Origin of the sequence: Microbacterium sp. ZXX196, assembly GCF_009709595.1 — a bacterium.
Classification (GTDB): domain Bacteria; phylum Actinomycetota; class Actinomycetes; order Actinomycetales; family Microbacteriaceae; genus Microbacterium; species Microbacterium excoecariae.
The window spans coordinates 113,483-167,047 of record NZ_WMEE01000005.1 but is presented as its reverse complement, the minus strand read 5'-3'; the positions used below and the strand labels follow the sequence as shown (position 1 = coordinate 167,047).

At 71.8% G+C, this 53,565-nt stretch carries 41 protein-coding genes and 1 pseudogene (1 of these 42 running past the window's edge); 6 read left to right on the top strand and 36 right to left on the bottom strand.

Going from position 1 to position 53,565, the window contains the following annotated elements:
* From GJQ66_RS07075 to recQ, 10 genes are all read right to left on the bottom strand, one after another.
* Positions 1–721: RDD family protein (locus tag GJQ66_RS07075; RefSeq protein ID WP_230379421.1), on the bottom strand; the 721-nt coding region annotated here is incomplete at its 3' end.
* 7 nt (positions 722–728) lie between these two features.
* Positions 729–3,149 (bottom strand): transglutaminase domain-containing protein, encoded by a 2,421-nt coding sequence (locus GJQ66_RS07070; protein WP_155048643.1) that lies wholly within the window; start codon positions 3,147–3,149, stop codon positions 729–731.
* Positions 3,146–4,462, bottom strand: a complete 1,317-nt coding sequence (locus tag GJQ66_RS07065; protein ID WP_230379420.1) for a DUF58 domain-containing protein — start codon at positions 4,460–4,462, stop codon at positions 3,146–3,148. Before GJQ66_RS07065 ends, GJQ66_RS07070 begins: the two co-directional genes overlap by 4 nt.
* 2 nt (positions 4,463–4,464) lie before the next feature.
* The gene (locus tag GJQ66_RS07060; RefSeq protein WP_155048641.1) at positions 4,465–5,445 is read right to left on the bottom strand and encodes a MoxR family ATPase; all 981 of its coding nucleotides are present in this window, start codon (positions 5,443–5,445) and stop codon (positions 4,465–4,467) included.
* A 45-nt stretch (positions 5,446–5,490) separates the two neighbouring features.
* Positions 5,491–11,712, bottom strand: a complete 6,222-nt coding sequence (locus GJQ66_RS07055; RefSeq protein WP_155048640.1) for an Ig-like domain-containing protein — start codon at positions 11,710–11,712, stop codon at positions 5,491–5,493.
* Positions 11,713–11,846: 134 nt separating this feature from the next.
* On the bottom strand, positions 11,847–13,895 hold the full coding sequence (locus GJQ66_RS07050) for an acyl-CoA dehydrogenase (protein WP_368732761.1): 2,049 nt from the start codon (positions 13,893–13,895) through the stop codon (positions 11,847–11,849).
* Between the two features lie 91 nt (positions 13,896–13,986).
* Positions 13,987–15,084, bottom strand: a complete 1,098-nt coding sequence (locus GJQ66_RS07045) for an HTTM domain-containing protein (RefSeq protein WP_155048639.1) — start codon at positions 15,082–15,084, stop codon at positions 13,987–13,989.
* The gene (locus tag GJQ66_RS07040) at positions 15,081–15,908 is read right to left on the bottom strand and encodes a DUF5819 family protein (RefSeq protein ID WP_368732760.1); all 828 of its coding nucleotides are present in this window, start codon (positions 15,906–15,908) and stop codon (positions 15,081–15,083) included. Before GJQ66_RS07040 ends, GJQ66_RS07045 begins: the two co-directional genes overlap by 4 nt.
* Positions 15,905–16,492 carry a hypothetical protein gene (locus GJQ66_RS07035; RefSeq protein ID WP_155048638.1) on the bottom strand — a complete coding sequence of 196 codons (588 nt, stop codon included), beginning with the start codon at positions 16,490–16,492 and terminating at the stop codon, positions 15,905–15,907. The genes GJQ66_RS07040 and GJQ66_RS07035 overlap by 4 nt, the downstream gene beginning before the upstream one ends.
* Before the next feature lie 254 nt (positions 16,493–16,746).
* Positions 16,747–18,732: a DNA helicase RecQ gene (gene recQ, locus GJQ66_RS07030; RefSeq protein ID WP_155048637.1), complete on the bottom strand. Its 1,986-nt coding sequence runs from the start codon at positions 18,730–18,732 to the stop codon at positions 16,747–16,749.
* Positions 18,733–18,857: 125 nt separating this feature from the next.
* Here recQ and GJQ66_RS07025 point away from each other — a divergent pair, with 125 nt between their 5' ends.
* Together GJQ66_RS07025 and GJQ66_RS07020 are read left to right on the top strand one after the other, a co-directional pair.
* Positions 18,858–19,412 carry an ECF transporter S component gene (locus GJQ66_RS07025; protein ID WP_368732759.1) on the top strand — a complete coding sequence of 185 codons (555 nt, stop codon included), beginning with the start codon at positions 18,858–18,860 and terminating at the stop codon, positions 19,410–19,412.
* A complete protein-coding gene (locus tag GJQ66_RS07020; RefSeq protein WP_155048636.1) occupies positions 19,409–21,529 on the top strand; it encodes an ATP-binding cassette domain-containing protein in 2,121 nt (706 codons plus the stop codon). Before GJQ66_RS07025 ends, GJQ66_RS07020 begins: the two co-directional genes overlap by 4 nt.
* A gap of 4 nt (positions 21,530–21,533) precedes the next feature.
* On the opposite strand, the gene GJQ66_RS07015 is transcribed toward GJQ66_RS07020, so the two are convergent.
* The 7 genes from GJQ66_RS07015 to GJQ66_RS06985 form a co-directional block, all read right to left on the bottom strand.
* A complete protein-coding gene (locus GJQ66_RS07015; RefSeq protein ID WP_155048635.1) occupies positions 21,534–22,487 on the bottom strand; it encodes a M15 family metallopeptidase in 954 nt (317 codons plus the stop codon).
* 28 nt (positions 22,488–22,515) lie between these two features.
* Positions 22,516–23,442 carry an aldose 1-epimerase family protein gene (locus tag GJQ66_RS07010; protein WP_155048634.1) on the bottom strand — a complete coding sequence of 309 codons (927 nt, stop codon included), beginning with the start codon at positions 23,440–23,442 and terminating at the stop codon, positions 22,516–22,518.
* 88 nt (positions 23,443–23,530) lie between these two features.
* Positions 23,531–25,549, bottom strand: coding sequence for a DEAD/DEAH box helicase (locus tag GJQ66_RS07005; RefSeq protein ID WP_155048633.1), 2,019 nt, complete (start codon positions 25,547–25,549; stop codon positions 23,531–23,533).
* A gap of 209 nt (positions 25,550–25,758) precedes the next feature.
* Complete coding sequence (locus GJQ66_RS07000) at positions 25,759–28,947, bottom strand: efflux RND transporter permease subunit (protein WP_368732758.1); 3,189 nt, start codon at positions 28,945–28,947, stop codon at positions 25,759–25,761.
* A gap of 137 nt (positions 28,948–29,084) precedes the next feature.
* Complete coding sequence (locus GJQ66_RS06995) at positions 29,085–29,477, bottom strand: CrcB family protein (RefSeq protein WP_368732757.1); 393 nt, start codon at positions 29,475–29,477, stop codon at positions 29,085–29,087.
* Complete coding sequence (locus GJQ66_RS06990; RefSeq protein ID WP_230379402.1) at positions 29,453–29,803, bottom strand: CrcB family protein; 351 nt, start codon at positions 29,801–29,803, stop codon at positions 29,453–29,455. The genes GJQ66_RS06995 and GJQ66_RS06990 overlap by 25 nt, the downstream gene beginning before the upstream one ends.
* Positions 29,804–29,844: 41 nt before the next feature.
* Positions 29,845–30,378: a universal stress protein gene (locus GJQ66_RS06985; protein WP_155048632.1), complete on the bottom strand. Its 534-nt coding sequence runs from the start codon at positions 30,376–30,378 to the stop codon at positions 29,845–29,847.
* Between the two features lie 155 nt (positions 30,379–30,533).
* Here GJQ66_RS06985 and GJQ66_RS06980 point away from each other — a divergent pair, with 155 nt between their 5' ends.
* Positions 30,534–30,719 carry a DUF3073 domain-containing protein gene (locus GJQ66_RS06980; RefSeq protein ID WP_155048631.1) on the top strand — a complete coding sequence of 62 codons (186 nt, stop codon included), beginning with the start codon at positions 30,534–30,536 and terminating at the stop codon, positions 30,717–30,719.
* 94 nt (positions 30,720–30,813) lie between these two features.
* Here GJQ66_RS06980 and GJQ66_RS06975 read toward each other — a convergent pair whose 3' ends face one another.
* From GJQ66_RS06975 to GJQ66_RS06965, 3 genes are read right to left on the bottom strand one after another with little or no spacing between them, the layout of a single operon-like run.
* Positions 30,814–32,070 (bottom strand): nitrate/nitrite transporter, encoded by a 1,257-nt coding sequence (locus GJQ66_RS06975; RefSeq protein ID WP_155048630.1) that lies wholly within the window; start codon positions 32,068–32,070, stop codon positions 30,814–30,816.
* Positions 32,071–32,103: 33 nt separating this feature from the next.
* The gene (locus GJQ66_RS06970) at positions 32,104–32,703 is read right to left on the bottom strand and encodes a PadR family transcriptional regulator (RefSeq protein WP_155048655.1); all 600 of its coding nucleotides are present in this window, start codon (positions 32,701–32,703) and stop codon (positions 32,104–32,106) included.
* Complete coding sequence (locus tag GJQ66_RS06965; RefSeq protein ID WP_155048629.1) at positions 32,703–33,563, bottom strand: DUF4097 family beta strand repeat-containing protein; 861 nt, start codon at positions 33,561–33,563, stop codon at positions 32,703–32,705. Before GJQ66_RS06965 ends, GJQ66_RS06970 begins: the two co-directional genes overlap by 1 nt.
* 197 nt (positions 33,564–33,760) lie before the next feature.
* Between GJQ66_RS06965 and GJQ66_RS06960 the strand changes: the two genes are divergently transcribed.
* A complete protein-coding gene (locus GJQ66_RS06960) occupies positions 33,761–34,339 on the top strand; it encodes an HdeD family acid-resistance protein (RefSeq protein ID WP_155048628.1) in 579 nt (192 codons plus the stop codon).
* Between the two features lie 273 nt (positions 34,340–34,612).
* Here GJQ66_RS06960 and GJQ66_RS06955 read toward each other — a convergent pair whose 3' ends face one another.
* From GJQ66_RS06955 to GJQ66_RS06945, 3 genes are read right to left on the bottom strand one after another with little or no spacing between them, the layout of a single operon-like run.
* Positions 34,613–35,248 carry a TetR/AcrR family transcriptional regulator gene (locus tag GJQ66_RS06955; protein ID WP_155048627.1) on the bottom strand — a complete coding sequence of 212 codons (636 nt, stop codon included), beginning with the start codon at positions 35,246–35,248 and terminating at the stop codon, positions 34,613–34,615.
* A complete protein-coding gene (locus GJQ66_RS06950; protein WP_155048626.1) occupies positions 35,245–37,440 on the bottom strand; it encodes a YhgE/Pip domain-containing protein in 2,196 nt (731 codons plus the stop codon). Before GJQ66_RS06950 ends, GJQ66_RS06955 begins: the two co-directional genes overlap by 4 nt.
* Positions 37,437–40,043, bottom strand: coding sequence for a YhgE/Pip family protein (locus tag GJQ66_RS06945; RefSeq protein ID WP_368732756.1), 2,607 nt, complete (start codon positions 40,041–40,043; stop codon positions 37,437–37,439). Before GJQ66_RS06945 ends, GJQ66_RS06950 begins: the two co-directional genes overlap by 4 nt.
* Positions 40,044–40,094: 51 nt before the next feature.
* On the opposite strand from GJQ66_RS06945, the gene GJQ66_RS06940 reads away from it, so the two are divergent.
* Positions 40,095–40,319, top strand: coding sequence for a hypothetical protein (locus GJQ66_RS06940; protein ID WP_155048625.1), 225 nt, complete (start codon positions 40,095–40,097; stop codon positions 40,317–40,319).
* Between the two features lie 290 nt (positions 40,320–40,609).
* On the opposite strand, the gene GJQ66_RS06935 is transcribed toward GJQ66_RS06940, so the two are convergent.
* The 12 genes and pseudogenes from GJQ66_RS06935 to GJQ66_RS06885 form a co-directional block, all read right to left on the bottom strand.
* Positions 40,610–41,074 (bottom strand): IS5 family transposase, encoded by a 465-nt coding sequence (locus GJQ66_RS06935; RefSeq protein WP_306461803.1) that lies wholly within the window; start codon positions 41,072–41,074, stop codon positions 40,610–40,612.
* Between the two features lie 40 nt (positions 41,075–41,114).
* Positions 41,115–41,357: pseudogene (locus GJQ66_RS14090) on the bottom strand (hypothetical protein); the annotation flags it as partial.
* Positions 41,358–41,369: 12 nt separating this feature from the next.
* Positions 41,370–42,980, bottom strand: a complete 1,611-nt coding sequence (locus GJQ66_RS06930; protein ID WP_155048624.1) for an ABC transporter ATP-binding protein — start codon at positions 42,978–42,980, stop codon at positions 41,370–41,372.
* A complete protein-coding gene (locus GJQ66_RS06925) occupies positions 42,977–43,789 on the bottom strand; it encodes an ABC transporter permease (RefSeq protein WP_155048623.1) in 813 nt (270 codons plus the stop codon). Before GJQ66_RS06925 ends, GJQ66_RS06930 begins: the two co-directional genes overlap by 4 nt.
* The gene (locus GJQ66_RS06920; RefSeq protein ID WP_155048622.1) at positions 43,786–44,850 is read right to left on the bottom strand and encodes an ABC transporter permease; all 1,065 of its coding nucleotides are present in this window, start codon (positions 44,848–44,850) and stop codon (positions 43,786–43,788) included. The genes GJQ66_RS06925 and GJQ66_RS06920 overlap by 4 nt, the downstream gene beginning before the upstream one ends.
* A gap of 1 nt (position 44,851) precedes the next feature.
* Entirely contained in the window at positions 44,852–46,450 is a 1,599-nt protein-coding gene (locus tag GJQ66_RS06915; protein ID WP_155048621.1) for an ABC transporter substrate-binding protein, read from the bottom strand.
* Positions 46,451–46,503: 53 nt separating this feature from the next.
* Positions 46,504–47,706 carry an amidohydrolase family protein gene (locus GJQ66_RS06910; protein ID WP_155048620.1) on the bottom strand — a complete coding sequence of 401 codons (1,203 nt, stop codon included), beginning with the start codon at positions 47,704–47,706 and terminating at the stop codon, positions 46,504–46,506.
* A 113-nt stretch (positions 47,707–47,819) separates the two neighbouring features.
* Positions 47,820–48,419: a helix-turn-helix domain-containing protein gene (locus GJQ66_RS06905; RefSeq protein WP_155048619.1), complete on the bottom strand. Its 600-nt coding sequence runs from the start codon at positions 48,417–48,419 to the stop codon at positions 47,820–47,822.
* 19 nt (positions 48,420–48,438) lie between these two features.
* Complete coding sequence (gene purF / locus GJQ66_RS06900; protein ID WP_155048618.1) at positions 48,439–49,911, bottom strand: amidophosphoribosyltransferase; 1,473 nt, start codon at positions 49,909–49,911, stop codon at positions 48,439–48,441.
* 7 nt (positions 49,912–49,918) lie between these two features.
* Positions 49,919–51,052, bottom strand: coding sequence for a phosphoribosylformylglycinamidine cyclo-ligase (gene purM / locus GJQ66_RS06895; protein WP_368732755.1), 1,134 nt, complete (start codon positions 51,050–51,052; stop codon positions 49,919–49,921).
* 26 nt (positions 51,053–51,078) lie between these two features.
* Positions 51,079–51,450: a potassium transporter Trk gene (locus GJQ66_RS06890; RefSeq protein WP_196215829.1), complete on the bottom strand. Its 372-nt coding sequence runs from the start codon at positions 51,448–51,450 to the stop codon at positions 51,079–51,081.
* Between the two features lie 46 nt (positions 51,451–51,496).
* Positions 51,497–51,853 (bottom strand): sterol carrier family protein, encoded by a 357-nt coding sequence (locus GJQ66_RS06885; protein ID WP_155048617.1) that lies wholly within the window; start codon positions 51,851–51,853, stop codon positions 51,497–51,499.
* Between the two features lie 102 nt (positions 51,854–51,955).
* Here GJQ66_RS06885 and purD point away from each other — a divergent pair, with 102 nt between their 5' ends.
* The gene (gene purD / locus GJQ66_RS06880) at positions 51,956–53,221 is read left to right on the top strand and encodes a phosphoribosylamine--glycine ligase (RefSeq protein WP_368732754.1); all 1,266 of its coding nucleotides are present in this window, start codon (positions 51,956–51,958) and stop codon (positions 53,219–53,221) included.
* A gap of 88 nt (positions 53,222–53,309) precedes the next feature.
* On the opposite strand, the gene GJQ66_RS06875 is transcribed toward purD, so the two are convergent.
* Positions 53,310–53,565 carry the 3' portion of a hypothetical protein gene (locus tag GJQ66_RS06875; protein WP_155048615.1) on the bottom strand. 233 nt of this gene lie beyond the right edge of the window, so 256 of the gene's 489 nt are visible here — the last part of the coding sequence; its start codon lies off the right edge, out of view — the gene reads right to left on this strand; it ends in the stop codon at positions 53,310–53,312.

Here is a 53,565-nt window from a genome sequence, read left to right as displayed (position 1 = left end):
GTGCCGCGGGAGCGCCCGGCGCCTCCCACGCCGCCTGCTGCGTCGCGGGAGCGGCCGGCGCCTCCCACCCGGCAGCGGGCACCGGCGTCTGCCACTGGGCCGCGGGCGCGGCGGGCTCCCCCGCCGGGGCCGGAGCTGAGTACTCGGCGGGCTGCGGATCCGCGGCGCCGGCAATCCCTGCGAGGGCGTCCGCGTGGTCCGCGTCGACGACGAGGGCTCCCGACACGCGGTCGTGCCAGCCCTGACGGCGCCCGGACGAGTCGAAGAACACCGAGAAGTACCCCACGATGATCGACGCCCCGAGGGCCCAGATCACGTATCGCAGGAGCGACCGGCCGAAGCCGAGCGGGTCTCCCGAATCGGCGCGCACGAGGCGGATCCGGAACCATCGCTGGGCGAACGAACCGCGCCCGCCCTGCATCGCGATGTAGACGATCGCGAACGCAAGCCCCGCGACCGCGGGCAGGCCGAACAGGGCCGTGGCGGCGGCGGTCTCGCCCGCGAGGATCATCGGCACGGCGATCGCCAGGACGATCCCGCCGACGATCGACACCGCGACACCAATGAGGGCCATGTCGACGATGTACACGCCGACGCGGCGCCCGATCGTCGCGATCCCCGGCACCTGCGGGCGCGGCGCCTGCGGCGCCTGGGGGGCCTGAGCACCAGGGTTCGGGCCGTACGCGGGCTGGCTCGCGTACCCCGACTGTCCGGTCGACATGCTCACGTCATCGTCCTCTCGCACTCGCGGAAGCTCTCGCCTCTGCGACCTTCTCACGGATCCATGCGCCCGCGCGACGAAGTGGGGAGTTCTTCCCCAGCGCCCGCAGGCTCAGCCGCGCGCGCAGCCGGGCGAAGCGGGTCGACTTCTGGCGCAGGTCACCGACGACCTGGTCCACCTCGCCCCAGTACGCGCGCACCTCGTCGTCGGTCGGGTCGACGGGCGCGAACACGCCCCCGTCCGCCCGCACGGCCAGGACGGTCACGCGCGGCTCGTCGAACGCCGCGCCCACCGTCGCGGCCTCCTCGTGGCGCGTCAGGCCGACGGGCAGGGCCGCCTTCCGGTACGCGCCGAGGTCGGTCGCCCGGTCGACGAGCTCTTCCCAGCCGCCCGCGATCCGGTCGGCGGGCAGCTCCGCGTTCTCGCGGCGACGGCGCTTCGCCACCTTGAGGGCGCCGATGATGAACAGCGGGGACAGCAGCAGCGCGATGACGAGCAGGCTGATGCCCGTCGCGACGATGATCTGCCACACGAGCGGCGAGAAGAACGGCTCGTCCTCCTCGACGTCGTCGCGCTCGTTGGGCACGAGCGGAGGCTCGTCGGCCGGCTCCTGCGGCGGGGGCGGGGGCTGGAGGACCTGCGGGCGCGGCTCCTGCCGGGGGCGCTCCGTGATCTCCTCCGGCTCGTTGTCCTCGGGCGGGGTCGGGTCGAAGGAGACCCATCCGAAGCCCTCGAAGGCGACCTCGACCCAGGCGTGCACGTTCTCGCCGGTGGCGACGAACGGATCCACGTCGGGGTCGTTCTCGTCGGCGTGGAAGCCCATGACGACGCGGGCGGGCATTCCCAGCTCGCGCGCCATGAGCGCCATGGCGACGGCGTACTGCTCGTCATCGCCGACGCGCTGGTCGGCCGTGAGGAGCTGCGCGATGCGCTGCGCGCCGTGGCCCGCGCGCGACTGCGGGTCGTCCTCCTCGCGGCCCGTGTCCTCCTTCGAGAGGCCATGGCTGAAGTAGCTGTTGCGGAGCCACTCCTCCAGGGCCTCGACGCGCGCGTAGGCGGAGAGCGCGCCCTCGACCTGCGCGTCGGCTTCGTCGAGCACGTCCGCCGCGACGGACGCGGCGTCCTCGGGCGCCCCGATGACCGGCGGGAGCTCGACCTGCGCGAACGGCGCGTCGCCGATCTCCTCGGCCGTCGGCTCCTCGGGAAGAACGGCGCGGACGGTGTACTGGTCGCCGGCGGCGAGGCCGGTCACCGCGATGCCCGTCCCCGTAGCCTCGTTGAAGTATGTTCCGCGCCGCAGCGCGTCCGCGCGCTGACCGGATCCGCCGAACGCGATCTGGTCGACGACCCCGAGGTCCGGGAGCCAGGCGCCCGCGTACTCGTCGATCGCGACCGTCACCTCGACCGGCTCGCCCTCGACCCCCTCGGCCATGTTGCTCCGCAGCGGCGAGAAGTCGCTCGAAGCCCCGGCGCCCTCGTCCGAGACGTTGTAAACGAGCCCGTCATACCCGTCGAGGACCGCGAGGCGCACGCGCGCGCCCTCGGGGAGGCCGGAGACGGTGAACAGCGCGTCCTCCGACGACGGGTGATCGCGCACGATGGACCGCCAGGACTGCAGGGGGCTCGCGTACTCGTAGAGCTCGAACGGCGGGACGATCGTGTCGCGCGCCACCTCGCGCACCTCGTTGGGCGCCGCGAGCGCCTGCGACGCGATGCCGAGGCCCGCCGCCACGGCGACGATGAGCGCGCCCGCGACCGCGCGCGCGCCCGCCCCGCCGGAGGATCCGCGGCCCGCGCGCCCCTCGATGGAGACGACCGAGCGCCGGGGCGACCAGGCCTCGCGCACGGCGAGCCAGCCGATCGTGACGGCGACGAGCGAGGCGCCGAGCACGTACGGCATCCACAGCGGCGGGCGGGGGCTACCGAGGACGATCGCGAACACGGTCGCGGCGAACACCGGCAGGAGCGCCCACACGGGCGGGCTTACACGCAGCGCGAGGCTGCCGGCCACGACGGAGAAGACGAGGATGGTCGCGAACGGCACGAGGAGGTGCCCGTCCTCCACCGCCACGGGGACGACGGTCGTGAGGAACGACTTCCACGAGGTCACGGCGCCGACGGCGAGCTCGCGCAGCGTCGTAAGCGTCGGGATCACCCCGCCGATCGTCGTGTCCGGCAGCGCGAGCGCGCCGCCGAGGACGAAGTACGCGCCGACGGTGGCGGGCGCGAGCACGAGGATGCCCCACCGCCAGATCGCGCCCGCCGAGGCGAGGGCGAGGCCGACAGCGAGCGCCCCGTAGGCACCGACGAAGAACCGAGCGCTGTCGAACACGGCCCAGAAGATGAGGATCGGCACGCTGAACAGCGCGACCATCGCGCCGAGGTCGAGCACCCAGCGGCGCATCGTGAGGGGTTCGGGGGCGCTCATCCGAGGGCCCTGCGCATCGCGGTGGGCAGCTGGTCGAGGGTGCCGAGGGTGAGCACGTCCGCGTCCGCGATGCGGCGCAGCTGCGGATCCGCCCCCTCCTCGGCGATGCACACGAGCGTGCGCGCGCCCACGGGAACACGGGCCGCGGCCGCCTTGAGGTCGGTCGCGGTCGCGCCGCGGCCCGTGACGAGCACGACGAAGCTCGCCGAGGGGACGTCGGTGCCGACAAAGGCGCCGAGCTCCGCGATCCCCTCGGGCATTCGCTCGGCCTCGAAGTCCGACAGGGAGTCGAGCATGCGGCGCTCGCTGCCCGCGCGCAGCGACGTGCCCTGCGTGCGCAGGTCCACCTCGAACGCGTCGCGCATCGCACGGCGGCCGATGGACGCGCCGAGCGAGACGGCGAGCTCGAACTCCTCGTCGGTGCGGTACTCGCGGGCGGAGCGCGAGATCGCGATCACGAAATGCGAACGCCGCGTCTGCTCGTAGGTGCGCATCATCAGCACGCCCGTGCGGGCCGACGAGCGCCAGTGCACGTGGCGGAGGTCGTCGCCGGGCTGATACTCGCTCAGGGCGTGGAAGGAGATGTCGTCGCGCGCGAGGTCGGTCGTCGGCATGCCCTCGAGGTCGCGCACGAACCCGAGCGACTCGCCGTCGAACGGCACGGTGCGCGGGTGGACGTAGAGGTCGGTCGGGTCGTCCTTGCGCTCGACCCGCTCGAACAGGCCGAGCGGATCGCCCCGCAGCACGCTGACGGGGCCGATGGGCAGCACGCCGCGGCGCTGGGTGGGGATCCGGAACAGCTCGGTAACGCTCTCCGCCTGCGCGAGCCGGCGCACGGCGAAGATGCCGCGCCCCTGCCCGACCGGCAGCACGACCCGGGAGGCGGGGATCGCGCGCGAGGTGGGGTTCGTGAGGATCAGCCCGCCCTGGGCGTGCTCGCCGACGACGACGCGGTCGCGATTGAGGTCGAGCGAGACGTCGTACGCCGTGCGCCCGAGGAGGAACGCGGCGCAGGCGACGACGATGACCGTCAGCGCGATCGCCCCCGTCGTCATCTCCCGCCAGCCGTACAGCGGCCCGATGATCCACAGCACGATCGCCCCGAGGATCGCGAGCCACCCGATCGGGCGCACGACCCGCGCGCCGCGCAGCACCGCGGATCCGGCCCGACCGGCGAGCACGAGCGCGACGCGCCACCAGGGCACGCGCGCCTCGGTCGGTCCGTCAAAGCGCGGCGTGTCGGCGGCCGAGGGGTCGCCCGGCACGGCCGCGCCCTCGGGCACGGCCGTGATCGGCGCGGACGGGACGCTCATGCTCACGCAGTCGTCGTCTGCGCGCGGTTCTGCGGCGCGGGCACGTCGCCCAGCACGCGCTGCACGACCGTGCTCTGCACGACGCCCGCGAACTCGGCCTCCGGGTCCATGACGAGGCGGTGCGCCCAGGCGGGCTGCGCGAGCACCTTGATGTCGTCGGGGATGACGTAGTGACGGCCCTGCGCCGCGGCCCACACCTTGGCAAGGCGGATCATCGCGAGCGCGCCGCGGACCGAGACGCCGAGGCGCGTGTCCTGGTCGGCGCGGGTGGCCTCCGCGAGCTCGGCGGCGTAGCGCAGCACCGCGCCGTCGACGTGCACGGTCTGCCCGAGGTCGGCCATGTCGGCGATCGCGTCGGTCGTGATGAGCGGCGTCAGGCGCGAGGACGGGTTGCGCTCGGCGGATCCGGCGAGAATCCGCTCGGTCACCTCGACGGTCGGGTAGCCGATCGACGCCTTGATGAGGAAGCGGTCAAGCTGCGCCTCGGGCAGCTTGTAGGTGCCGGCCGTCTCGATCGGGTTCTGGGTCGCGATAACGAGGAACGGGCGGCCGACCTCGTGCGTCACGCCGTCGACCGTCACGCGGCCCTCCTCCATGACCTCGAGGAGCGAGGACTGCGTCTTCGGCGAGGCGCGGTTGATCTCGTCGGCGAGCAGGATCGACGTGAACACGGGGCCGCGGTGGAAGTCGAAGGACTGCGTCTTCTGGTCGTAGATCGTCACGCCCGTGACGTCGCTCGGGAGCAGGTCGGGGGTGAACTGGATCCGGGTGGACGTGCCCTGCACGGTCGCCGCGAGCGCCTTCGCGAGGCTCGTCTTGCCCGTCCCCGGGGCGTCCTCGAGCAGAACGTGTCCCTCGGCGAGCATCGACGCGAGCACGAGGCTCACGACGTCGCGCTTGCCCATGAGCGCGCGATCGACGTTGTCGACCAGGCGGTTGAACGTGCCCTGGAACCAGCCGGCCTGCTGCGGCGTCATCGTCATTGTCGGATGTCCTTCATCGGTGGGTGGGTGCGTGTGGGGCGGCCATCACTCGGCCGGTTGCGCGGGGAGCGTGATCTGGTCGGACACGGCTCCCCCCGGCACGAAGTCGTGATCGTTGATCGTGAAGCGCGCGGGGTTGTCGTAGCGGCCCGCGAAGCAGTCCGTCGGCGCGTCGGCCGCCGTGGCGCCCGCCGTGGTCAGGTCGACGCGCTGGTTCCACTCGATCGTGCGCCACGAGCCGTTGCGCTGGATCTCGCAGGCGTAGACGTACGTGCCCGGGGAGCGCTGCCAGTCGAGGCCCGTCTCGCCGCTCCCCGTGACGTCGCGGTAGGTCAGCGTGATGTTGCCGCCGCCGTTACGGATGTAGAACTGCGGGGTGGGCCCGACGAACGACGCGCTCGACGAGGCCTCCTGGGTCGGCTTGCCGATCTGGGTGCGCGCCTCGTCGCGCGCCGTGACGTCGACGGTCAGCTGCTGGCCGGGGGCGACGAGGATCTTCTGGGTCCACCCGACGAGGTGATCGCCGCTGTTCGGCCCGACGGTTTCCTCAAACACCGTGTCCCCGTCGAGGGACATCCGGATCCGCACCTCCTGGAGGGGGTACCCGTTGCCGTAGGCGTCGACGCGCACGATACGCGCGCCGGCCGTGCCGTCGATCGTGATGGTCGGCTGCGCCAGCGGGCCGTACGGCTTGGCCGTGCCGCTCGGAGCACTCTCGGCCCCGTACAACGCGCCCTCGTCGTCGTTGACGCGCGTGAACGCGCGCACGCGGGCCTCGTACCAGGTGCCGTTCGAGGCCGACACGGTCGCCTCCCGCCGGTCGCCGCTCGACGACACCCCGGAGAAGGGCTGCCACGGCCCGCCGTTGAGGCGGTACTCGTACCCGACCTCGCTGTCGCGCACGCCGTTCGGGTCGGCCTTCGTCCAGGAGATCGTCAGCGCCCCGTCGCCCGCGCGGAGCGCCACGTCCGACGGCGCACCCGGCTCGCTGTACGAGCGGATGGCCGCGGAGCGCGCGCTCGCCTTGCCGCGGCCCTCGCGGTTCTCGCCCGCGACCGTGAACTGGTAGTCCGTCGACGAGGTCTGGGCGGTGACGACCACCCTGTTGCCCGCGTTCGCGAACTCCTCCGTGCGCACGACGGATCCGTTCTGGATGAAGTTCACGACCCAGGTGTCGACGCTGTCGCCGCCGTTGTCCGCGAGGGTCGGCCACGACAGCGCGAACTCGTTCACCCCGTACGAGCGCGACTCGCGCGACACCGTGGGCGCCTCGGGCGCCGACGGCACCGTCGCGGGCTTCTCGCTCGCCGACCACGGGCTCCACGCCCAGCCGTCGTCGCTTCGCACGTCGGCGCGGTTCATCGCGGCGACCTGGAACCGGTACTGGCGCCCGTTCTCGAGCCCGTCGAAGACGCGGCTCGTCGCCGTGGAGTTCGCGAAGCGGTGCGTCGTGACGGAGGAGCCGTCGTTGATCCGCACGAGATACCCCGACACGGGCGAGCCATCGCTGTTCGGCTGGTTCCACGAGATCCCGAGCCGCTGGTCGCGCTCGCCCGCCGTCAGCGTGAACTGCGGGGCCTCGGGCGCCTCGGGCTTGACGTCCGGGCGCACGACGATGCTCTGCGCCGAGGCGGCCGACGGACCGACCTCGTTCACGGCCGTGACCTGGAACTGGTACTCCTTGTTGTTCACGAGCCCCGTCAGGCGGCATACCGTGGATCCGCAGGTCTGCTCGAAGCTGCCGTCGGTCGCGCGCACCTCGTACGCCGAGATCTCGGCGCCGTTGTTGGAGGGCGCCGTCCAGGACAGCGTCGCCTCGCGGTTGCCGACTTCGGACGGATCCGGCGTGCCCGGCGCGTCCGGAACGCCCAGGACGGTGCCCGTGATGCGCCCCTGCACGTAGCGGTCGGGGTCGTCGGTGAGGTCGGCGATGGTGTAACGCACCGTGAGGTAGCCGTGGAAGTCGCCGCCCGGCGTGACGGTGACGCTCGAGTCGTCGTAGGACACGGATCCGTCCCCCGCCTCCACGACCGCGTCGATCACGCGGAGCGATCCCTCGCCCTCGAAGGGGTTGAAGTCGTTCGCGAGCACGCCGACCTGCTGAGGCTCACCCTGGTGGATCTCCCCCAGGTCCTCGTCGTTCGCGACCGGCAGCGAGCGCGCCGACGCCGTGACGGAGAGGTCGACGGTGCCCTGCACCGGATCGTTCTCGCCGTCGCTGACGGCGATCGCGAGGCTCGCCGCGACGCCGCGGGTGTCGGGCGACGCCTCGACCGTCAGCGTGGACCCGCTGATCGAGACGGAGACCCCGTCGGGAGCGCCGTTCGTGTGGGTGTACGCGATGTCGTCCTCGTCGATGTCGAACGTGCGCGCGGACAGGTCGATGGACACGGGGCCGTCGCCGGCGCCCACGCTCATCGTCGTGTTCGTGAACTCCGGCGGCTCGTTCTCGGGAGTGAGCACCGTGATGGGGATCGTGATGACCGACTTGCGGCCGTTAGGGTCATCGGGCCCGTCGCCGTCCGTGACCTCGAAGGTGATGTCGTCGCTGCCCTGGTAGCGGTACTCGGAGCGGTACTGCAGCGTGGTCTCATCCTTGACGAGGTTCGTGCCGTCCCCGTGGTTGACCGAGACGGCGTCGCTGTTCGTGATCCGCACGTCAAGGCCCTCGGCAACCGTGACGTATTCCGACAACGGAATCTCGATCAGCTCGTTGCTCGGCGCGGTAATCGCGGCGCCCTCGGCGAGCACGGGACGCAGGTCGTCCTTCGCGGGGACGATGAGAAACGCCGAAGCGGTCTGCCCGTCGGGGTCGGTCACCGTGTACGGGATCGTCTGGCGCCGGTCCTCGACAGCGACGCGCACGAAGCCCGGGCCCTCCTCCGGCAGCGGCTCGACGCCCGCGACCTCGACGGTGAGCGCGTCGGTCGTGCCGTCCGGATCCTCGTCGTTCGCGAACAGGTCCACGTCGGCCGTGAAGTCTCCCGTCACCATGCCGATGAGCACGCGGTCGTCGCGGGCGATCGGCGCCTCCAGCGGGACGTCCTCCGCGACGGTGACCTGCACGACGCCGCGCGAGGTGTTGCCCACCTCGTCCTCGATCGTGTACTCGAACTGCGAGACGAGCTCTCGGTTCGGCGCGGTGACGATGACACAGTCGCCCGACACCTCGGCCGCGAACTCCGGGTCGTCGGTGTGGAATTCGATGCCGTCCGGCACGAGGCCGAACTTGTCGCCGTCGGGATCGGAATCGTTCGCCAGGACGGGGACCGAGACGGCGCGGCCGGGACGCGTCGCGATCTCGTCGGTCATGGCGTTGGGCGGCTGATTGACGCCCTCCGGCGGCGCGATCCCGATCGTCACGGTCGCGATCGACTCCTCGCCGAACGTGTCGGCCACCCGGTATTGGAAGGAGTCGGCGCCCGCCGCGTTGCGGTACGCCTCGTAGGTGAAGTAATCGGGCCCGGTCTCCGTGACGCGCCCCTGGCTCGGGGCGGAGGAGATGCCGACGAGGTCGACCATGTCGCCGTCGGGGTCGATGCCCTCGAGCGGGATCTCGATGCGCGTGTCCGTGCCGGCCAGCGCGCGCGCCGTGACGGAGACGGGATCCGGCGCCGCGTTGTTGTCCTCGTTCCAGGGCGTGATGTTGATGCGGATCAGGCCCGCGCTCTTCTGCCCCTTGTCGTCGACGATCTCGTAGATCGCCGTCGCCTGCCCGCGCGCGTCCTCGGCCGCGCGGAACCGGACGGTGTCCTGCGACACGAACGCCTCGCCGAGCTTCGCGGCGGGCGCCTCGACGAGCTCCGGCACGACGCTGAAGCTCTCGCCGTTGGGGTGGTGATCGTTGTCCGTGACGGGGATCGTCACGACGTCGCCCGCGCGCACGACGGCGGTGTCGTCCTCCGTGACGGGCGGCTGGATCTTGTCGCTCGGCGGCACGGGGATAACGACGATCTCGCCCGTCGCACCCTTCTGGCCGTTGTGCACGCGATAGGTCAGCACGATCTGCTCCGCGAGCATGGCGCGGTCCGTGATGCGCACCGACGCGTGCCCGAGCACGGCGGCCGAGACGCCCGCGCCCGAGGGGGTCTGCACCGACTGCACCACGAGCACGCCGCCCGCCGGATCCACGTCGTTCTGCAGGACGTCGATGAGGACCTCGCCGCCGCCCGGCAGGTACGCCGTGTCGCGCACCGCGACGGGGGGCTCGTCCGAGACCTCGGCGTTCTCGCGCACGTCCACGCGGATGAGGCCCGCGGCGGACTGCGTGCCCGCCGTCGCGGTGTAGTCCACGTAATAGGTCCCCGCGACGAGCCCCGTGACCTCAAGGGAGTTGGTCTGCGCGTTCGCGGAGATCTCGAGGCCGGACACCTGGGTCACGCCGCCGAGCGTCAGCTCCTCGCTCGCCGCGTTGAGGTCGTTGGCGAGCGGTTCGACGGTGCCCGTGGCGCCCTCGTCAATCACGAGGTGGTCCGTGTTCGTGACGGGTCGAACCGTGCCGACGGGCCGCACGTCGAGCGCGAGCTCACCCGTCGACTCCGCCTCGCCGTCCGAGACCGTGACCGACACGTCGAGCGGACCCTGGTGGCCCGAGCGCGCGTGATAGGTGATCTGGCCGTCGGGGGTGAAGGTCGCCTCGTCGCCCTCGGCCGGCGTCACGCCGGCGAGGTAGATGTCGTCGCCGTCCGGGTCGATCCAGTCGGGGAGGACGTTATAGGTGACGGATCCGCCCGTCTCGACCGCGACGGTGGGGCGCTGGTCCTTCTGCGCGGGCGCCTGGTTCTCCTCGTGCGGGTGCACGGCGAAGGTCACGCGCGCCGAGTCCGACAGGCCCCGGCCGTCGTCCACGCGATAGGTGAACGTGCCCTCGCCCGAGGTCTCGTTCGCCGCGAGCGTCACCTGGACGGCCTTGCCCTCCTGGATCGTCTCGACCCGCCCGATCGCGGGCTGGTCCTCGATCGAGATGGTGAGGAGGTCCCCGTCCGGGTCGTTGTCGTTGTCGAGCACGGGCAGCACGACCGAGCGCCCCGGGCGCACGCCATACTCGTCGTCGTGCGCCTCGGGCGGCCGGTTGTCCTTCGTACGGTCCGGCGGCGTGATCTCGGTGACCTCGGTCTGCTCGACCTCGTCGGACTCCTGGTCGTCGCCCTCCGGCGGCGTCAGGTCGTCCCAGTTGTCGACGAGCTGCATCGTGGTCGAGGCGAGCCAGGACTTGCCGCCCGCGAGGTCGTTGACGACGACCTGCCCGCCGCGCGCGCGCAGCACGAGCGGCGCGTCCCCCGGCGCGTTCTCCAGGGGCTGGGCGAGGTCGCGGTCGGCGCCGGCGCAGTCGCGCAACACCTGCCCGGATCCGCGCCACACCCCGTACACGCACCCGTCGACGACGACGGGGCTCTGCGGCTCGCCCTCGGCCCCCGCGGGCACGGCGCTCGCCTCGGATCCGTCGAGCGGCACGCTGACGAGGGACGACGTCGTCGCGACGCGGACGCTCGGCCCCGCGGCCGCGTCCTCGGCGATGCGGGCCTCGCCCGCGGCGCCCACCGACGTCTCCAGCCCGCCCGCCGTCACGACGTACCCCGACGTCTGGTCGAGGATGACGGCCTGATCGCCGACGGTGGTGATCTGGAGCTCGTCGCCCGGGTCCACGCTCTCGAGCGGAGACTCGATCGGCTCGCCCTCGGGGAGCCCGTCGGCGGCGGTCTCGATCGTGTAGAGCGTGCGCTCCTCGGCCGACGCGGCGTGCACCGCGCCGTTTCCTCCGACGGTCACAACCGCGTCGGCGGGAAGCTCGAGGGTCGGCTCCGACTCCTCGACGGAGAAGGCGCCCATGTCGGTCGTCGGCATGATGAACAGGCCGCCGGTCGACGGGGCGAGGATCGCGAGGGTCCCGCCGCCCTCCTCGACCGCGGATCCGGCCTCGAGGCTCACGCGCTCGCCCAGGACCATGGCGGCGCCGTCGACGCGCGAGAGCGTGTTGTCGCGGCGGTCGTGCAGCAGCACGTTCTCGCCGGACTGCAGAATTCCGATCTCGGACGACGTCGCGCCGCGCAGCTGCCCGTCGAGGAGCGCGGACTCGGTGTTCAGGTGTCCCATGACCTCGCTGGAGGACTTCGTCACCCACACGCTGCCGTCGTCGAGCTCGACCTCGGCGGTCGGGTTGCCCTCGTACGCGACGGCGAAGCCGGCGAGCACGATGGATCCGGCGACGACGACGGAAGCGCCGGCGACGGACGCCTTGCGCTCGCGCATCCAGGCGAACACACTCATCTGCGGCTGCTCCCCCAAGCAGATTCGGGCAACGGGCGTGCGGGCCGCGCTCAGCCGAGCGGCGGCCTAACTATGTCAGCGTAGTCAGCGACACGCCCGATCGCCCAACCGCATTCACCCGGATGCAATCCCTCTCAGCGCGTCGGGCGCTTCTCGGGCGTCGGGGCCGCACCGCGCGCCGCGAGATCGGCGTAGTACGCCCGCGCCTCGTCCTGGCGGGTGGCCTCCGCGCCGGAGGCGATCGGGGCCCGCACGTGCTCGGGCGCGAAGCCGAACGCGTCGACGAGGTCCTGCGCGTGCGGGCGGAGCCGCGTACACAGCCGGTCGATGTAGCGCGTCACGGCGGAGGCGCGCTGGGTCGAGAGCCGCCCGTGGATGAGGTGCCACGAGAGGTGCTGCTCGATCAGCGACAGCCCGAAGAGGTCGCGCACCCAGGTGAGCACCGTCCGGGTGCCCTCGTCCTCGATCCGCTCCAGCCCGTCCGAGAACGCCTCCCACTGCAGCAGCTCGCCGTGCGCGCGCGCCGCCTCGAGCAGCTCGACCTGGTTCTCGTCGAACGCCGCCTGCTGGGCGGCGGCGCCCGAGCGCCGCGCGGCGTTCAGGCGCCCGCCGACGTCGGCGACCATCTGCTGCACGCGGTCGGTCAGGAGGTGGTGCTGGTCCTCGGCGCGCAGCCCGAACTCGACCGAGCGCGCCGTGGATCCGAGGTCCGCGACCGTCTGGCCGAGCTGGCGCAGACCCGCCCCGTGGAAGAGCTTCGACGCCGACTGGCGCGCGACGTAGGCGGCGAGCTCGCGCGCGTCCTTCCCCTTCAGCTGCGCGCCGAGGTCGCCGAGGAGCCGCTTGCCGACGAGCTGCAGCAGGACGTTGTTGTCGCCCTCGAACGTCGCGTACACGTCGAGGTCCTGGTGGAGGCCGACCAGGCGGTTCTCGGCGAGGAAGCCCTGGCCGCCGCACGCCTCCCGTGCCTCCTGGATCGTCGACAGGGCGTTCCACGTCGACAGGGGCTTGAGCGCCGCGGCGAGGGTCTCGAGGTCTTGGCGGTTTTCGTCGGTGTCGGTCGCACCGCTGAAGACGCCGTCAAACTTCTGCAGGAGCTCCTCGTGCGCGAAGGTCTGCGCGTAGGCGGTCGCGATCCGCGGGATGAGGCGGCGGCGGTGCTTGGCGTAGTCGAGCAGCACCGTCTCCTCCCCCGCGGGACCCGCGAACTGTCGACGCTCGTTGCCGTAGGTCACGGCGATCTTGAGCGCGAGGGCCGAGGCCCAGGTCGCCGCGCCGTCGAGCGAGACACGCCCCTGCACGAGCGCGCCCAGCATCGTGAAGAAGCGCCGGCCGGGGCTCGCGATGGGGCTCGAGTAGGTGCCGTCCGCGGCGACGTCGCCGTAGCGGTTGAGGAGGTTCTCGCGCGGGATGCGCACGCGGTCGAAGGCGAGGCGCCCATTGTCGATGCCGTTCAGCCCGCCCTTGGGGCCGTCGTCCTCGCTCGTGATGCCCGGCAGGTCGTTCCCGTCCGCGTCGCGGATCGGCACAAAGAAGCAGTGCACCCCGTAGTTGACGCCGCCCGTGATGAGCTGCGCGAACACCGTCGCGGCGCGCGCGTGCTTCGCCGCGTTGCCGAGGTAGTCCTTCGTCGCGGCTCGGAACGGGGTCTCGATGACGAATTCCTGCGTCTCGACGTCGTATGTCGCCGTCGTGCCGAGCGCCTGCACGTCGGATCCGTGGCCGATCTCGGTCATCGCGAACGCGCCCGGCAGATCGAGCGAGCTCGCGTCGCGGAGCCACCTGTCGAAGTGCGGCTTCGTGCCGAGCTGGAAGATCGCGGAGGTGAACAACCCCCACTGCACGCCGGACTTGATCTGCAGGCTTGGGTCGGCGAGGACGAGCTCCTCGAAGCCCGCGAGGTTGCCGCCCTGCGTGTTCCGGCCGCCGTACTCCTCCGGCAGCGCGCGGCTGCTCGCGCCGCGCTGGGCGAGGAGGCGGCACTGCTCGAGCACCCGCTCGCGGTGCTCGAGGTAGTGCTCCCCGTCGACGCGCCAGAACACCGGATCCTTGATCATCTCGCGCGCCTCGAGGCGAATGTCGGCCCAGGTGCCGAGCAGCACGGGGGTCAGGCGCGCGGCGTCGACTCGGGGTTCGGCGGCGATCGGGGCGGCGGGGGCGGGGCGAACGGCGGTGTCGGCCACGGGGATCCTCTCGGAGAGTCGAGGTGGGTTTCGCCTCGAAATCTATGCGGATCCGCGTGCTTCGCGCCGTTTTCCTGTGCCCCGCCGACAATCAGGTCGCGGTCTGTGCGACCTCCGGATTGTCGGATCGCTCGGGTGAGCCGTAGCTGGCGCGCACCCGGTCGGCGATGTGCCGCCACGTGCGGTCGCGTATGAAGATGAAGTCGATGCCGATCATCGCGAGCGAGAACCACGGCAGGCCCATGAGCACGCCGATGCCGATGTGGAAGCTCATGATGCCGATGAGGCCGACGATGCGGGTCGGGCGCGCGAGGAGCAGGAACGGGAACGCGATCTGCAGCAGGATCGAGCCCCAGCTCGCGATCGTCACGGCCGGCCCCCACGCCACGATGAGCTCACTCAGCACCGGCCACGTGCCGAATCGCTCGGTCATCAGCGGGTTGTAGACGGCGTAGCCGCCGGACCACGGGGATCCGCCCGCCTTGTAGAGGCCACCCGAGACGTAGACGAAGAACACCTGCGTCGCCATGGCCACGAGGGCGAGGTTGTGGAGCAGCGTGCTGATCTCGCGCGGGAGCACGGTCTTGTCTCCCCCGCGCCGGCGCCGCCGGGCGTCGAGCGACCACCGCGCGGCGGGATCCGCGAACAGGAGGATGAGGAGGACGATCCGGTACATGTTGTCGCCCTGATCGCCGACCGCGTCCGTCATCTCGATGAAGCTGACCCACATCACGAGGTAGACCGGCAGGACGATCTTGATGCGCCACCCGAGCGTCACGAGGACCGCGAGGGCGAGCAGCGCGAGGTAGAGCACCGTGAAGGGGCCGTCGTCGAGCCGCACCGAGTCGAATAGGCTGAAGATCCAGATCTTCGGGAAGTCGCTGACGGGCTCCGCCGCCTCGCCGTTCCACGCGGATCCGGATCCGAAGGTGTACAGGCGCGTGGAGAAGTTCGTCAGGAGCAGCCCGATGCCCGTGAGGCCGAGCACCATGCGCGTGACCGCGATGCCGTAGAGCGACTTCTTGGAGTCGAGCAGCCAGACCTCGAGAGCCGCGGCTGTGCGCACGATCGCGCCCCACGCGGTCTCGAGTGCCTCGCGCAGGAGCCGCCCGATCGCCCGCGGGGTGGCGCGGGCGATCTGGCCCGCCCGCCGACCCGCGTCGCTCGCGGCCTGTGTGGCCCGGCTCATTCCTGCTCCATCCGCTCGTATGCCGCCCGGAACACGTCGGCGAAGTTCTCCTCGGATTGGCCCTCGTTGACGACGAGGCCGCGCCAGCCGGTCGGCGAGTACTGGATCCCCGGCCGCTCGGCGTCCGGATCGTGCCGCTCCGCGAAGGGGATGACGTTCTGCCGCGTGGCCTGGAACTGGACCTGCTCGACGTCGTCGCCCCAGATGGCGAGGGCGACCTGCGTCGCGTACGCGGTGGCGCGGTGCTCCTGGGCGACGTAGTCGTCGACGAGGAGCGGATCCTCGCCGTACGCCTTCATCGCCTCGCCCATGCGCTGTTCCCCGTCGGCCTTGAAGTAGTTAAGCTCGGCGACCTCGCGCTGGTCCTCGTCGAGGTCGGCCCACGCGCCGCGGAACTGGCTCGACACGTCCATCGCCTGAATCCCCGCGCGGGGCGTGAAGAGGCGGTACTGGATCATCGTCAGCTCGACGTCGGACGCGCTGACCCACTCGGTCGCCTCGCCGTCGACGAGCGCGCGGACCTCGAAGCGGTAGTCGCCGTTGATCGGCTCGGGCGCGAACACGCTCCACGACTGGCCGAACATCGGGATCATGTAGCCGGAGAGCACCTTGGTCGGCACGACCTCGCGGAGGGGCGCCCAGGGCGCGATCCACAGGAACGAGGCGAACACGTGCCAGGCAGTGAACAGCGTCGCGAGAATCGCGATCGCGCGGATCCACCACCGGCGCGTGCGGAACATCGTCTGGCCGGACACGGCCGTGGCGGCCCGGGGAGTCCCCGAGCCGCCACGAGCCGCCTCACGGCTCTTGCTGGTCTTACTCACTCGCTGTGCACAAGGTCCTTGCGTCGACGAGTCACCGCGAACAGCGTGCCGCCGGCCAGAAGCATGAAGACAGCGACCGGCAGGACGATTCCGGTCGGGTCACCGCCCGTCGCCAGCAGTCCGTCATCGCCGGATCCGGCGGTCGCCGCGGCGACCACCTCGAACGTAGCGGAAACAGAACCGGACGTCTTGCAGGAACGTGAAGGTGCCATCGTCGCCGACCATGACGTCGTCCGCGAAGACGTCGCCGTCTCGTCGGGCTCAAAGCCCGAACCGGTGATGGTCGTCTGACCGCCCTGATCCACCGGGTCCGGATCCACGACGATCGCCGTGTCATACGCGAGCGCGCGCACCGATGAGGAGGCGAGGGAGAGGTCGACGAGCGGTTCCGCCGCAGCGCTCAGCACCTGCACGTTGATGGCGTTCACCGTGTAGGCGCGGTCACCGGTGTACCCGAGCTTCTGCTCGAAATAGTCCGCCTCGCCCAGCAGCTCCGCTGTGAGGACCGCGGCCAGGGCCTCGGAATCGTCCGCCTCGGCCGCCGTCGCCGGGACGCCGCCGACCACGGCGGCGGTCGTGACCACGGCGCCCGCGCCGAGTCTTCTCTTCGTGAGTCATCGCGCGTCGCCGCGCGAGAGCCAGCCTGTCTTTTGGGTACGCAAGGTATCCCCTTGCCTACGTACAACTGCGGACCGAGGCGAGTTGGGCCTCGGGTTCGCGGCTCTCGACAGGCACTACTTCCCAGGTTGCGCCCCGCGTGGACCCACACAACCACCAGCCTGGCCGATATACGGGTGGCGTCAAGGGTGAATTTGACCCAAAGGGAATAACGAAATGGTCACATATCGGCCGCGAGAACGGCCAGGACCTTGTCGCCGTAGGCCTCGCGCTTCTTCGCCCCGATGCCGCTGATCGCGTCGAGTTGCGCGGTCGTGGCGGGCCGGTGCTCCGCGAGCGCACGGAGCGTCGCGTCGCCGAACACGATGTAGGCGGGCACGCCCTGCTCACGCGCCTCGGCCGCGCGCCACTCGCGGAGCCGCTCGAAGAGGTTCCGCGCCGCCGGATCGAGGTCGTCGGCCGCGGACGCCTTCCGCGCGCGTTCCGGCCGCGCCCGGCGACCGATCACGTCGCGCCGCAGGGGCACGGGGGTCTCGCCCCGCAGCACCCCGCCGGACGCGTCGGTGAGGCCGAGGGTGTTGTATTCCCCCTGCGGCATGAGAAGCCCGCGCGCGAGGAGCTGCCGGATCACGCTGCGCCAGTCCTGGTCCGACAGGTCGGATCCGAGCCCGTAGGTCGACAGCTGATCGTGGCGGAACCGGCGGATCCGCTCGTTGTCGGCCCCACGGAGGATGTCCACGAGGTGGCCCGCGCCGAAGGACTGCCCCCGCTCGCGCTGGAGGCGCACGATCGTCGACATGAGCTTCTGCGCCGCGACCAGGCCATCCCAGGTCTCCGGCGGCTCGAGGCACGTGTCGCAGTTGCCGCACGGATCCGACGGCTGGCCGAAGTAGTTCAGCAGGTTCTGCCGGCGGCACGAGACCGTCTCGCACAGCGCGAGCATCGCGTCGAGGTGCTGCTGCTGGCGTTGCTGGCGCGCCCGGTCGCCGTCGCCCTGCGTGATCATGCGCCGCTGCTGGACGACGTCGCCGAGCCCGTACGCCATCCACGCGACGCTCGGCCCGCCGTCGCGGCCCGCGCGGCCGGTCTCCTGGTAATACCCCTCGACCGACTTCGGCAGGTCGATGTGGGCGACGAACCGCACGTCGGGCTTGTCGATTCCCATGCCGAAGGCGATCGTCGCGACGACGACCACGCCGTCCTCCCGCAGGAAGCGTGCCTGGTGCGCGGCGCGCGTCTCGGCGTCGAGCCCCGCGTGGTACGGCACAGCGTCGATGCCCTGCCCCCGGAGATAGGTCGCGGTCTGCTCGACGGACTTGCGGCTCAGCGCGTAGACGATCCCCGCGGATCCCTCCGGCTGCGATCGCACGAACTGCAGCAACTGGCGCCGGGCGTCGGTCTTGGCCTCGATGCGGTACTGGATGTTCGGGCGGTCGAAGCTCGCGACGAAGTGCCGCGCGTTTCCCAGGTGCAGCCGCTCGGTGATCTCGGCGTGCGTCTCGCGCGTCGCTGTCGCGGTGAGCGCGATGCGCGGCACGCCGGGGAAGGCGGATCCGAGGTCGCCGAGCGCGAGGTAGTCGGGCCGGAAATCGTGCCCCCACTGGCTGACGCAGTGCGCCTCGTCGATCGCGATGACGCTGAGCGTGCCCCGCGCAAGAAGGTCGCGCGTGGCGGGCGCGCTGAGGCGCTCGGGCGCGACATACAGCAGGTCGAGCTCGCCGGCGACGTAGGCGCGCTCGACCGCAGCGCGTTCGGCCGGCGCCTGCGTCGAGTTCAGGTACTCGGCGCGCACGCCGTTCGCGCGCAGCGCCTCGACCTGGTCGTGCATGAGCGCGATGAGCGGCGAGACGACGAGGCCCGTCCCCTCCCGCACGAGCGCGGGGACCTGATAGCAGACGCTCTTGCCGCCGCCCGTCGGCATGAGGACGATCGCGTCGCCGCCGCCCGCGACATGATCGACGATCTCGGCCTGGTCTCCCCGAAAATCGTCGAACCCATAGACGGTGCGCAGCGCCTCGATCGGCGTCGCATAGCGCGCCGCGCGCGCCGCGGCGGGCGCGGACGCGGCGGGCACGGCGCCGCCGGCGAACGGATCCGCCCACTCGATCGGGCCGCCGGCGTACTCGGCGTAGGCGTCCTCCGGGGGCTCCTCCGGGGGGAACCAGCCGTCGTCGGGGGCGTCGTCGTACGGCGGGGAAAACGTCATGCTCCCAGCCTACGAGCGACCGCCGCCGAACCGTCGGCCTGTGGAGAGACGGCGGGCGCCGATCCCCAGCATTCCCCCATTCGGCACGGATCCGCGACCGGCCCGCGACGCCGTAGGCTCGAGGAGTGAGCCGACCCTTACTTCTCTCGACGCGCGTCCTGCTCGTCTGCGCCGCCGTCGCCGTCGCGACGGGGCTCCTCGGCGCCATCGAGGGCTGGCTCACGATCCCCGTGCTCGCGGCCGCGCCGTTCGTCTACGGCTTCCTCCTTGGGGTGCACGTCCTGCCCGGCATCATCGCGCAGGAACTGCTACGCGCGCCGTGGGTGGCCCTGATCACGCACCTGTTCGCGGCCCTCGTCGGGTGCGCTCTCGCGCCCGTGTACGCCCCGCAATTTCTCGGCACGGCGCTCCTGTTCGGCGGGATCCAGGAGCTCGTCGCGGCCCTCTTCCGCTACCGCGCCTGGGGATGGTGGCGCTACCTCCTGTCCGCCACCGCGATCGGCGCCCTCGTCGCGTTCGTCGTCTGGCTCGCGGCCGACCTCGCCCGCCTGCCGCTCTGGGCGCAGGTCGCCTACGTCGCGCTGTCGGTGGCCGGTCCCATCGCGTGGACCTTCGTCGGCCTCGCGGTCGGGCGCGCGCTCGAGAGGGCCGGCGTCCGGCCGCGCCGCGCCGCGCCGTGACGGATTCGCTCGTCTCGCTCCGCGGGCTCGGCGTGACGCACCACGGATCCGCGCGCCCCGCGCTGCGCGACGTCACGCTCGAGATCCGCGCGGGCGAGGTCGTGCTCCTGGCGGGGCCGAGCGGATCCGGCAAGTCCACCCTGGCGCGCGCGATCGCGGGCCTCCTCTCGCACGAGGACGGCGCCGAGGTCTCGGGCGAGGCGACGGTCGCCGGCGTCGACGCGCGGCGCGCCGCCCCCGCGGCGCTGTCCGCGAGTGTCGGCGTCGTCTTCCAGGACCCGGACGCGCAGGTCGTGACCGCGACCGTCCTCGACGAGGTGGCGTTCGCCCTCGAGAATCTCCTCGTCTCCGCGGACGAGATCGCGGCGCGCGCCGAGCGCGCGCTGCGCGCAGCGGGTCTGTGGGAGCGCCGCGGCGACGACCCGCAGGCGCTCTCCGGCGGCGGGCGCCAGCGCCTGGCGATCGCGTGCGCGCTCGCGACGGATCCGGCCGTCCTCATCGCCGACGAGCCCACCGCGATGCTGGACCCGGAGGGCACGGCCGAGGTCGCCCGGGCGCTCGCGAACGCCGCGGCCGGCGGCGAGCGCGCGGTCCTCCTCATCGAGCACGACCTCGACGTTGCCCTGCCGCTCGCGACCCGGCTCGTCGTGCTCGACCACGACGGGTCCGTCGCGCTCGACGGCCCGCCCGCGCGCCTGCTCGCCGAGCGCGGTGCCGCCCTGGGCGCGCTCGGGATCCGCCCTCCCCGGCACGCGCGCCCCGCGGGGCCCCGCCCGGCCGGCGACCTCGTCGTCGTGGACGACGTCACGCTCCGCCGCGGCGGGCAGGACGCGGTCCGCGGCCTCAGCGCGCGGGTGCCCCGCGGATCCTTCACCGCCGTCGTCGGCCCCAACGGCTCCGGCAAGACGACGCTGGCGCAGGCGATCGCCGGCCTGATCGCGCCGGCCTCGGGCGCCGTCCTCGTCGACGGGGCGGACGCGCGGCGCGCGCGGGACCGCGTGCGCTTCGTGTTCCAGAACCCCGAGCACCAGTTCGTCGCCCACACGGTGCGCGCGGAGCTGGAGGTCGGGCTCCGCGGGTCGGGGCTCCCGCCCGCGGAGCGGGAGGCCGAGGTCGATCGGATCCTCCGCCGCCTCGGCCTCGCGGAGCTGGCGGACCGCCACCCGTTCCACCTGTCGGGCGGCCAGAAGCGGCGGCTCTCGGTCGCGACCGCGCTCGTCGGGATGGCGCCGGGCGGGCTGCTCGTGCTCGACGAGCCGCTGTACGGGCAGGACGGCGCGCGCGCCGACGCGCTCCTCGACCTCGTGGAGGAGCTGCGCCGGGCGGGCACGACGATCGTCGTCGTCACGCACGACCCGCGGCTCGTGGCGGAGCGGGCCACGCACGTCATCGAGGTCTTCCCCGTGCCACGCGAGGCGGATCCGCCGCCCGCGCCGCTCGCCGGCCCCCTGTCGCGGCTGCACCCCCTCGCGAAGTTCGCGGGCGTCGTGCCCGCCATGGCGGGCCTCGTGTTCGTGCGGGACCCGCTCACCCCGGCGCTCGTCCTCGCGCTCGTCTACGCGACCCTGCTCGCCGGCACCCGGCCCTCGCGCCGCCTCGCGCTGTGGCTCGGAGTGGCGCTCCCCGCGGTCGGCGGAATCCTCGCCGTCGGCCTCGGCGCGTGGGGCGACCCCGCCTCCGGCATCGCGACGGGGCTGCGCCTCGCGGCCCTCCTCGGCCTCGCGCTCGTGCCGGGGCTGACCACGGACGGCACGGACACCGTCCGGGCCCTCGTGGCGGGGGCGCGGATCCCCTATCGCGTCGGATACGCGGCCCTCGCCGCGCTGCGGTTCGTGCCGCGGTTCCGGGACGATCTCGGCGTGATCCGCCAGGCGCACCGGGTCCGCGGCACGCGCGGCGCGGGTCCGCTCGCCGCGCCCCGGCTCCTCGTTCCGCTCCTCGCGGGCGGGATCCGTCACGCCGAGCGCGTGGCCCTCGCGATGGACGCCCGCGCGTTCGGCGCGCACGCCACGCGTACCGAGCGACACCGGGCGCCCTGGCGCCGGCGCGACACGGCGTTCGTCCTCGCCGCGCTCGCGGCCACGGCCACGTGCTTCGTCGTCGGGGCCGTCGCCTGAGGCGTCACTCGTAGTCGGCCGCGGCGGGGGCGCCGAGGAAGTCCTCCCACGTCGCGTAGCCGCCCTCGACGTAGGCCTCGGCGAGGGCGGTGCCGACGTAGCGGAGGTGCCACGGCTCGGGCTCGTACCCGGTCTCCGAGGTGCTCTCCCCGACGTACCGGGTGATCCACCCGTAGCGCCACGCGTTCTCCTGGACCCAGGCGCCCTGAGCGGTGCCGCCAAAGTCGTAGATCGTGCCGCACCCGGCCGCGTCGCAGGCGACGACGTCGGCGGCGAGTCCCAGCTGATGCTCGCTGTAGCCCGGTCGCGCGGAGGTCAGGTCGGCCTCCTCCTCCCCGAGGGCGTCGACCTGCGACTCGTACGCCGTGGCCTGGTCGTCGTACGAGCGATACCCGCTCGAGAGGGCGATCTCCCCCGCGCCTGCGTCGCGGGCGCCCTGCGCGAGCGCGTCGAGCGCCCCGGCGGCGTCCGGCACGAGCTGGCCGCCCACGGGGCTGTACGTCGCGGGCGCGACGACGCTCGGCGCGTCGTCGATCGGATCCACGCTCTGCTGCTTGTTCACGAGCGCCCACTGGGCGGTGGGATCGGCCAGGTCGACGCAGTCGCTCGCGTCGCCGTCGACGAGCGCCGCGCGGAGTGCCTCCGCGCCGCCCGCCGCCTCCGCCAGCGCGTCGGCGACGCCGGCGGTCGCGGCCTCGACGACGGCGTCCGTGCAGAACGCGGGCGCGGCCGGCTCGGTCGTCGCCGCGGCGGTCGGGCGGGGCGACGCGCTCGGCGTGGGGGATGCCTCCGCGGCGTAGGACGGATCCTCGCCGGCGCCCGCGAGGATGCCGGCGCCCGCGAGCAGCATGGCGGCCGCGGAGAGGCAGGCCGCGGCCGTCGCCACCGTGCGGCGGCGGCGCCGCGTCACGCGCTCGCGACGCGCCGCGTCGCGCGACGGCGGGAGGGGCGGGGTCATGGATCCATTCTCGCCCGCGCGGGAGCCCTCACCCCGAATACGCCACGCCCCAGGACAGCTCCCACCGCTCGCCCGGCTCGAGCCAGCGCACGCCCTCGCCGCTGTTGAACGCGTCCGGCGGCGCCGTCATCGGCTCGACGGCGACCGTGCGGTCCTGGCCCGGGTAGGCGTCCGTCGTAAACAGCTGCACGTACCCGAACGCCTCGTCCTGCCAGATCGTCACGGTCCGCCCGTCCGGGGCCCGCAGCGTCGTGCCGGCGAGCCCGTGCTCGTCGCGCGCGAGGGATCCGTACGCGCGGTCGAGATCAACGTCGCCGAGGCGCACGCCGCCGCGCAGGTCCTTCTGCGCCGTGATCGCGCGCTCGTCGAGGGGCAGCAGGCGCTCGTCCACGTCGAACCACGTCTCCGCCGGCAGCGTGAGGGTGAGGTCCGCGCCGGGCACGCCTTCGATCTGGAAGAACGGGTGCGTGCCGACCGCCACGGGGGCCGCGTCCGCGCCGACGTTCGTCAGCGCGTAGGTGACGCGGATCCCGTCGTCGGTCAGCGCGTATCGCACGACCGTCTCGACGGCGAACGGATAGCCGTCCTGCGGGACAACGGCGGCCGTCAGCGTCGCGCTCTCGCCGTCCTCGGCGACGACGTACGGCGTGTGGCGCAGGAGGCCGTGGAGGGCCGTCCCGCGCGCGGGCTCGGACACCGGGACCTGCTCGTCGTACTCTCGCCCGTGCGGATCGGTCATCGCCCACCGGCCGTCGCGGATCCGGTTCGGCCACGGCACGAGCGTGGTGCCGGAGGACATCGGGGGGATCCGCCCCTCGGGGTACGGCGCGACGATTGCGGTGCCGCGCACGGTGAGCCCGCGCAGCGCGGCCCCCACCTGGGCGATGTGCGCGGTGACCTCGCCTCGCGCGAGCCGGACCTGCTGACCCGTGGGATCGACGGGGGCGTGTGACATGGATATCCTCCTCGGTTCCTCACGCCCATTCTTGCGCAGACGACGAGGGGCCGCCGGATCACCCGGCGGCCCCTCGTGCGCGCGTCGCTCAGACGAGCTGAGCGCCCGCGATCTCGTCGATCACGGCGTCGCCGGGCTCGGCGTCGAGGAACGGCGCCTCGATCTCGGCGCGTTCCAGCAGCTCGTTCATCCGGCGGCGGCGGTTGCGCGGGATGAGCGTCACGACGCGGCCCTCGCGACCCGCGCGGCCCGTGCGGCCCGAGCGGTGCAGGTACGTCTTGTACTCGTCCGGCGCGTCGGCCTGCACGACGAGGTCGACGTCGTCGACGTGGATGCCGCGCGCGGCGACGTCCGTCGCGACGAGCACGCGGATCCGCCCCTGCGAGAAGCGCTCGATGTTGCGCGTGCGCCTGGCCTGGTTCAGGTCGCCGTGCAGCGCGATGGCCCGGATGTCCGAGTCCTCAAGCTGCTCGACGAGCTGGTCGGCGAAGGCGCGGGTGCGCGTGAAGACGATCGTGCGGCCGTCGCGGTCGACGAGCTGCTCGATGACGTCGCGCTTGCGGCGCTGGTCGACGACGAGCACCTGGTGGTCGATCGTGCCCGAGTCCTGGTCTTCGCCCGCGACCTCGTAGACCTGCGGGTCCTTGAGGAACTCGTCGACGAGCGCAGAGACCTCGCGGTCCAGCGTCGCGCTGAACAGGAGCTTCTGGCCCTCGGCCTGCGTGAGGCGCAGGATCCGCTGCACGGGCTCGAGGAAGCCGAGCTCGCACATGTGGTCGGCCTCGTCGAGGACGGCGATGCGCACCTCGCTGAGGTCGAGCTTGCCCTGGTTCTGCAGGTCCTCGATGCGCCCCGGGGTCCCAATGACGATGTCGACGCCCTTCTTCAGCGCGCCCACCTGCTTCGCCTGCGGCACGCCGCCGTAGACCTGGGTCGTGAACAGGCCCACGCTGCGCGCGATCGGCTGGATGGTCCGGTCGATCTGCAGCGCGAGCTCGCGCGTCGGGGCGAGGATGAGCGCCTGGGGCGCGCGGCCATAGGCGCGGATCTTGCCCACGCGGCCGCGGAGGATCGACTCGACGAGCGGAGCGCCGAAGGCGATCGTCTTGCCCGAGCCGGTGCGGCCGCGGGCCAGGACGTCCTTGCCCGCGATGATCGGGGCGATCGTGGCGGCCTGGATCGGGAACGGCGACGGGGCGCCGAGCTCGGCGAGCGCGCGCACGATGTTGTCGCCGAGGCCCAGGTCGCCGAACGACTGGCCCTCCGTGACCTCGGCCGCGACGGCCTCGGCCGTCAGGCGCTCGTGCACGACGTCGATGTGCTGCTCCTGCTGCGCCGAGCGCTGCGGGCGCTGCTCCTCGCGGCGGTCCTGCCACGCGCGCTCGCCGGCGTTCTCGCGGCGCGGCCCGCGGTCGTCGGAGCGGCGCGGGCGGTCGTCGCGGTCGAACCGGCGACCCCGGTCCTCGAAACGACGGTCGTCGCGACGCGGACCCCGGTCGCCCCGGTCCTCGAAACGGCGCGGACGGTCGTCCCGGTCATCGCGACGCGGGCCGCGATCGCCGCGGTCCTCGAAACGACGCGGACGGTCGTCACGGTCGAACCGGCGACCCCGGTCCTCGAAACGACGGTCGTCGCGACGCGGACCCCGGTCGCCCCGGTCCTCGAAACGGCGCGGACGGTCGTCCCGGTCATCGCGACGCGGGCCGCGATCGCCGCGGTCCTCGAAACGACGCGGACGGTCGTCACGGTCGAACCGGCGACCCCGGTCCTCGAAACGACGATCGTCGCGACGCGGACCCCGGTCGCCCCGGTCAAAGCGGCGCTCGCCGGATCCGCGGTTCTCCGAACGGCGGTCGTCGCGGCGCGGGCCGCGGTCGCCGCGGTCCTCGAAACGGCGCGGGCGCTCGTCACGGTCGAAGCGGCGCTCGCCGGATCCGCGACCCTCGCCCGAGCGGGCGTCACGGTCGTCGCGCGACCAGCGGGGCTTGCGGCCGGGCCCGCCGTCGCGGTGGTCGTTCCCGCGGAACGGGCCGCCGGACTTCTTGGCGTAGCGGGGGTCGAAGTTCTGCGCGGGGCGTCCGCCCGCGGGCTTCTTGTTCTTGGGCATGCGAAAGTACGCACCTTCCATAGGTGTCATTGCGGCCATTTAGGACACAACACACACCCGCGCATACGACGCGGCATCCCAGAGCCGACAGGACAGAGTATCGCGCGCACCTGGGAAGCGCCCGACCGTGGGCCGGGTACACGCCCCGCGGACGCCGCGCGGCCCCGGTTCCCTTCGTGGAAGGGAACCGGGGCCGCGCTGGGCGGCGCTCAGTCCTCCCGGTGCGCGCGCCGCGAGCGGTAGACCGGGGCGTCGATCGTCGCGGCGGCCGCGCCGGCCGGCTCCGCGTCCCGCGGCGCGCGGCGGGCGGCGCGTCGCTCCTTCGCGCCCTCGACGAGGTTGTAGAGCGTCGGGAGCACGATGAGCGTCAGGAAGGTCGACGACACGAGGCCGCCGATCACGACGATCGCGAGCGGCTGAGAGATGAAGCCCGAGTGGCCCGTGATCCCGAGCGCCATGGGCGTCAGCGCGAAGATCGTCGCGAGCGCCGTCATGAGGATCGGGCGCAGACGCATCGAGGATCCCGCCAGCGTCGCGTCGCGCGCCGAGAGGCCGTGATGCGACCGGTACTGGTTCACGAGGTCGACGAGCACGATCGCGTTCGTCACGACGATGCCGATGAGCATCAGCACGCCGATGAGGCTCGCGACGCCCAGCGGGACGCCCGTGATCACCTGGAGGAGGATCGCGCCCGTCGCCGCGAACGGCACCGACACGAGCAGTAGCAGCGGCTGCCGGAGCGACTTGAACGTCGCGACCATCACGATATAGATGATGAGGATCGCGGCGAGCATCGCGAGCCCGAGCTGCGCGAACGCGTCCGCCTGGTCCTCCGCCACGCCCCCGATCGACGCCGTGGCGCCGTCGGGAAGCTCGACCGCGTCGAGCGCCGCCTGCACCGAGACCGTCGCGGCGCTGAGGTCGTCGCTCGCCGGCGGGATCGTGATCGTGGCGGTGCGCAGGCCGCCGACCGTCGTGATGGACGACGGGCTCGTCGCCTCCTCGACCGTCGCGATGTCCTGCAGCTCGACGACGCCGGTCGCCGTCGGGATCTCGAGCTCGCGGAGCTCCCGCGCCGTGGCGGGCGGATCCTCGCGCGAGACGTAGATCGTGAGGGAGGCGTTGTCGATCTCGACGGATCCGGCCTCCTGCGACTGCATGGCGCCGTTCACGATCGCGCCGACCGCGGCCTCCGTGAGCCCCCGCTCCGCGGCGGCCTCGCGGTCCACCTTGACGGCGAGGTACGGCATCGACGCCGACAGGTTGTTCGAGATGGCCCCGAGGCCGTCGCGCCCGTCGAGCTCCGCGACGAGCGCGTCGGTCGCCGCCCGCAGGTCGTCGTCGTTCGCGGCCTCGACCTGCACCGTGATGTCGCTCGAGGTGCCCATCGACTCGGCCGCCTGCACCGAGAGCTCGCCCGCGCCGTCCAGCCCGTCGAGGGCCTCCTCGACGTCGGCCTGCACGGCCGCCTGGTCGGCGTCCTCGTTCGTCATGACCGAGTAGGTGGTACCCGCGCCGCCCGCGGACATCGCCATGAGCGAGTTGCCGCTGGATCCGATCGTCACCTGCACGCTCTCGATGCCGTCGATGCCCGCGATCGCGTCCTCGACCTGGCGCGCGGCCTCGTCCTGGGTCTCGAGGCTCGCCGTGTCGCCGACGTCCTGCGTGATCGTGAACGAGTTCTGGCCCGAGTCGCCGAGGAAGTTGATCTTCATGAGCGGCGCCATCGCGACCGTCGCCACCATGACGACGACGGCGAGCCCGAGCGTGACCCACGAGTGCTTCATCGTCCACGACAGGATCGGCGCGTAGGCCTTCTGCAGGCGCGACGGGGGCGCGTCCGGGTGCTCCGGGTCGATGCGCTCGCCGTTGTCGTCGAGCAGCGGCTTCCCCGGCCGCATGAACCAGTACGCGAGCACGGGGACGATCGTCAGTGCGACGAGCAGCGATGCGAGCATGGCGATCGTGACCGTCATGGCGAACGGGCGGAAGAGTTCTCCGACCATGTCGCCGACGAACGCGATCGGGAGGAAAACGGCGACCGTGGTGACGGTCGACGCCGTGATCGCGCCCGCGACCTCGCGCACGGCGAGCCGGATCGCGTCGCCCTTGTCCGCGCCCTCGACGTAGTGCCGCTTGATGTTCTCGATCACGACGATCGAGTCGTCGACGACGCGGCCGATCGAGATCGTCAACGCGCCGAGGGTCAGCATGTTGAGTGAGTACCCGAAGGCCTGCATCCCGACGAACGCGATCAAGACGCTCGTGGGGATCGAGATCGCCGTCACGAGCGTCGAGCGGATCGACAGGAGGAAGACGAGGATCACGAGGACCGCGAACACGAGCCCGAGCACACCCTCGACGGCGAGCGTCTCGATCGACTGCGTGATGAACGGCGCCTGGTCGAACACGACCGTGAACTCCGCGCCCGGGATCTGGTCGCCGAGTTCGTCGAGCGCCGCGAGCACGCCCTCCGAGACTTCGACGGTGTTCCCGTCCGGCAGCTTCGTCACGGAGATCGTGATGGCGTCCTCGCCGTCTACCCGCGAGATCGAGGACACGGGGTCGTCCTCCCGCTCAACCGACGCGACGTCGTCGAGCGTGTATGTCTCCGGGGTCGTGACCTGCCCCGTGAGCGGATCCACCTGCGGCTCCGCGCTCGAGATGAGCGGGAGGGCGCGCAGGTCGTCGAGCGAAGTCAGCTTCACGCCCGTCTGGACCGTAAGCGTCTCGCCGTTCTCCGTGATCTCGCCGCCAGGGAAGAGCGTGCCGTTCTGTTCCAGGGCGTCCGTGATCGCCTGCTGCGTGAGGCCCGCGGCCTGCAGCGCCTCCGCGTCCGGGATGATCGTGACGCGCTCGCCCGTCGCGCCGACGACCGACGCGGAGCTCACGCCGTCGACGTCCTCGATCGCGGGGATCGCGATCGCGTCCAGCTGATCCTCGACGGTCGCCTGGTCGTCGAAGCCCGACACGGCCACCTGGATGACCGGGAGCTCGTCGAGCGAGATCGCCACGACCTGCGGATCCACGTCCGCCGGCAGCTGCCCCGAGATGCGGCTGATGGCCTGCTGCATCTTCTGCTCGGCGGTCGCCATGTCGGTGCCGTAGTCGAACATCGCCTGGACGACCGCCATGTTCGTCGAGCTCGTCGCGCTCGTCGAGTCGAGCCCGGGTACCGCCTGGATCGCCTCCTCGATCGGCGTGGCGACGTCGGCCTCGACGACGTCCGGCGAGGCGCCCGGGTACGCGGCGGTCACGACGAGCGCGGGGAGCTCGACCGCGGGGATCAGCTCCTGCTTGAGGCTCGTGAGGGACACGCCGCCAAAGATGGCGGCGCAGATCGTGATGAGCGCAATGAGGGCGCGGTTCTTCAGGCTGAGAACGGCGAGATTCGACACAGAGGGATCCCCGGGGTGCGGCGGCGCGGACGATGCCGGACACGGATCCGATACGCGGGTGTATCCAGCTCACCCAGTGTTCCACAGCGCGCGCGTCGCGCCAGCGGGTTATCCCCCCGGTTCTCGCCCGCGCGCGCCTAGGCGAGCGCGGCGCCGGCCGCGAAGCCGACGGTCCCCGCCAGCCCGCAGGCGGCGAGCGTGCCCAGCGCGTTCGCGAGGGCGGCCCGGTACCGCCGCTGGCGCCACATCTGGGCCGCGTCGACGGAGACCGTGCTGAAGGTCGTCAGCCCTCCCAGCAGGCCCGTGCCGACGATCGCGAGGGCGTCGGGCGCGATCAGGCGACCCGCGGCTCCCGCGAGGAAGGCGAGGGCGAGGGATCCGCACACGTTCACGAGGAAGACCGGCCAGGGGAAGCCGCCGGCCCGCCAGCGCCAGAGCGCGACGTCGGCGGCCCAGCGCAGGCCGGCGCCGACGCCGCCCGCCGCGGCGATCGCCAGCGCGAGCATCACGCGCGCCTCCCCCGCGTCCACGCGGACCCCGTCGCGAGCCCGCCGAGGGCCGCGCCGACCGCCGCGAGCGACGCGACGGCGAGCGCGGCGTACCCGGCGACCGCCCCGACGCCCGCGAGCGGCAGCGCCCCGAGGAACGGCGCCAGCGCGCTGTACGACGTGAACCCGCCGAGCACCCCCGTGCCGCAAAAGGCGCGCCACCGGCCGCGGTCGCCCAGCGCCCCGGTCACGAGGCCGAGGACGGCGGATCCGCCGATGTTGATCGCCACGAGGACGAGGAGGGAGCCGTCGCTCGGCAACAACACGAGGTGCCGCGCGAGCGCGCCGAGCGCGCCGCCCGCGATCACGAGGGGGAGCTGGACCCCGTCGATCGCGGGGCGCGCGGCGCTCAGTCCTCTTCCCAGATGTCCTTGTCGTCGGCGACCGGCTCCTCGACCGGAACGACGAGCAGCGGGCGGTGCTGGCGGTGCGACAGGCGCGCGGCGACGGATCCCGTGAAGAACTCGCGGAGCGACTCGCCGAAGCCGCGCTTGCGCGTGCCGAGCACGATCAGCGGCGCGTCGATCTTCTGCGCGAAGTGCTTGAGCGCGAGCGCGGGGTCGCCGACGAGCTGCGTCGTCGACCACTCCACCCCGAGTCCCTCCAGGTGACGGGCGACCTGCTCCGTCACGGTCGCGAGCTCCTCGGCGCCGGCATCGACGTTGATGTCGATGGGCGCCGTGTGCGGCACGCCGTCCGGGTCCTCGTAGGTCACGAAGCGCGTGACGTCGACGTGAGCGATCACGAGCGGCACGCCCTGGAGCTTCGCGTAGCGCGCCGCCTCCATGACGACGCGCGGGCTCTGATCCGGAATAATCGCCGCGATCACGGCCCCGTGCGGGGGCTCGACGGGCGTGGGAACACCGTTCTGCGGGTCGGACATGAGCGCGTACCTCCTGCCTGTGGAGCCCGCGGTTCAGGCCCCGTGGTATCCTAGACCCTACTCTTTCCGGGGTATTTACCGGTGCCATGAAAGCTGCATCTGCACAGGGTTTGAGCAATCACCCGCAGATCGACGTTGAAGGGGGTCGACGCGTTATGGGGCGTGGCCGTCAGAAGGCGAAGCACACCAAACTCGCTCGCGAGTTGAAGTCGTTCAGTCCCACCGTGGACTATTCGGCGCTGGAGCGCGAGCTCACGCATAACAACGACGACCAGTACGTCGACCGCTGGGCCGACATGTACCAGGACGATGACGAGGACGACGGGCCCGCGAGGGTCTGACCACCGCTGTTCTCGCTTTGCGCGCCGTAGGCCTCGCCTACGGCGCGCGTCGCATTTATGGGAGCGCCTCGCCCGCCCCTCAGGCCCGCAGCGCCTACGCGCGGGAGCGGCGGATCCGCGCGCTCAGGACGAGGAAGACGATGAGGCCGACCGCGAGCATCGCGAGCATCGGCAGGTACGCGACTCGGAAGAGCGCCATCGTGTAGTCGTCGGGCGTCACCGCGCCCTGCGCCGTGAGCATGGCGCCCGTGAGCCAGATGATGAGGAGCGCGCCGGTGAACCCGCCGCTGTTCACGACGCCGTTTGCGCGCGCGGCGAGGTGGCCGGGAACATAGTGCCGCGAGAGGTCGAACGCAATGAGCGATGCGGGGCCGCCGAGCGCGGTGGCGACCGCGAGGATCCCCAGCACGGGCAGCGGCGTCGGCACCGGCCAGGTCAGGGCGAGCGCCCACGCCACGATCTGGAACACGACGGATCCCGCGATGATCGCGCGCCGCAGCCGCGGGCGCCCCGCGGTCGCGCGCCCGAACACGGGGCCGGCGACCATCCCCACGAGCGGGATGACGAGCAGGTAGGCGCCGACACCGCCGGCGTCGAGCCCCGCCCCGTGCTCCAGGAAGAGCGGCCCCCACGTCACGACGAACGCCGTGAACGCGGCGCTCGTGATGAGGTGGGTCGTGAAGGCCAGCCAGGTCCCGGGCTCGCGCAGGGCCTCGCCCGTGCCGCGGACGACGGATCCGAGGCTCTCGCCGTTCGCCGTGCGGGAGGGATCGCGCCCCATCAGGGAGAGGATCGCCCCCGCCGCCAGGGCGACCACTCCGGTGAAGGCCGCCATGACGGCGTAGCCGGCGGGCCAGCTGGCCGCCGCCACGAGCCACACGAGGGGCGTGGCCGTGACGACCATGCCGAAGTTTCCGACGACGCCGATCATCTGCGTCCCGGTCGAGATCCACGCGGGGCGGAGGGACACGGCCGTGAGCCGCACCGCCGACGGGAAGATCATGGCGTCGCCGAGCCCCGCGAACGCGCGGGCGACGAGCAGCGCCGCGAACGTCTCGCCGAAGCCGATGAGGAGCTGGCTGCCCGCGACGATCACGAGGCCGGACAGGAGCACGGCGCGCGCGCCCAGCCGGTCGATCAGCATGCCGACGGGGATCTGCACGCCCGCATAGACGAGGAGCTGCAGGATCCCGAAGGTCGCGAGGTTGTCGCTCGTCAGGTCGAACCGGTCGCTCGCGATCGCGCCGGTCGCGGACAGGGACGTCCGCGACATGATGGCGGCGAGGTACGCGACGCACCCGACGACCCAGACGGCGATCCGCAGCCAGGGGCGCAGGGTCGGGGTCGTCATCTCCCCTTGATCCTACGCCCCCACGCGGGGCGCTCAGCGGCCGAGCGCGGCCCGGGCCCGGGCGACGACGCCGTCGAGGTCGCGCTGGAGCGCGTCGACGAGCTCGGGGGCGAGCACCCCGCCCCGGGCGACGTGCGTACGCAGGTCCGCGCGGAGGGTCGCGCGGAAAGTGGACAGCGCCGCCTCCGCCCGCGCCTGCTGGGCGCGCGCGGCGCCGCGGGGATCCGCCGCCGGGGGCTCGTCGTCCGCGGGCGCCGCGCCGGCCGCCGCGAGGTCCGCGCGGAGGCTCTTCATCGCCTCACGCACGTTCTGCCGCACGCCGTCGGCGATGATCCGGACCGAGTCGGAGAGCCCGTCCTGGATCCCCGCGACCTCCTCCGCGCGGCCGCTCACCTCGGCACGGCCCGCGTCGGTGATGGCGTAGACGGCCGTCCGGCCGTCCTGCGTCTTCGTCACGAGCCCCTCCTCCTCGAGCTTCGCGAGCCGCGGATAGATCGTGCCGGCGCTGGGGGTGTAGGTGCCGCCCGTGCGCTCCGACAGCGCCTGCATGATGCCGTACCCGTGCAGGGGGCGCTCCTCGAGGAGGGCCAGCAAGTACAGGCGCAGGTCACCGTGGCTGAACACGGCCGCCATCACGCGCGCTCCCCCGCCTGGTTCGGCCACTCCACCTCGGTGTCGACCGGCTCGGGCGGCGCGCCCCCGCCGCGACGCAGCACCGAGACGTCGCCGCCGACGGAGTTAACCCGCACGTCGGCGAACATGCCCGAGAGCACGCCGGCGCGGCCCGCGTAGTTGCGGGACCGCGACGACCCGTCGACCTGCACCCGCCCGCTGAGGGTGTGCACGGTGTACGCCGCGGGGTAGTCGTCGTCGAGCCGGATCGTTGTGGATCCGGACACGGAGTTCACCTGCGCCTCGCGCAGTTCCCCCTCGGCGTCGAGGAGCACGGAGCCGGAGACGGTGTTGACGTCGGCCGTCGTCACGGCGCCGGCGACCGCGACGTCGCCCGAGACCATGTCGGTGGAGAACGCGCCCTCGAGGCCCCGCACCTGGATGTCGGCCGAGACCGCGTGCGTATGGAGGTCCCCCGCCAGGCCGTCCACGAGCACGTCGCCCGAGACCGTGTTGATCGTCGCGCCCGCCGCGAGCCCCGCCACGAGGGCGGACGCGGACACGACGCCGAGCGAGAGCGCGACGGCCCGGGGCACCGCGACGCTGATCTCGGCGCGCGGGCCGGACGCGCCGAGGCGCCCGAACGTCGTGAGGAAGTTGTCCCAGCGCAGCTGGGGGTGGTCGATCTCGAGCTCGGCGCCCGACATCTCGATGCGCAGCTCCTTCGCCGCCACGCCGTGCACCTCGATGCGCGTGTGCTCCTCGTCGTGCCCGACGATGTCGATCTGCCCGCCCACGAGCGCCGCCTTCAGCCGCGTCACGCCCGCGACGTCGATGACGCGCGTCTCGCCCGGCTGGATGATCCACTTCTCTTCGGCCATCGCCTGCTCCCCTGTTCCCCGCCACCGCGGATCCGATCGAGATATATCTCGTTCGGGGCCATTAAAACACGATGTATCGCGTTTTGCCAGGCCCGCCCGCTCCCCGCGGCGCGCGGCCCGCGGCCGGCGGGATATTGGTGGGAGCGCGGCCGCGGTAGTCTCGGCGATGTCCGCATCACCCGCGCCTAGGAGGCCGCATGTCCACCGATGTTCGTCCCGAGTTCGGCGTGCGCCGCAGCCTGCGCGCCATCATCCTCGCCGGCGCCGTCCTCTCCCTGCTGTTCGGCATCGCGGTGCTCGTGTGGCCCGTGAAGTCGGCCGTGGCCGTCACGATCCTCCTCGCCGTGTACGCGATCATCGGCGGGCTGCTGAACCTCGGTAGCGGCATCTTCGTGAAGGGCACGCCGGGATGGACGCGCGCGGGCCTCATCGTGCTGGGCCTCGTGTTCCTCGCCGCCGGCGTCCTGGCCTTCGGCAACCTCGGCGTGACGACCCTCCTTCTCGCCGTCATCTTCACGACGTTCCTCGGCATCGCGTGGATCGTGGACGGCATCGTCTCGCTCACGACGCTGAGCAGCGCGCAGAGCGCGGGGCCCGGCGGCGAGAAGGCGCACAAGGGCTGGACGATCGCGTTCGCGATCATCAGCATTATCGCCGGCGTCTTCGTCATCATCTCGCCGCTCATGACGGCGCTCTGGCTGTGGATCTTCATCGGCGCCGCGCTCATCGTGTTCGGCGTCACGGGCATCGTCCGCGCCGCGACGCTCGAGAAGTAACGCCGCGCAGACGGATCCCCGGGCCCTCGCGAGGGCCCGGGGATCCGCGTCTCTAGGCCGTGTTGATCAAGAGGTTTCGCTCCCGGCTGGGTGAGTCTTAAGCGGTGACGCGACAGGAGATCTCTGACGAGGTGTGGGCCGTGAGCTTCGCGCTGGCATGGGCGACGTAATGCATCAGGACTCCGCGGAACCGATCCTGTGTGGAGACCCAGACCGATCCCGGGGCCCCCACCTCATCGCATCAGTCCACGCTGCGGATCCGCAAGCGGCCCCTCAGCCCGCCGCGACGATCTCCGGGTGTGCCTCGAGCAGCGCGACCTGCTCGGTCCAGGGCACGCCGACGATGCTCAGCACGACGCGAACAACCGTGGAGGCGCCATCCTTCGACGTCAACCAGCGCTCGCGGAGCGTCGCGCGCGCCGTCTCCTCCACGAGAAACGCGAGCACCCGATCCGACATGTCGCCGCGGAAGGCTCCGGACTCGATACCGGCCTTGACGAGCGCGCGCACGCGGCGGCGCAGCGGCGCCAGCGCACGCACGGTGCCGAGAACGTGTGCGTTCTCGAGCGCGATGTTCGCGGCCGCCCGCACGGTCGAGGCCTCGCGCCACAGCCGCGCCGCGAGCCCCGCGATCGCGACCCGCGGATCCGGATCGTCGGTCTCCTCCGCCACGGCGTTGATACGCCCGGCGCCGCGCACGATTACCTCGTCGAGCAGGCTCTCGCGGTCCGGGAAGTGGCCGTAGAGCGCTCGGCGCGACAGCTTCGCGGCCTGCGCGATAGCGTCGAGCGAGGCGTTCGGATCGACCGCGAGCAGCGACTGCGCCGCGCTGATAAGCGCCTCGCGGTTCGCGGTCGCGTCGCTGCGGCGCGGCCGCGCCGCGACAGGCTTCGTCTCTGTAGCGGTCATGACGGCGACATCAGCTTCGTCGACTCGATGGCCTTCGACAGGCCCTGCGTGAACGACATCAGCGGGCGGCGCAGCACGAGCCCGACCAAGAGGGCCGGGATCACGAAGAGCGCGAGGGCGCCGAGCGAGATCCAGAAGTCGCTCGCGTAGACGCCGGCGATGGCCGAGCGTAGCGCGGCGACGGCGTGCGTCGCGGGAAGGAACGGCGAGATGTTCTGGAACCACTCGGGCAGCAGCTGCAGTGGGTACGCACCACCGGATCCGGAGACCTGGATGACGAGCACCAGCACCGCGAGCGCCTTACCCGCGTTTCCGAGCGCGACGACCGCCGTGTAGATCAGCAGCGTGAACACGAGCGACGAGACCCACCCGGCGAGGATCAGCAGGAACGCGTGCGCCGGCTCGATCTGGATGAACAGGATGAGCCCGAGAGTCACGAGCGTGCTCTGTGCGAGCCCGATCAGGCCGAAGATGCCGTAGCGGCCGAGGTACTTCTTCGTCGGCGAGAGCTCCGGGCGATCAGGCAGGGTATCGGCGTTCACGTCGACCCGGATCGCAACCGTCATGAGCAGCGCACCGACCCAGAGCGCGAGCACCGTGTAGAGAGGCGCTATTCCCGCGCCGAAGCTGACGATCGGGAAAACGGCGGTGCGGTCGACGCGCAAGGGCTGCGCCAGCGAGGTCGCGAGCACGCTCGGATCCGAACCGATGATGTCGTTCAGCGCGCTGAGGTCGCCGGTCTTGGCGGCGTCGGCGAGGGCCGCCTCAACCTTGTCGAAGGTCTCGGCCGTCTCGGTGAGCGACTCCGAGATCCGCTGGGTGGAATCCTGGGCGCCCGTGAGGGTGTCGCGCAGGCCGCCCGCCGAGCCGGCCAGCCGATCGGCGGCGGCCGACAGGTCGTCGCCGATCGACGACACATCGGATCCGATCACCGAGAGGGTCGCGGCGAGCTCGTCGAGCTTCGGCTGCAGCGAGCCCGTGTACGAATCCTGCGCGCTCTGCAGCGCCTGCTTCGCCGCGTCGATCGACGCGGTGATCTCGTCGTGCTTCGCCTGGCGTTCCGCGGATCCGTCGGCGATGTCCTGCCCCGCCTGAGCGACGCGGTCGTGCGCCGACTGCTGGGCGGCGATCGCGGCGTCGATGCGCTCGAGCACCGCGTTGAAAGCATCCTGCGCCTCGTCCGGCAGGATCGGGCGGACCTCGTTCTCGAGCCGGTTACGCAGCTCGGTGTAGTGGTCGATCTGGTCCTGCATGCGGCCGGCCAGCGTGTCGATCACCTGCACCTGGCTGTCGCTGAGCTGCGCGCCCTGCGCGAAGAGCTCGTCGATGCGCGCTCCGACGGCGTCGTAGCCTGCGGCCGTGCGCGAGATCGCGTCGGAGAGCGCCTGCGTCGACGACGCGAGCACGTCGCCGAGCTCGTCGACCGCGGCCGCTCCGCCGCCCACCGCGCTGGACGCGTCCTCGAACGCGGATCCTGACGAGGTGATGAGAGACGAGGCCCCGTCGACGAGCGGGATCGTCGACTCGAGCAGGCTCGTGAACATGTCGGCCGTCTGCGCGCCGCCGCGCAGTTGCGTGGCCACGCCGCCGATGCGGGCCTCGAGGCGGGTGAGCGCCGCCTGCGTGTCGGCGTCGGTGAGGTAATCGGACAGCGACGAGACGACGCTGAGCGCGATGTCGCTGAGAGTCTCGGTGAAGACCTCGTTGATCTGCTGCGAGACGCCGTCGGCGCCCTGATCGGTGATCTTCGGCGCGAGCGCGTTCTTCTTCTCGTTCGTGTAATACGCGAGGCTGGTGTGCTCGACGTCGTCCGAGTAGAACGTCATCATGTCGGTGCTGAACGATGCCGGCAGCACGAGGGCGGCGTAGTACTCGCCCGACTTCGTACCGTCGATCGCGTCGTCTTCCGTCGTGATGACCCAGTCGAGGTCGTCGTTGGCGCGAAGCTCCGAAAGAACCTGATCGCCGATGTTGATGCGGATCGGGACGAGGTCGTTCAGGTACCCCTCGTCGGCGCTCGCGACGGCGACCTTGAGGCCCTTCGTGTTCGAGAACGGATCCCAACTGGCGATCACGTTGAACCACGTGAACAGCGACGGGATCACGACCAGGCCGAAGATGACGATCACGGCCATCACGCTCGAGGTGGCGCGCCGGATGTCGCGGCGGGTCAGATGCAGGATGTCCCTCATGCGCGGTCTCCTCCGTCTGCGGCCATCTCGGGTATGACGGATCCGTCGGCGCCCGCGGCAACGCGAGTGCGGGATCCTTCGCTCACCACCGCGCGGCGGAGCTCGTCGTCACCGAGCGACGCGACCTCGCCCGCGCGGGCGAAGCTCTGCTTGAAGTATTCGAGGGTCACGAGCACGCCGATCACGAGCAGGCTCCAGAGCAACCACACGCCGAGCAGACTCGCCTTGCCGCCCGGCACGAGCCAGGCGATAATGCCGATCACGACGAGGCCGCCGAGGCCGGCGATCACGGTCGTGCGCAGCAGCGCCGGGTACCGGCGCGTGAACGGTTCGGCGCGGCGGGACAGCTCGTCGCGGTACTCCTCGCGGTTGGCGAGCGCGTGGATCAGGTCGGGCAGGCGGTAGCCGCCGCCGACGATCTGCACCTTTTCGCCGACCAGCAGATCGGTGGCGACGACCTCGCGGTTGAAGACCGCGTTGAGGCTGGCGAAGCGGCGGCGCACCACGAGGCCGACGATAAAGGCGCCGAGCACGAACACGGCCAGCACGCCGAGGAACTGCCAGTAGTCGCTGCCGTAGAAGCCGGCGATGGTCTCGCGCATCGCGTCGATGCCGTAGGTAAAGGGCAGGAACGGGTAGATCGCGCGGAAGAATCCGGGCATCATCTCGATCGGATACAGGCCCGAGGCGCCCGGGATCTGCATGATCACGAACAGGATGCAGAGGCCTCGGCCGACGTGGCCGAAGGCGACGCAGAGGGCGTAGACGATGCTGACGTAGGCGAGGGCGACGAGCACGCCCGTGCCGACGAACGCCGCCGCGCTCACCACCTGGATCCCGATGACGAGGTTTCCGATGCAGACGATCAACGCCTGGACGACCGCGAGAATGGCGAAGAGGAAGAAGCGGCCGAAGTAGGCCTGCCGCACCGTGAGGCCCTCGAGCCCCTCGGTATCAACCTCGGTGCGGAAGATGACCATGAGTACGAACGCGCCGATCCATAGCGACAGGTTGGTGAAGAGCGCGGCCATGGCCGAGCCGTAGGTCGAGACCGGGAAGACAACGTGTGTAGACACCTCGACGGGCGAGGCGACGAACTTCGCGATCTGGGCCGAGTCGAGGCCGGTGATCGTGCTGAGCGCGCTCCACTCCGACGCCGCGCTGAGGGCGGAGATGTCGGTGCGGGCGAGCTGGAGCTCGTCCTGGATCCCCGCGAGGTTGCCGTCGAGGGCCGTGAGCGCCTCGGAGGTCGAGACAAGCTGGGTGTCGAGCTCGGACAGCAGCTGCTGCGCCTGGACCAGCTGGTCGCGCTGGCCGTCGATCGCGGCGGAGAACTCGCCCGCGCTCGTCGAGAGCGACGACATCGCGCTGTTGAGCGCCGGCACCGTCGAGGTCAGGGCCGAGCGGAGGTCGGTCGCGGCGCCCTGCGCCTCATTGACCGCCTGAGTGACCGAATCTGCGGACGCCTGGATAGCGTCGGCCATGCCGCTCGCCGAGTCGTTGAGGTTCTGGAGGTCGGCGAGGAGCTGCTGATCGGTCTCGTTGCGCTGCTGGAGCGTGTCGATGACCTCGGTGAGCCGCTGGGTCGCGCCCTCGTCGAGCCCGGCGCCGTCGACAAGCTCCTGCAGCCGCGCGATCGCGGTGGCGTTCGCCTCGACGACGGCGCGGATCTGCTCGATGGCGCCGTCGACGCGGAGGCCCACCTTGTCGGCGACCTCGCTGAGGTCGGTCACGACGAGGTTCGCCGCGGCCGCAGCGTCGGCGAGCTGCGTCGTGCCGTCGACATAGGCCGAGGTCGCGGCGTCGGTGAACGCGATCACCTGATCCTGCGCCTCGGCGATGAGCGACTTCGCCTGCTCGATCGCGACCTGCACGTCGCCGAGCGTCGTGTCAACGTCGGAGAGCGTGGAAGACGCCGAGGCCAGCGAACCGCGGGAGTCGTCGAGCGAGGCGGCCTGCCCGGTGAGCTCCTCGCGCGCCGAATCGATCGTCTGCATCGCCTCGTCGAAGGCGTTGAGGGAGTCGGTCTTCGCGCCCTCCAGGCGCCCCTCGGTGTCGTCGCCGGCCTCCTTGAGCGCGTCGGAGGCGGCCTCGGCGACCTGCTCGGTGAACGAGCTCGTGATCTGCGCGTCGAGCTGCGAGGCGCCGACGTCGGTGATCTTCGGCGCGATTGCGCTCGCCTTCTCGTTCACGTAGTACTGCAGCGCGGGCTGCGTGAACTCGTCGGTCGTGATGCTGATGAGGTTGGTGCTGAAGTCGGTGGGGATGACGATCGTGGCGTAGACGTCGCCGCGCTTTACCGCGTCCTGCGCCTCGCCCTCGTCCATGAAGACCCAGCCGAGCTCGTCGTTCTCTTTGAGCTGCGCGACGACCTCCTCGCCGACGTCGAGCGGGCCGGTGAGGTCAGAATCGGCGCCCTCGTCGAGATTGACGACGGCAACTCGTACGCTCGAGGTGTTCGAGTACGGATCCCAGAACGCGTTGATGTTGAACCACGCGTACAGCGCAGGCGTGATAAGCACACCGATGACGATGACCCACACCCTGCGCTGACGGACGAGTCGCATCGCGTCGCGCCACAAGATCTGCAAACTCTTCCTCACGCGAACGAGTGTACGCACAAGGTGCACATTGATGTGTAATTTACTTTCAGCGTGGCGCCGCAGGGCGCGATTTGGCCGATGTTCTATTTACAGCACATCGGCGCGGCGGTACATTTTCCGAGCAACATAACCATGTGTCATTTTTCGAACAAGATTGGGGTGGCCGACGTGAAGCTGCAAACACCATCGGATCTCGCCCGCCTGGTCAAGAATGCCCGTGTCCAGCGCGACCTCACCCAGCAGGACGTCGCTGGCACGGTCGGCATCACCCGCTAGTCTCTCGCCCGCCTCGAGCGCGGCGACGGCGGCACCTCTTTCAACACGGTGCTGCTCATCCTTGACTACCTCGACGTCCGCCTGGACGCCCTCGCCGAACGCCGCACCAGTGTTCCCGCCGCTGCTGCCACCGGGAGCGCCGCCGAGGCCGCGGCCGGCGCGCTCGCGAAGCGCATAGCCTCTCGCAGATTCTCCGGGCACCTCGTTGTCCCCGGATCCGTCGTCGTTCCGCCGGGAGCGACAGAAGTCGGGCCCCCGGCCAATGCAAGAGGTGCCGAATGACCCGCCCCCTAGGCCGTGTTGATCAAGGCTGATTTGATCCAGATGAGCGGCGCGGCGAGGCTGACGGCGGCTCGGTAGCTGCGGAGGAGCTTGTCGGAGCGCATCGCGATGCCGCGCCACTGCTTGAGCCGGTTGAAGCAGCGCTCGACGACGTTGCGGCCCTTGTAGCGTTCCTTCTGCTGTTCGCCGAAGTCGATCGGCCGGCCCGGCTTCTTGCGGCGGTGCGCGACCTGGTCATCACGCTCCGGGATGGTCGCCGCGATACCGCGGTCGCGGAGCCAAGCACGGTTCGCCTTCGACGGGTACCCCTTGTCGGCGAGCACCCGGTCCGGGCGGGTCCGTGGCCTGCCCTTCCCGTCGCGGGGGACGCGGATGTCCTCGAGTACTGCGGTCATCATCGTGGTGTCGTTGATGTTTCCGCCGGTGATCATCATCCCCAGCGGCCGGCCGCGACCGTCGCAGACCAGGTGCAGCTTGGTCGTCAGCCCGCCACGGGAGCGTCCGATCCCGTGATCAGGCGGCTCGAACCACGGATTCTTGTGATTCGGCAGAGCCCCCTGTGTCCCGCTTCAGGGTCGCGCCGTGCTGATGCGCACGAGCGATCGTGGAGTCGATCGAGACGACCCAGTCGATCTTCCCCGCGGCGTCGGCCCGCTTCTGCACCTCGGCCAGCAGCTTCTCCCAGGTGCCGTCCACGGCCCAACGGTTGAACCGCTTGTAGATCGAGTTCCACTTCCCGAACCGGTCCGGCACATCCCGCCACGGAGCCTAGCCGACGGCGCCGGGGACGGCCTCGAGGAGCTCGCGCGTGTACGCGCTCTGCGGCCGCGCGAGCACCTCGTCGGCGGGCCCCTGCTCGACGACGCGGCCCTCGCGCATCACGACGACGTGGTCGGCGATCTGGCGGACCACGCCGAGGTCGTGCGTGATGAACAGGTAGCTCAGGCCGAGCTCGGCCTGCAGGTCGACGAGGACCTGCAGGATCTGCGTCTGGACCGACACGTCCAGGGCCGAGACCGGCTCGTCGAGGACGATCACCTCGGGGTGCAGCGCGAGGGCCCGCGCGATCGCGACGCGCTGCCGCTGGCCGCCGGACAGCTCGCCGGGCAGGCGCGTGGCCATCTCCTGGGGCAGGCGCACGGCGTCCAGCAGCTCGGCCACCCGGCGGCGCCGCCCCGCGGATCCGCCGACGCGGAAAGCCCGGAGCGGCTCCGCGATCAGGCGCGCGACCGTCAAGCGCGGGTCCAGACTGCCGAAGGGGTTCTGGTACACGACCTGCACGCTGCGCCGCAGCTCCCGCAGCTCGGCCCCGCGGATCCGCGACACGTCGCGCCCCCGGAAGCGCACGCGCCCCTCGTCTACGCCCGAGATGCGCGCCATCATGCGGGCCGTCGTCGTCTTGCCGGATCCGGACTCCCCGACGAGGGCGACCGTGCGCCCCGCCGGCACCTGGATCGAGACGTCGTCCACGGCGCGGAACGTCGCGCCGTCGCGGGCAAAGGACTTCCCCAGCCCGTCCGCCTCGAGGATCGCGAAGCCCTCCTGGCGGTCGGCGTGCGCGCCGATCGTCCGCGGGCGGAGACGCTCGCTCGTGAGGCCCGGCGCGGCCAGGACGAGCTCGCGGGTGTAGTCCGTGCGCGGGGCGCCGAGCACCTCGGCGGTCGCGCCGCGGTCCACGACGCGCCCGCCCTGCATCACCACGGTCTGCGCCGCGCGATCGCTCGCGACGCCGAGGTCGTGCGTGACGAGCAGGACGCCCGTGCCGCGGTCCGACGCGAGCTCGGAGATCTGGTCGAGGATCCGGCGCTGCACCGTCACGTCCAGCGCGCTCGTTGGCTCGTCCGCGACCACGAGCTGCGGGTCGCACGCCCACGCCATCCCGATGAGCACGCGCTGCTTCATCCCGCCCGAGAGCTCGTGCGGGTACTGGCGGGCGCGCGCCTCCGGATCCGGGATCCCCACGTCGCCGAGGATCTCCACGGCGCGTCGCGCGGCGTCCTGCCGGTTCATCCCGAGGTGCAGGCGCAGAGACTCGGCGATCTGCTCGCCGAGGCGCATCACGGGGTTGAGGGAGGTATTCGGGTCCTGCGGCACGAAGCCGATGCCGCGCCCGCGGATCCCGCGCATCGCCCGCTCGGGCAGGCGCGCGAGGTCGCGGCCGCCGAAGGTGACGGATCCGCCCGTGATCCGGCCGTTCTCGGCGAGGCGCCGCACGACGGCCTGCGACACCGTGCTCTTGCCGGATCCCGACTCGCCCACCAGGGCGACGATCTCGCCGCGCGAGACGTCGAGGTCGACGCCGTGGACGACCTCGGTCAGGTGCCGGCCGCGCCGGTAGGCAACCTCGAGGCCGCGCACGCTGAGGATCGACGCGCTCATCGGTCTCCTCCGATGACTCGAGCCAGCCGCGTCATCGAGAGCACGACGGCGACGATCACGGCCCCGGGCAGGACCGTGAGCCACCAGGCGGTGGCGAGGTAGTCGCGCCCGTCGCTCACGAGGGCGCCCCACTCGGGCGTCGGGGGCTGGACCCCGAAGCCGAGGAAGCTGATCGTCGAGACCGACAGGATCGCGGTGCCGACCTCGAGCGCCGCCATCGCCAGGACGGGGCGGATCGCGTTCGGCAGGATGTGGCGGAAGAGCGTCGCCAGGGGGCGGACGCCGAGCGTCGCGGCGGCCTCGACGTACTCCGTGCCGCGCACCGTGAGCACCTGCGCGCGCATGACGCGCGCGAAGCTGCCCGCCGCGCCGAGCCCGACACCGAGGGCGATGCTCCAGGGCCCGAAGCCGAGGGTGGCGACGACGATGAGGGCGAGGAGGATGCCGGGCACGGCGATGAGGACGTCGACGAAGCGCATCACAACGAACGCGATCGCGGTGCCGACCCGACCGCGGAGGGCGCCCGCGACGAGGCCCACGAGGGTTCCCGCGACGCCGCCGACGACGACGGCGCAGGTCGCGGCCGCAAGCGACAGGAACGCCCCGTGCACGACGCGCGTGTACACGTCGCGCCCGAGCGAGTCGGTGCCGAACGGGTGCGCCGCGCTCGGCGCGAGGAGGCGGTCGGCGGGCTCGCCCGCGAGCGGATCCCCGGGGGCCAGGAGGCCCGGCCACAGCGCCATGACGAGCGCGACGAGGACGATCGCGAGCGCGACGAGCGACGCGGGACGGGTGAGTCGGGCGATCATCGCGGATCCCCTTCCTGCCGGGTCGCGGCGGCTTCCTCGGGGAGCGCGGGCGCGGGGGCGAGCGCCGGGGCGGGCGCGGATCCGGACCGCGGCCGCAGGCGCGGGTCGAGGAGCGGATATGACACGTCGACGAGCAGCGCCGCGGCCGCGTAGATCACGGCGATGACGATGATGACGCCCTGGATGACGTTGACGTCGCGCGCCTGCACGGCGGCGACGACGATACGCCCGATGCCGTCGCGCGAGAACACGGTCTCGACGACGGCCGTGCCGCCCGCGAGGTACCCGATGAGCAGGCCGATGCTCGTCACCGACGGCAGGGCGGCGTTCGGGAGAATGTGCCGGCCGAAGACTGCCAGGCGCGAGAGGCCCTTGACGTCGGCCGTGAAGACGAATCCGCTCGCCTCGGCCTCGCGGATGGCGGCCTGGAAGACCTGGAAGAAGATCGCGCCGACCGGCAGCGCGAGCGTCACGGCGGGGAGGATCACACTCGCGCCCGAGCGCGCGCCCGAGGCGGGCAGCCAGCCGAGCGTGAAGGAGAACACGCTGATGAGCACGAGCCCCGTCACGAAGGCGGGGATCGCGACGCCGAGCGGCGGCAGCTGGATCAACAGGTCGCGGAGCCAGCGCCACGGCGAGACGTAGGCGAGGAAGCCGACGAGGACGGAGAAGACGACGCCGATGACGAGCGCGAGGCCGGCGATCGCCAGGGTCCCGGGCACGACGTCGACGATCATCTGACCGACGGGCCGGCCCGTCGCGAGCGACGTGCCGAGGTCTCCGGAGAGGAGGCCGGCGAGCTGCGAGAGGTACTGCTCGAACAGACCGCCCGCGAGCCCCGCCTCCTCGCGCAGCTGCGCGAGCTGCTCGGGATCCACCGTCGTCGCGTCGCCCGACTGCACCGCGAGCGCCGCGAGGACGGGATCGCCCGGGAGCACGCGGATGAGGAGGAAGGTCACCGTGTAGGTGGCCCACACGACGAACGCGAACTGCAGAAGCTGCAGCCCGAGGCGGCGGGCCGCGGCGACGCCGCGACCCGCCCGGAGACCTGCGGGCGCCACGTCAGCCGAGCGTGACGTCGTACAGGTGGAAGCGCGAGGCCGAGTCGAACGCGAAGCCCGAGACCTCCGGCTGCGACGCGTGCAGCTGGTAGACCTCGAGGATCGGGAAGAGGTACCCGCGCTCGATGATCATCGTCTGCGCCTCGTCGAGGAGCGCCTGTCGCTCGTCGTCGTTCGCGGCCGAGGCCTGCTCCTCGAGGACGCCCTCGAGCTCGGCGTCGTCGAGGACCGCCCAGTGCGAGGAGTTCGACTGCTGGAACATCGTCGCGAGCGCGTCCGGCCCCGTGCGCGTCAGCGCGGCAAACAGGACGTCGTAGGAGCCCTCCGCGATCGCGCCGAAGAACCCGCCGGCGTCGGTGAAGTTGATCTGCATGTCGACGCCGATCTCCGTGAGCTGGAGCTGGATGAGCTCCATCATCTCCTGCTCGTAGAAGCCGGTCGCGGTGAACTCGAGGCGCTGGCCGTCCTTCTCGCGGATCCCGTCGTCGCCGAGCTCCCAGCCCGCGTCCTCGAGGATCCGGGCCGCCTCCTCGGGGTCGTACGCCATGAGGTCGGCCTGGCTCGTGTAGCCCGACGTGCCGCTGGAGAGCGCGCTGGTCGGCTCGTTGCCGTCGGCGTAGCCCATGGTCTCGTTGATCTCGGCGCGGTCGATGCCGATGCGGAGGGCGTCGCGCACGGCGTCGTCGGCGAGGACCTCGTTCGTGAGGTTCGGGATGAGGCTCGTCGGGATGCCGGGGTTCGCCTTCGCGTAGACCGGGAAGCCCTCCTCGGAGATGCGCGGCTCATCGATCTCGGGCAGCTCGCCGATCATGTCGAACTCGCCCGACTGCAGCCCGCCGACGCGGACGCTGGCCTCGGTCACGACGGCGAACTCGACGCGGTCGAGGTACGCGTCACCCGTGTGCTCGCGCAGCTCCGACGCCCAGTCGTAGCCCTCGCGGCGGTCCATCGTGACCTCGGTGTTGGGCGAGTAGGTGTCGTAGACGAACGGACCCGTTCCGATGACGCCGTCCTGGCAGCGCTCGTCGACGCCGAGCGTCGTCGTGGCCTCCGAGACGATCCCGAGGCTCATGGTGCTCGCGCCCTGGAGGAACGCGGCGTTCGGGGCGTCGAACGAGACCGTGAAGGTGCGGTCGTCAACGATCTCGGTGCCCGCGTACCCCGCGAGGTACGCGCCGCCGAGGGAGGCGGTGGATCCGTCGGCCGCCATCTCGACGATCGAGTCGAAGTTCGCCGCCACGACCTCGCTGGTGAGGTCGGACCCGTCGCTGAAGGTGACACCCTCGCGGAGCGTGAAGTCGAACGCGGTCAGGTCGTCGTTCGCGGAGAAGTCCTCGGCGAGCCAGGGAACAATCTCGCCCGTCTCCGGGTCCTGGTCCACGAGGGAGTCCACGACCTGGCGGCCGATGTACAGGGCCTGGGTCACGGTCGGCTGCTGCGGGTCGATGCAGGTCGGGTCGGTCTCGACGGCGTAGACGAGCGTGCCGCCGTCCGCGGTGTCGGAGCCGGTGTCGGCGGAGGAACAGCCGGCGAGGAGGGCGGCGATCCCGACCGTTGCGGTCAGGGCGAGCCCGGTGCGTCGGGGGCGAAGTGTGCTCACGGGGGGCCTTTCGGGGGCGTGCTGCGGGGGATGCTGTGTGGGGCGCTATGGGTCTAGCGCGGGAGGGATCCGAACACGACGCGGCCGCGGGAGACGACGGCGACGATCCGGGCGGGGTCCAGGTGGGAGATGTCTTCCCAGGGGCGGCCGTCGAGAACGACGAAGTCGGCCCCGTAGCCGGGCGCGAGGCGCCCGATCTGGTCGGCCATGCCGATCGCGCGCGCGGCGTCGCTCGTGGCGGACGCGAGCGCCCGCTGGGCGTCCCAGCCGAAGGAGCGCGCCATGAGGCGCACCTCCTCGTGCTGGTCGCCGAACGCGACCATGACGCCGTTCGCGTCGGTGCCGAGCACGAAGCGCACGCCCGCGGCGGAGGCGCCCGCGAAGTTCGCGTCGCGCTCCTCGACGACGGCCTGGGCCTTGCCGCGGGCCTCGTCGCCCACGTCGATCGTGCCGTCGGCCAGGCGGTCGTTGATGAGCAGCGTCGGCGCGACGGGGATGTCGCGCTCGAGGACGATGGGCCACAGCGAGGCGTCGAGGCCCGTGCCGTGCTCGATCGAGTCGACGCCGAGCTCGAGCGCGCGGCGCGCGCTCACGGTGTCGTGGCTGTGCGCGGCCACCGGCATCGCCAGGGCGTGCGCCTCGTCGACCGTCGCGCGGATCTCGTCGTCGGTCTGGTTGCGCCAGCCGACCCGGTCGCCCATCGACAGGACGCCGCCCGAGGCGTAGATCTTGATGCCGTGCGCGCCCTGCCTGGCCCACTCGCGCACGAGGCGGCGGCACGCGTCCGGGCTGTCGGCCGTCGGCGCGCGGTGCGGGTAGTGCGGCGGCGTGAACAGGTCACCGTGCCCCGCCGTCATACCGACCTGGCCGTGCACGCGCACGCGCGGGCCGACCTGCACGCCGTCCTCGAACACGCGCGCAACCGCCAGCTGGAGCGCGTCGCCCGCCAGGTCGCGGACGGTCGTCACGCCCGCGCGCATCGCCCGCTGGGCCTGCGCGGCGATGTGGAAGACGCGCTCAACGTCCGGGGTCACGAGCGACCACGCGGAGTTCCACTGCTCGCGGCCGGGGCCGGCGTACCCGCCGAGATGCACGTGCGTGTCGATGAGGCCGGGGATGACCGCGTAACGCGGCGTCTCGGCGGGCGCCTCTGACACGACCTCGGTGATTCGGTCCCCGTCCCAGGAGATCCGGCCCGCGGGCAGGGCGTGCTCGCCGTCCCAGAGGGCGACGCGGTCGAGTGAGGTGGTCGGCATGGGGCTCCCGGATCGGCGAGTGAGGAACTCGCACAATGTTGCCAGATAGGCAAGGTATTGCCTGAGGTTAAACCGTTTGTGTTACGGGCTCGTGACGCGCCCGGCCCCGCGGGCTACGTGGCGGTCGGGTTGATCGAGAGGAAGCGGGCCGGGTGCTCGACAATCTCGACCGGCCCGTGCGGCGCCGCGGCGTCGAGCAGGATCGAGTCGCCCTCGCGGAGGACGTACTCGTCCTCGCCGTGCGCGAACCGCATCGCGCCGGTGAGCATGAGCAGGAACTCGGCGCCGACGTGCTCGTACATCGGCAGGTCGTCCAGCTCCGGGTTCAGCTCGACGATCACGGGCTCCAGCGAGGATCCGCCCGTCGGCAGGACGTTCCCGAGGCTCTCGTAGCGGTGCCCGAGCTTGGACCCGGCGCGCACCGACTCGACGCCCTGACCGTTCTTGACGACGACCGCCTGGTAGGACGCGCCGCTCGATCGAAACAGCGCGTCCACCGCGACGCCGAGCGCCCCCGCGAGGCGCGAGATCGTGCCGAGCGAGGGGGAGGTCGAGGCGGACTCGATGCGCGAGACCATGGCCGCGGACACGCCGGAGGTCGCCGCGAGCTCCGCGGCCGTCATCCCCGCAAGCAGCCGGTAGTGGCGCACGCGACCCCCAACGACCCGTTCGAGATCGGGGCCGTCGGTCCTCTCCTGGTGCGGATCCGTCATGCGCCGCCGCCCGCCGTCGTCACGAGCCCTGGGTCTCGGCGACCCACTCGAGGTATTCGGGCGAGACCGTGCCGGTCACGTAGCGCCCGTCGAAGCAGCTCATGTCGAGGTCGTCGAGCGCCGTGCCGCCCGCCGCGCACCCCTCGACGATGGCCTCCTTGAGGTCGTCGATCTCCTGGTACACGAGGTGGTCGGCGCCGAGCTCGTCGCGGACCTCGGGGATCGTCCGGCCGTGCGCGATGAGCTCCGTCGCCGACGGCATGTTGATGCCGTACACGTGCGGGAATCGCACGGGCGGCGCCGCCGAGGCGAACGAGACGCTCGCCGCGCCCGCGTCGCGGGCCATCTGGATGATCTGCCGGCTGGTGGTTCCGCGCACGATCGAGTCGTCGATGAGCAGCACCTTCTTGCCGCGGAACTCCATCGACATCGTATTCAGCTTCTGGCGCACGCTCTTCTTGCGGGCCGCCTGACCCGGCATGATGAACGTCCGGCCGACATAGCGGTTCTTGTAGAAGCCCTCGCGGTACTCGATACCGAGCACGCGCGCGACCTCCATCGCCGCGGGCCGGGCGGAGTCGGGGATGGGCATGACCACGTCGATCTCGTCGGCAGGGATGTGGCGCGCGATCGTCGCCGCGAGCTTCTCGCCCATCCGCAGGCGCGACTCGTAGATGCTCACGCCGTTCATCACCGAGTCCGGGCGCGCGAGGTAGACGTACTCGAAGGAGCAGGGCGCGAGCCGCGGATCCTCCGCGCACTGCTGGCTGAACATCTCCCCGTCATTCGCGATGAACACGGCCTCGCCCGGGGCAATCTCGCGCACGACCTCGTAGTCGGCGTTCTCGAGCACGAGAGACTCGCTCGTGACGACCCACTCGTCGCCCCCCTCGCCGTCGCGACGCCCGAGGATGAGCGGGCGGATCCCGAACGGATCCCGGAAGGCGAGCAGGCCGTAGCCCGCGATGAACGCGATGACGGCGTAGGCGCCCTGGATCCGGCGGTGCGTGCGCGCGACCGCCTGGAAGATGCGGTCGGCGTCGAGGTCGACGGGGCTCGTCGTCGCCTGCAGCTCGCTCGCAAGCACGTTGAGCAGGAGCTCGGTGTCACTCGACGAGTTCAGGTGCCGGCGGTCGCGCCGCTCCATGTCGAGGGCGAGCTCGCGGGTGTTCGTGAGATTGCCGTTGTGGATGAGCGTGATGCCGTAGGGCGCGTTGACGTAAAAGGGCTGCGCCTCCTCCTCGCTCGAGGCGGTGCCCTTCGTGGCGTAGCGGACGTGGCCGAGGCCGACGTTGCCAAGGAGCGAGCGCATGTCTCGGGTGCGGAAGGCCTCGCGCACCATGCCCTTGTTCTTCGCCATGTGCATGACGCCGTTCGCCTCGGTCGTGGCGATGCCCGTGGCGTCCTGACCCCGGTGCTGCAGGAGGAGCAGCGCGTCGTAGATGTCCTGGTTCACATGGCCGCGACCGACCATTCCGACGATGCCGCACATGAGGGGGTTACTTCGCTCCGTCCGCGTACGCGCCGACGAGGCGGACGGCGCCGCCGTCCACCCCCTTCGCGCCCTGCTCGAAATCGCCCGCGGGCGCGTCGCCCGCGCGCACGACCGCCGCCTGCCAGGCGTCGATGCCGCTCGCCGCGAGCGCCGCCGTCGCGCGGTCGACGGCCTCGGGGGCCACGACCGCGAAGAAGCCGATGCCGAGGTTCCACGTGCCCTCGCTCGAGACCAGGGAGGTCCCGGCGATATCGTTCAGCACGCGGAACACGGGGCTCGGCGACCACGTCGCGCGATCGACCTCGGCCCAGGTGCCCTTCGGCAGCACGCGCGCGAGGTTCGCGGCGATGCCGCCGCCGGTGACGTGGCTGAGGGAGTGCAGGTCGGATCCCATTTCCGTCGCGAGAGACAGGAGCGGCGCCGTGTAGAGGCGGGTCGGCTCGAGGAGCGCCTCGCCCCAGGTCGCGCCGAGGTCGACGGCGCGGTCGGCGTAGCCGATGCCCGCCTCGCGCAGGATGTGGCGCACGAGCGAGAAGCCGTTCGAGTGCAGGCCGCTCGAGGCGAGGGCGAGGACCGCGTCGCCGGGCTGCACGAGGTGGGCGCCGAGCATCGCGTCGGCCTCGACGACGCCCGTCGCCGCGCCGGCCACGTCGTAGTCGTCGGGCCCGAGGAGTCCGGGGTGCTCGGCCGTCTCGCCGCCCACGAGCGCCGTGCCCGTGGCCGCGCACGCCTCCGCGATCCCGCGCACGATGTCGGCGATGCGCTCCGGCACGACCTTGCCGCACGCGATGTAGTCGGTCATGAACAGCGGCTTCGCGCCCACGACCGCGATGTCGTCGACGACCATGCCGACGAGATCCTGCCCGATCGTGTCGTGCTTGTCGATGGCCTGCGCGATCGCGACCTTCGTGCCGACGCCGTCCGTGCTGGAGGCGAGCAGAGGGCGGCGGTACGCCGTCAGGGCGCTGGCGTCGAACATGCCCGCGAATCCGCCGACGCCGCCGAGGACCTCGGGTCCGTGCGTCGCGCGCACGGACGCCTTCATCAGCTCGACGGCGCGGTCGCCGGCCGCCGTGTCGACGCCAGCCTCGGAATAGGTGGACCGGTGCGCCTCAGCGGGCGAGGTGGGGGCTGTCACGACTACCAGGGTAGTGGCTCGGCGGGTCAGCCCTCGTCGACCATGTCGACCGTGACGGTCGCCTGCCGGACGTGACGCGACGCGATCCGGTCGAGGATCAGCGCGACGATCATCATGAGCGCGATGCCGGCGGGGACGCACCACAGGAGGATGAAGCCGAACGCCTGCGTCTGCGAGTACGACACCTCGGTGAACGGGCTCTGCTCCGTCGTCCCGTCGAACGCGGTCGCGAGGATCACGGCCGCGAGGATCCCCAGCGCGACGCCGAGCGCCGTGAAGACGCCGTACTTGGGGGATCGCCGCACGCCCACTCGCGACTGCGGGGTGTGCGTCACGCGGGACGCGCGCGCGTTCGAATCGACCTCACTGTCGGGGCGTGCATCGTGGATCCCAGCCATGGCTTCATTCAATCACCGCAATGCTGAGAGGGGTCGGGGCATTCCCTCACCACCTGACGGGAAGCAGGTGCGAAATGTCGGCACGCGTGCCGGACGCGGAGATGCGCCCGTCGGCCCACGCGTCGGCCCACGTTTCGCGGCCCGTCGCGAGCGCCACCCAGGTGGCCGGATCCGTCTCGACGACGTTCGGCGGCGTGCCCCGGGTGTGCGCCGGGCCGTCCACGACCTGCACGGCGCCGAACGGGGGCACGCGCACCTCGACGCTCTTGCCGGGGGCACGCTCCTCCAGCAGCTGAAGGAGGTAGCGCACGGCGGTCGCGAGATCCGTGCGGGCGGGGGCGACCTGGGCGGCGACGGCGTCCAGCGCGTCGCGGCCCGTCGCCATGTCGATCTTTCGGGGCATGACGCCATCCTGCCCCGTCGGCCGTCACCCGGGGGCCCGCAGGCCCGTCGCGGGCGGATGGCACGAATCGACGCCGCGGCCCGGGCGCCCTACCCTGGAGGCGTGAAGATCCTCGTCCTGGGCTCCGGCGCCCGAGAGCACGCCATCGTCCTCGCCCTCGCCTCCGAGACCGCGCACCACGAGCTGCTGGCGGCGCCGGGCAACGCGGGGATCGCCCGCGACGCGCGCATCGTCGACGTCGACATGCTCGATCCGCAGGGCGTGACGCAGTTCGCGAAGGCCGAGGCCGTCGACCTCGTCGTCGTCGGGCCCGAGGCGCCGCTCGTCGCGGGCGTCGCGGACGAGCTCCGCGCGCACGGCATCCCGGTGTTCGGCCCCGGCAAGCGCGCCGCGCAGCTCGAGGGATCCAAGGCGTTCGCGAAGCGCATCATGGAGCAGGCCGGTGTGCCGACCGGCCGGGCCGTGCACGCGCGCACGGCCGCGGACGTCGCCGCCGCGCTCGACGACTTCGGCGCCCCCTACGTGGTCAAGGCCGACGGCCTCGCCGCCGGCAAGGGCGTCATCGTCACGGAGGATCGCGACGCGGCCCTCGCCCACGCGGACGAGTACCTGCCCCAGGGATCCGTGCTCGTCGAGGAGTTCCTCACGGGCCCCGAGGTCTCGCTGTTCTTCCTCAGCGACGGCGACACCGTCCGCGCGCTCGCGCCGGCGCAGGACTTCAAGCGCGCGCTCGACGGCGACGCCGGGCCCAACACGGGCGGCATGGGCGCGTACTCCCCGCTCACCTGGCTCGGCGAGCGCTTCGGGAGCATCGAGGCCTTCGTCCAGGAGGTCACGGACACGGTCGCGCTGCCGGTCGTCCGCGAGCTCGACCGCGACGGGTCCCCCTTCATCGGCCTGCTGTACGCGGGGCTCATCCTCACGCCCGCGGGCGTGCGCGTCATCGAGTTCAACGCCCGGTTCGGCGACCCCGAGACCCAGATCGTCCTGCCGCGGCTCGCCACGCCGCTGTCGACGCTCCTCATGGCGGCGGCCGACGGCACGCTCGAGGAGCAGCCGGATCCGCAGTTCCGCGACGAGGCGGCCGTGACGGTCGTGCTCGCGAGCGATGGATACCCCGCCTCGCCCCGCACGGGCCGCGCGATCGAGGGCCTCGAGGAGGCCGAGGCGGTCGAGGGCGTTCACATCGCCCACGCCGCGACGGCCCGTGAGGGCGACGCGCTGATCGCCACGGGCGGGCGCGTCCTGAACGTCGTCGCGACGGGCGCGACGTTCGCCGAGGCCCGGGGCCGCGCGTACGAGGCGATGAGCCGAATCCGCCTCGAGGGCGCCCACTTCCGCACAGACATCGCCGCGGCCGTCGCGTAGGTCGCGGGGATGGCCCCGCGCGGGCACGGACCGGGGGTCGGATGCGGTTCACACCGCACCGCACGACGGACCGCGCGACGGGCGCGCTTCATGCCGCGCCCCGCGACGGACCGGCATCGGGCGGCAGCGCGGGGCTTCCCTCTTTCGCGCGCCGCGCGCGGCGGCGGTGGATGAGCGCCGTCGCGATCGGGACGGCGAGGGAGACGAGCGCCGCCCCGAACGACCAGACGACGAGGACGACCGCGACGAGAGCGAGCATGTCGCCGGCACTGCCCTCGAGCGCGAGGAAGCCGATCAGCGCAAGCGCGCCGCCTATGGCGAGCAGGCTCGTGAACCCCACCTGC

What these genes read in the sequence shown, in the direction of transcription:
- GJQ66_RS06890 (WP_196215829.1), bottom strand. Translation starts at nt 51,450, where the DNA reads ATGGCTGGGATCCACGATGCACGCCCCGACAGTGAGGTCGATTCGAAC.
- GJQ66_RS06950 (WP_155048626.1), bottom strand. Translation starts at nt 37,440, where the DNA reads ATGAGGGACATCCTGCATCTGACCCGCCGCGACATCCGGCGCGCCACC.
- recQ (WP_155048637.1), bottom strand. Translation starts at nt 18,732, where the DNA reads ATGACGTTTTCCCCGCCGTACGACGACGCCCCCGACGACGGCTGGTTC.
- GJQ66_RS06960 (WP_155048628.1), top strand. Translation starts at nt 33,761, where the DNA reads ATGTCCACCGATGTTCGTCCCGAGTTCGGCGTGCGCCGCAGCCTGCGC.
- GJQ66_RS07065 (WP_230379420.1), bottom strand. Translation starts at nt 4,462, where the DNA reads ATGAGCGTCCCGTCCGCGCCGATCACGGCCGTGCCCGAGGGCGCGGCC.
- GJQ66_RS06910 (WP_155048620.1), bottom strand. Translation starts at nt 47,706, where the DNA reads ATGCCGACCACCTCACTCGACCGCGTCGCCCTCTGGGACGGCGAGCAC.
- GJQ66_RS06980 (WP_155048631.1), top strand. Translation starts at nt 30,534, where the DNA reads ATGGGGCGTGGCCGTCAGAAGGCGAAGCACACCAAACTCGCTCGCGAG.
- GJQ66_RS07015 (WP_155048635.1), bottom strand. Translation starts at nt 22,487, where the DNA reads ATGACCCCGCCCCTCCCGCCGTCGCGCGACGCGGCGCGTCGCGAGCGC.
- GJQ66_RS06965 (WP_155048629.1), bottom strand. Translation starts at nt 33,563, where the DNA reads ATGGCCGAAGAGAAGTGGATCATCCAGCCGGGCGAGACGCGCGTCATC.
- GJQ66_RS06970 (WP_155048655.1), bottom strand. Translation starts at nt 32,703, where the DNA reads ATGGCGGCCGTGTTCAGCCACGGTGACCTGCGCCTGTACTTGCTGGCC.
- GJQ66_RS06975 (WP_155048630.1), bottom strand. Translation starts at nt 32,070, where the DNA reads ATGACGACCCCGACCCTGCGCCCCTGGCTGCGGATCGCCGTCTGGGTC.
- GJQ66_RS06985 (WP_155048632.1), bottom strand. Translation starts at nt 30,378, where the DNA reads ATGTCCGACCCGCAGAACGGTGTTCCCACGCCCGTCGAGCCCCCGCAC.
- GJQ66_RS06925 (WP_155048623.1), bottom strand. Translation starts at nt 43,789, where the DNA reads ATGATCGCCCGACTCACCCGTCCCGCGTCGCTCGTCGCGCTCGCGATC.
- GJQ66_RS07045 (WP_155048639.1), bottom strand. Translation starts at nt 15,084, where the DNA reads ATGAGCCGGGCCACACAGGCCGCGAGCGACGCGGGTCGGCGGGCGGGC.
- GJQ66_RS07070 (WP_155048643.1), bottom strand. Translation starts at nt 3,149, where the DNA reads ATGAGCGCCCCCGAACCCCTCACGATGCGCCGCTGGGTGCTCGACCTC.
- GJQ66_RS06955 (WP_155048627.1), bottom strand. Translation starts at nt 35,248, where the DNA reads ATGACCGCTACAGAGACGAAGCCTGTCGCGGCGCGGCCGCGCCGCAGC.
- purF (WP_155048618.1), bottom strand. Translation starts at nt 49,911, where the DNA reads ATGTGCGGCATCGTCGGAATGGTCGGTCGCGGCCATGTGAACCAGGAC.
- GJQ66_RS07005 (WP_155048633.1), bottom strand. Translation starts at nt 25,549, where the DNA reads ATGCCCAAGAACAAGAAGCCCGCGGGCGGACGCCCCGCGCAGAACTTC.
- GJQ66_RS06930 (WP_155048624.1), bottom strand. Translation starts at nt 42,980, where the DNA reads ATGAGCGCGTCGATCCTCAGCGTGCGCGGCCTCGAGGTTGCCTACCGG.
- GJQ66_RS07060 (WP_155048641.1), bottom strand. Translation starts at nt 5,445, where the DNA reads ATGACGATGACGCCGCAGCAGGCCGGCTGGTTCCAGGGCACGTTCAAC.
- GJQ66_RS07055 (WP_155048640.1), bottom strand. Translation starts at nt 11,712, where the DNA reads ATGAGTGTGTTCGCCTGGATGCGCGAGCGCAAGGCGTCCGTCGCCGGC.
- GJQ66_RS06885 (WP_155048617.1), bottom strand. Translation starts at nt 51,853, where the DNA reads ATGCCCCGAAAGATCGACATGGCGACGGGCCGCGACGCGCTGGACGCC.
- GJQ66_RS07010 (WP_155048634.1), bottom strand. Translation starts at nt 23,442, where the DNA reads ATGTCACACGCCCCCGTCGATCCCACGGGTCAGCAGGTCCGGCTCGCG.
- GJQ66_RS06905 (WP_155048619.1), bottom strand. Translation starts at nt 48,419, where the DNA reads ATGACGGATCCGCACCAGGAGAGGACCGACGGCCCCGATCTCGAACGG.